Source organism: Cronobacter sp. 153480017-3, from assembly GCF_053627815.1.
This window is the reverse complement of sequence record NZ_JBSEYN010000003.1, coordinates 343,753-400,035: the sequence shown is the minus strand read 5'-3', so window position 1 is coordinate 400,035 and position 56,283 is coordinate 343,753. Positions and strand designations below refer to the sequence as shown.

At 56.4% G+C, this 56,283-nt stretch carries 56 protein-coding genes and 1 tRNA gene (2 of these 57 cut by a window edge); 33 read left to right on the top strand and 24 right to left on the bottom strand.

Features of this window, described 5'->3' with window-relative positions:
* The 9 genes from ACUW6V_RS09745 to ACUW6V_RS09705 all read left to right on the top strand — a co-directional run.
* A protein-coding gene (locus tag ACUW6V_RS09745; protein WP_097564114.1) for a DUF4312 family protein crosses the window boundary here: on the top strand, positions 1-4 show its end. Its footprint begins 299 nt before the window's first position; only the last 4 of its 303 coding nucleotides appear in the window; the start codon falls outside the window, past its left edge; the stop codon is at positions 2-4.
* Positions 5-26: 22 nt separating this feature from the next.
* Positions 27-803 (top strand): DUF4311 domain-containing protein, encoded by a 777-nt coding sequence (locus ACUW6V_RS09740; RefSeq protein ID WP_007897823.1) that lies wholly within the window; start codon positions 27-29, stop codon positions 801-803.
* Positions 804-813: 10 nt separating this feature from the next.
* Positions 814-1,458, top strand: a complete 645-nt coding sequence (locus ACUW6V_RS09735; RefSeq protein WP_004385265.1) for a DUF4310 family protein — start codon at positions 814-816, stop codon at positions 1,456-1,458.
* Positions 1,459-1,498: 40 nt separating this feature from the next.
* On the top strand, positions 1,499-2,632 hold the full coding sequence (locus tag ACUW6V_RS09730; RefSeq protein ID WP_454038304.1) for an amidohydrolase/deacetylase family metallohydrolase: 1,134 nt from the start codon (positions 1,499-1,501) through the stop codon (positions 2,630-2,632).
* Positions 2,616-3,734 (top strand): DgaE family pyridoxal phosphate-dependent ammonia lyase, encoded by a 1,119-nt coding sequence (locus ACUW6V_RS09725; protein ID WP_088276711.1) that lies wholly within the window; start codon positions 2,616-2,618, stop codon positions 3,732-3,734. The genes ACUW6V_RS09730 and ACUW6V_RS09725 overlap by 17 nt, the downstream gene beginning before the upstream one ends.
* Complete coding sequence (dagF, locus tag ACUW6V_RS09720; protein ID WP_105504248.1) at positions 3,731-4,471, top strand: 2-dehydro-3-deoxy-phosphogluconate aldolase; 741 nt, start codon at positions 3,731-3,733, stop codon at positions 4,469-4,471. Before ACUW6V_RS09725 ends, dagF begins: the two co-directional genes overlap by 4 nt.
* Positions 4,472-4,584: 113 nt before the next feature.
* Complete coding sequence (locus tag ACUW6V_RS09715) at positions 4,585-6,495, top strand: BglG family transcription antiterminator (RefSeq protein WP_454038303.1); 1,911 nt, start codon at positions 4,585-4,587, stop codon at positions 6,493-6,495.
* 77 nt (positions 6,496-6,572) lie between these two features.
* On the top strand, positions 6,573-6,815 hold the full coding sequence (locus ACUW6V_RS09710; RefSeq protein WP_007796477.1) for a type II toxin-antitoxin system RelB/DinJ family antitoxin: 243 nt from the start codon (positions 6,573-6,575) through the stop codon (positions 6,813-6,815).
* Positions 6,805-7,092, top strand: coding sequence for a type II toxin-antitoxin system RelE family toxin (locus ACUW6V_RS09705; RefSeq protein ID WP_454038302.1), 288 nt, complete (start codon positions 6,805-6,807; stop codon positions 7,090-7,092). The genes ACUW6V_RS09710 and ACUW6V_RS09705 overlap by 11 nt, the downstream gene beginning before the upstream one ends.
* Positions 7,093-7,099: 7 nt before the next feature.
* Here the strand turns inward: ACUW6V_RS09705 and nrdG are convergent, their stop codons facing one another.
* The 3 genes from nrdG to ACUW6V_RS09690 form a co-directional block, all read right to left on the bottom strand.
* Complete coding sequence (gene nrdG / locus ACUW6V_RS09700; RefSeq protein ID WP_097582649.1) at positions 7,100-7,564, bottom strand: anaerobic ribonucleoside-triphosphate reductase-activating protein; 465 nt, start codon at positions 7,562-7,564, stop codon at positions 7,100-7,102.
* Positions 7,565-7,814: 250 nt separating this feature from the next.
* A complete protein-coding gene (gene nrdD / locus ACUW6V_RS09695) occupies positions 7,815-9,950 on the bottom strand; it encodes an anaerobic ribonucleoside-triphosphate reductase (RefSeq protein ID WP_454038301.1) in 2,136 nt (711 codons plus the stop codon).
* 296 nt (positions 9,951-10,246) lie between these two features.
* Positions 10,247-11,128, bottom strand: a complete 882-nt coding sequence (locus ACUW6V_RS09690) for a LysR family transcriptional regulator (protein WP_007871040.1) — start codon at positions 11,126-11,128, stop codon at positions 10,247-10,249.
* A gap of 102 nt (positions 11,129-11,230) precedes the next feature.
* Between ACUW6V_RS09690 and ACUW6V_RS09685 the strand changes: the two genes are divergently transcribed.
* Positions 11,231-11,761 carry an NAD(P)H-dependent oxidoreductase gene (locus ACUW6V_RS09685; protein ID WP_004386036.1) on the top strand — a complete coding sequence of 177 codons (531 nt, stop codon included), beginning with the start codon at positions 11,231-11,233 and terminating at the stop codon, positions 11,759-11,761.
* Between the two features lie 10 nt (positions 11,762-11,771).
* Here ACUW6V_RS09685 and treC read toward each other — a convergent pair whose 3' ends face one another.
* The 4 genes from treC to ACUW6V_RS09665 all read right to left on the bottom strand — a co-directional run bounded on the left by treC (position 11,772) and on the right by ACUW6V_RS09665 (position 16,859).
* Positions 11,772-13,433 (bottom strand): alpha,alpha-phosphotrehalase, encoded by a 1,662-nt coding sequence (gene treC / locus ACUW6V_RS09680; RefSeq protein ID WP_105575138.1) that lies wholly within the window; start codon positions 13,431-13,433, stop codon positions 11,772-11,774.
* 60 nt (positions 13,434-13,493) lie between these two features.
* The gene (gene treB / locus ACUW6V_RS09675; RefSeq protein WP_004386038.1) at positions 13,494-14,912 is read right to left on the bottom strand and encodes a PTS trehalose transporter subunit IIBC; all 1,419 of its coding nucleotides are present in this window, start codon (positions 14,910-14,912) and stop codon (positions 13,494-13,496) included.
* 134 nt (positions 14,913-15,046) lie between these two features.
* Positions 15,047-15,994, bottom strand: a complete 948-nt coding sequence (gene treR / locus ACUW6V_RS09670; protein WP_454038300.1) for a trehalose operon repressor TreR — start codon at positions 15,992-15,994, stop codon at positions 15,047-15,049.
* Between the two features lie 247 nt (positions 15,995-16,241).
* Positions 16,242-16,859 (bottom strand): TetR/AcrR family transcriptional regulator, encoded by a 618-nt coding sequence (locus ACUW6V_RS09665; protein ID WP_454038299.1) that lies wholly within the window; start codon positions 16,857-16,859, stop codon positions 16,242-16,244.
* Positions 16,860-17,048: 189 nt separating this feature from the next.
* Between ACUW6V_RS09665 and grxB the strand changes: the two genes are divergently transcribed.
* A complete protein-coding gene (grxB, locus tag ACUW6V_RS09660) occupies positions 17,049-17,684 on the top strand; it encodes a glutaredoxin 2 (RefSeq protein WP_105539523.1) in 636 nt (211 codons plus the stop codon).
* A gap of 58 nt (positions 17,685-17,742) precedes the next feature.
* The gene (locus tag ACUW6V_RS09655) at positions 17,743-18,045 is read left to right on the top strand and encodes a putative quinol monooxygenase (protein ID WP_004386042.1); all 303 of its coding nucleotides are present in this window, start codon (positions 17,743-17,745) and stop codon (positions 18,043-18,045) included.
* Between the two features lie 59 nt (positions 18,046-18,104).
* On the opposite strand, the gene ACUW6V_RS09650 is transcribed toward ACUW6V_RS09655, so the two are convergent.
* From ACUW6V_RS09650 to yqhD, 3 genes are all read right to left on the bottom strand, one after another.
* Positions 18,105-18,614, bottom strand: coding sequence for a DUF3828 domain-containing protein (locus tag ACUW6V_RS09650; protein ID WP_004386043.1), 510 nt, complete (start codon positions 18,612-18,614; stop codon positions 18,105-18,107).
* Positions 18,615-18,690: 76 nt separating this feature from the next.
* Positions 18,691-19,518: a 2,5-didehydrogluconate reductase DkgA gene (gene dkgA, locus ACUW6V_RS09645; RefSeq protein ID WP_007774512.1), complete on the bottom strand. Its 828-nt coding sequence runs from the start codon at positions 19,516-19,518 to the stop codon at positions 18,691-18,693.
* Between the two features lie 105 nt (positions 19,519-19,623).
* Positions 19,624-20,787, bottom strand: coding sequence for an alcohol dehydrogenase (gene yqhD, locus ACUW6V_RS09640; protein WP_454038298.1), 1,164 nt, complete (start codon positions 20,785-20,787; stop codon positions 19,624-19,626).
* 190 nt (positions 20,788-20,977) lie between these two features.
* Here yqhD and ACUW6V_RS09635 point away from each other — a divergent pair, with 190 nt between their 5' ends.
* On the top strand, positions 20,978-21,871 hold the full coding sequence (locus ACUW6V_RS09635; RefSeq protein ID WP_007897793.1) for an AraC family transcriptional regulator: 894 nt from the start codon (positions 20,978-20,980) through the stop codon (positions 21,869-21,871).
* 28 nt (positions 21,872-21,899) lie between these two features.
* Here the strand turns inward: ACUW6V_RS09635 and yghB are convergent, their stop codons facing one another.
* Positions 21,900-22,553, bottom strand: coding sequence for a DedA family general envelope maintenance protein YghB (gene yghB / locus ACUW6V_RS09630; RefSeq protein WP_007871022.1), 654 nt, complete (start codon positions 22,551-22,553; stop codon positions 21,900-21,902).
* A 117-nt stretch (positions 22,554-22,670) separates the two neighbouring features.
* Complete coding sequence (gene metC / locus ACUW6V_RS09625; RefSeq protein WP_454038297.1) at positions 22,671-23,858, bottom strand: cystathionine beta-lyase; 1,188 nt, start codon at positions 23,856-23,858, stop codon at positions 22,671-22,673.
* Positions 23,859-24,107: 249 nt separating this feature from the next.
* On the opposite strand from metC, the gene exbB reads away from it, so the two are divergent.
* The gene (gene exbB / locus ACUW6V_RS09620) at positions 24,108-24,842 is read left to right on the top strand and encodes a tol-pal system-associated acyl-CoA thioesterase (protein ID WP_007774518.1); all 735 of its coding nucleotides are present in this window, start codon (positions 24,108-24,110) and stop codon (positions 24,840-24,842) included.
* Positions 24,843-24,846: 4 nt separating this feature from the next.
* Positions 24,847-25,272: a TonB system transport protein ExbD gene (gene exbD, locus ACUW6V_RS09615; RefSeq protein WP_007701813.1), complete on the top strand. Its 426-nt coding sequence runs from the start codon at positions 24,847-24,849 to the stop codon at positions 25,270-25,272.
* Between the two features lie 70 nt (positions 25,273-25,342).
* Here exbD and ACUW6V_RS09610 read toward each other — a convergent pair whose 3' ends face one another.
* Positions 25,343-26,239 carry an SDR family oxidoreductase gene (locus ACUW6V_RS09610; RefSeq protein ID WP_454038296.1) on the bottom strand — a complete coding sequence of 299 codons (897 nt, stop codon included), beginning with the start codon at positions 26,237-26,239 and terminating at the stop codon, positions 25,343-25,345.
* A gap of 169 nt (positions 26,240-26,408) precedes the next feature.
* Here ACUW6V_RS09610 and fucR point away from each other — a divergent pair, with 169 nt between their 5' ends.
* Positions 26,409-27,149, top strand: coding sequence for an L-fucose operon activator (gene fucR, locus ACUW6V_RS09605; RefSeq protein WP_088276691.1), 741 nt, complete (start codon positions 26,409-26,411; stop codon positions 27,147-27,149).
* Here the strand turns inward: fucR and ACUW6V_RS09600 are convergent.
* Positions 27,135-27,554, bottom strand: a complete 420-nt coding sequence (locus ACUW6V_RS09600) for a hypothetical protein (RefSeq protein ID WP_007852165.1) — start codon at positions 27,552-27,554, stop codon at positions 27,135-27,137. The two genes, fucR and ACUW6V_RS09600, sit on opposite strands and share 15 nt — an antisense overlap.
* Before the next feature lie 5 nt (positions 27,555-27,559).
* A complete protein-coding gene (locus ACUW6V_RS09595; protein ID WP_004384867.1) occupies positions 27,560-27,961 on the bottom strand; it encodes a hypothetical protein in 402 nt (133 codons plus the stop codon).
* Between the two features lie 105 nt (positions 27,962-28,066).
* Here ACUW6V_RS09595 and ACUW6V_RS09590 point away from each other — a divergent pair, with 105 nt between their 5' ends.
* The 3 genes from ACUW6V_RS09590 (at position 28,067) to ACUW6V_RS09580 (ending at position 30,434) form a co-directional block, all read left to right on the top strand.
* Positions 28,067-28,567 carry an ESA_00282 family adhesion-associated protein gene (locus ACUW6V_RS09590; RefSeq protein WP_007774537.1) on the top strand — a complete coding sequence of 167 codons (501 nt, stop codon included), beginning with the start codon at positions 28,067-28,069 and terminating at the stop codon, positions 28,565-28,567.
* A 75-nt stretch (positions 28,568-28,642) separates the two neighbouring features.
* The gene (locus ACUW6V_RS09585; protein ID WP_004384868.1) at positions 28,643-29,140 is read left to right on the top strand and encodes a TIGR00645 family protein; all 498 of its coding nucleotides are present in this window, start codon (positions 28,643-28,645) and stop codon (positions 29,138-29,140) included.
* 163 nt (positions 29,141-29,303) lie between these two features.
* On the top strand, positions 29,304-30,434 hold the full coding sequence (locus tag ACUW6V_RS09580; protein WP_085046390.1) for a mechanosensitive ion channel family protein: 1,131 nt from the start codon (positions 29,304-29,306) through the stop codon (positions 30,432-30,434).
* Between the two features lie 72 nt (positions 30,435-30,506).
* Here ACUW6V_RS09580 and ACUW6V_RS09575 read toward each other — a convergent pair whose 3' ends face one another.
* From ACUW6V_RS09575 to ACUW6V_RS09560, 4 genes are all read right to left on the bottom strand, one after another.
* Positions 30,507-31,886, bottom strand: a complete 1,380-nt coding sequence (locus tag ACUW6V_RS09575) for a carbohydrate porin (RefSeq protein WP_069681686.1) — start codon at positions 31,884-31,886, stop codon at positions 30,507-30,509.
* A gap of 160 nt (positions 31,887-32,046) precedes the next feature.
* Positions 32,047-32,352, bottom strand: a complete 306-nt coding sequence (locus ACUW6V_RS09570; RefSeq protein WP_004384871.1) for a PTS lactose/cellobiose transporter subunit IIA — start codon at positions 32,350-32,352, stop codon at positions 32,047-32,049.
* A 135-nt stretch (positions 32,353-32,487) separates the two neighbouring features.
* Positions 32,488-33,813 carry a PTS cellobiose transporter subunit IIC gene (locus tag ACUW6V_RS09565; RefSeq protein WP_004384872.1) on the bottom strand — a complete coding sequence of 442 codons (1,326 nt, stop codon included), beginning with the start codon at positions 33,811-33,813 and terminating at the stop codon, positions 32,488-32,490.
* A 16-nt stretch (positions 33,814-33,829) separates the two neighbouring features.
* Positions 33,830-34,144 (bottom strand): PTS sugar transporter subunit IIB, encoded by a 315-nt coding sequence (locus ACUW6V_RS09560; RefSeq protein WP_454038295.1) that lies wholly within the window; start codon positions 34,142-34,144, stop codon positions 33,830-33,832.
* Positions 34,145-34,434: 290 nt separating this feature from the next.
* Between ACUW6V_RS09560 and ACUW6V_RS09555 the strand changes: the two genes are divergently transcribed.
* A complete protein-coding gene (locus ACUW6V_RS09555; protein WP_105606127.1) occupies positions 34,435-35,388 on the top strand; it encodes a LacI family DNA-binding transcriptional regulator in 954 nt (317 codons plus the stop codon).
* Between the two features lie 29 nt (positions 35,389-35,417).
* Here the strand turns inward: ACUW6V_RS09555 and ACUW6V_RS09550 are convergent, their stop codons facing one another.
* The gene (locus tag ACUW6V_RS09550) at positions 35,418-36,038 is read right to left on the bottom strand and encodes a DUF2238 domain-containing protein (protein ID WP_454038294.1); all 621 of its coding nucleotides are present in this window, start codon (positions 36,036-36,038) and stop codon (positions 35,418-35,420) included.
* Positions 36,039-36,590: 552 nt separating this feature from the next.
* On the opposite strand from ACUW6V_RS09550, the gene ACUW6V_RS09545 reads away from it, so the two are divergent.
* The 7 genes from ACUW6V_RS09545 (at position 36,591) to ACUW6V_RS09515 (ending at position 45,414) form a co-directional block, all read left to right on the top strand.
* On the top strand, positions 36,591-38,882 hold the full coding sequence (locus tag ACUW6V_RS09545; protein WP_454038293.1) for a type VI secretion system Vgr family protein: 2,292 nt from the start codon (positions 36,591-36,593) through the stop codon (positions 38,880-38,882).
* Between the two features lie 15 nt (positions 38,883-38,897).
* Positions 38,898-40,916: a DUF3289 family protein gene (locus tag ACUW6V_RS09540; protein WP_454038292.1), complete on the top strand. Its 2,019-nt coding sequence runs from the start codon at positions 38,898-38,900 to the stop codon at positions 40,914-40,916.
* Between the two features lies 1 nt (position 40,917).
* Positions 40,918-41,409: a hypothetical protein gene (locus ACUW6V_RS09535; RefSeq protein WP_454038291.1), complete on the top strand. Its 492-nt coding sequence runs from the start codon at positions 40,918-40,920 to the stop codon at positions 41,407-41,409.
* A gap of 222 nt (positions 41,410-41,631) precedes the next feature.
* On the top strand, positions 41,632-41,916 hold the full coding sequence (locus tag ACUW6V_RS09530) for a hypothetical protein (RefSeq protein WP_234004853.1): 285 nt from the start codon (positions 41,632-41,634) through the stop codon (positions 41,914-41,916).
* Positions 41,916-43,178 carry a VRR-NUC domain-containing protein gene (locus ACUW6V_RS09525; protein ID WP_454038290.1) on the top strand — a complete coding sequence of 421 codons (1,263 nt, stop codon included), beginning with the start codon at positions 41,916-41,918 and terminating at the stop codon, positions 43,176-43,178. Before ACUW6V_RS09530 ends, ACUW6V_RS09525 begins: the two co-directional genes overlap by 1 nt.
* Positions 43,179-43,189: 11 nt before the next feature.
* The gene (locus tag ACUW6V_RS09520; RefSeq protein ID WP_454038289.1) at positions 43,190-44,386 is read left to right on the top strand and encodes a type VI immunity family protein; all 1,197 of its coding nucleotides are present in this window, start codon (positions 43,190-43,192) and stop codon (positions 44,384-44,386) included.
* Between the two features lie 50 nt (positions 44,387-44,436).
* Positions 44,437-45,414, top strand: coding sequence for a type VI immunity family protein (locus ACUW6V_RS09515; RefSeq protein ID WP_454038288.1), 978 nt, complete (start codon positions 44,437-44,439; stop codon positions 45,412-45,414).
* 276 nt (positions 45,415-45,690) lie between these two features.
* Here the strand turns inward: ACUW6V_RS09515 and ACUW6V_RS09510 are convergent.
* Positions 45,691-45,766, bottom strand: a tRNA-Phe gene (locus ACUW6V_RS09510).
* Positions 45,767-45,878: 112 nt separating this feature from the next.
* Positions 45,879-46,598: a DUF554 domain-containing protein gene (locus tag ACUW6V_RS09505; RefSeq protein WP_015742506.1), complete on the bottom strand. Its 720-nt coding sequence runs from the start codon at positions 46,596-46,598 to the stop codon at positions 45,879-45,881.
* 545 nt (positions 46,599-47,143) lie between these two features.
* Here ACUW6V_RS09505 and ACUW6V_RS09500 point away from each other — a divergent pair.
* Entirely contained in the window at positions 47,144-49,282 is a 2,139-nt protein-coding gene (locus ACUW6V_RS09500) for an ornithine decarboxylase (protein ID WP_454038287.1), read from the top strand.
* Positions 49,283-49,597: 315 nt separating this feature from the next.
* On the opposite strand, the gene ACUW6V_RS09495 is transcribed toward ACUW6V_RS09500, so the two are convergent.
* Entirely contained in the window at positions 49,598-50,296 is a 699-nt protein-coding gene (locus tag ACUW6V_RS09495; protein ID WP_454038286.1) for a response regulator, read from the bottom strand.
* Positions 50,286-51,920 carry an ATP-binding protein gene (locus ACUW6V_RS09490; protein WP_454038285.1) on the bottom strand — a complete coding sequence of 545 codons (1,635 nt, stop codon included), beginning with the start codon at positions 51,918-51,920 and terminating at the stop codon, positions 50,286-50,288. Before ACUW6V_RS09490 ends, ACUW6V_RS09495 begins: the two co-directional genes overlap by 11 nt.
* 337 nt (positions 51,921-52,257) lie before the next feature.
* Here ACUW6V_RS09490 and ACUW6V_RS09485 point away from each other — a divergent pair, with 337 nt between their 5' ends.
* The 5 genes in view from ACUW6V_RS09485 to citE are tightly spaced (at most 26 nt apart) and all read left to right on the top strand, a layout consistent with a single transcriptional unit that may run on beyond the window.
* Positions 52,258-53,622 carry a 2-hydroxycarboxylate transporter family protein gene (locus ACUW6V_RS09485; protein ID WP_454038284.1) on the top strand — a complete coding sequence of 455 codons (1,365 nt, stop codon included), beginning with the start codon at positions 52,258-52,260 and terminating at the stop codon, positions 53,620-53,622.
* 18 nt (positions 53,623-53,640) lie between these two features.
* Positions 53,641-54,504: a fumarylacetoacetate hydrolase family protein gene (locus ACUW6V_RS09480; RefSeq protein ID WP_454038283.1), complete on the top strand. Its 864-nt coding sequence runs from the start codon at positions 53,641-53,643 to the stop codon at positions 54,502-54,504.
* 17 nt (positions 54,505-54,521) lie between these two features.
* A complete protein-coding gene (gene citC / locus ACUW6V_RS09475) occupies positions 54,522-55,553 on the top strand; it encodes a [citrate (pro-3S)-lyase] ligase (RefSeq protein WP_454038282.1) in 1,032 nt (343 codons plus the stop codon).
* A gap of 26 nt (positions 55,554-55,579) precedes the next feature.
* Positions 55,580-55,873 carry a citrate lyase acyl carrier protein gene (citD, locus tag ACUW6V_RS09470; protein ID WP_004388224.1) on the top strand — a complete coding sequence of 98 codons (294 nt, stop codon included), beginning with the start codon at positions 55,580-55,582 and terminating at the stop codon, positions 55,871-55,873.
* Positions 55,870-56,283 carry the beginning of a citrate (pro-3S)-lyase subunit beta gene (gene citE / locus ACUW6V_RS09465; RefSeq protein ID WP_014728057.1) on the top strand. It continues 462 nt past the right edge of the window, so 414 of the gene's 876 nt are visible here — the first part of the coding sequence; it begins with the start codon at positions 55,870-55,872; the stop codon falls past the right edge of the window. Before citD ends, citE begins: the two co-directional genes overlap by 4 nt.

Here is a 56,283-nt window from a genome sequence, read left to right as displayed (position 1 = left end):
CTGATTGTTACTAAAAGGGCAGACCAATGTTCCTGATAATTTTAATAAAATCGCTCATCATCGGCGGCCTGGTCGGCGTCGGCGTGGGCGCCGGGGCCGCACGCATGTTCCATGCGCCCACCACGCAAGGGATGGGTGCCTTTCGTACGTTAGGAGAGCTGAACTCCTGTGAAGGCGATCCGGCTTCGCATTTCTCCTTTGGGTTAGGGTTTTTCTTCAACGCCTGGGCGTCCTCCGTCGCGGCGGGCGCGTTCACCCAGGATGTCGATCACCGCATTATTCCCAACTGGGGCGCGGCGGCGCTGATGGTGAAAAACCGCAATCTCGCCGACACCCTGCACAACCCGAAAAAAATGGCGGTTGCCTGCGGGCTTATCGGCATGGCGGTGGTGGCGTTTCTCAACACCACGGCCTCTGCCGTGCCGGAAGCGCTTCAGGTTACCGCCGTTAAAGTGCTGGTGCCTGCCGCTAACCTGCTGGTGAACACCGTGATGCCGGTGATTTTCTGGCTGGCCGCCATCGACGCCGGGAAAAGATCGGGCTTCTGGGCCACCGTCTTTGGCGGCGCGGCGCAGCTGATCATGGGCAACGCCGTGCCGGGGCTGGTGCTGGGCATTCTTATCGGCAAGGGTGTTGAAGAGAGCGGCTGGAACCGCGTTACCAAAGTCATGATGACTGCCATTGTGCTGCTGTTCGTGCTGAGCGCCTTCTTCCGCGGCTTCGACATGAAAATGATCGAATCTTTCCGTCTGACCGTGCCGGACTGGCTCAGTCTTATCCACAACTCGCTGAGCGGCAAATAAGGAGCGCATGATGGAAGAGAATAAAGGTTTCTGGTACGCCGACTGGTCATTCCCGATCTTCGTTGGCCTGCTCTCCTCCGGCGTATTCGCCGGAACGCATATGTACTACCTCTACGGCATCGGCGCGTTTAACGAAGTGGCGTTCGTGGCGATGCTCAAAGCCGGCATCGACACCGGCGTCTATGGCGCGGTGGCCGCCTTCGGCGCGAGTTTCCTCTTTGCCCGCATTATCGAAGGCTCGCTGGTAGGCATTCTGGATATCGGCGGCGCCATCCAGACCGGCGTGGGGCTTGGCGTTCCGGCGCTGCTGCTCGGCGCGGGCTTCGTTTTCCCGGTGGCGAACTTCGCCGCCTCGCTGGTCACCGGCCTGCTGATTGGCCTCGCCATCGGCTACGTCATCATTCTGGCGCGTAAATTCACCATTAATCAGAGCGATTCCACCTACGGCGCGGACGTCATGATGGGCGCGGGCAATGCCTCCGGGCGCTTCCTCGGGCCGCTCATCATCCTGAGCGCCATGACCGCCTCAATCCCGATTGGCGTGGGATCGCTTGTGGGCGCGCTGCTGTTTTATCTCTGGCAGAAGCCGATCACCGGCGGGGCTATCCTCGGCGCGATGATCCTGGGTTCGCTGTTTCCTGTGGCGATCGGTTAACCGTGCGGGCGCTCCGGCGCCCGCCTTTTGAGGAAACCCTATGTTTGACCTGATCCTGCGCCAGGCGCGGCTGGTGGACGACACGCTGGCGGATATCGCCATCAAAGACGGCAAAATCGCCGCGCTCGGCAGCGTGACCGGCGAGGCGCGCGCCACGCGCGATCTCAATGGCGAGCATTACGTCAGCCCCGGCTGGATCGATCTGCACGTCCACTGCTACCCGAAATCGCCGATTTACCACGACGATCCGGACGCGGTTGGCGTTTCGACCGGCGTTACCACCGTGGTGGACGCGGGCAGCACCGGCGCGAACGATATCGACGACTTTTACGCGCTGACACGTGGCGTGGCGACCGAGGTGCTGGCGCTGCTCAATGTTTCGAAGGTAGGTCTTATCGCGCAAAACGAGCTGGCGGATATGGCGAATATCGACGCCGCGGCGGCGCGCGAGGCTATCGCCCGTCACCCCGATTTTATCGTCGGCCTGAAAGCGCGCATGAGCAGCAGCGTGGTGGGCGAGAATGGCATCGCGCCGCTTGAGCGCGCCAAAGCTATTCAGCAGGAGAACGGCCATCTGCCGCTGATGGTGCATATCGGCAACGGCCCGCCGCCGCTGGATGAGATCGCCGCGCGGTTGTCTCAGGGCGACATCATTACCCACTGCTTTAACGGCAAACCAAATCGCATCCTGACGCCGCAGGGCCAGCTTCGCGCCAGCATTAGCGACGCGCTTGAGCGTGGCGTGCGCCTTGATGTCGGCCACGGCAGCGCCAGCTTTAGCTTTGAGGTGGCGCGCCAGGCTATCGCGCTCGGCATTCTGCCGCACACTATCAGCTCTGACATCTACTGCCGTAACCGCATCAACGGCCCGGTGCGCAGCCTCGCCCATGTGATGTCGAAATTCCTCGCCATCGGCCTGTCGCTGCCACAGGTGATTGACTGCGTCACGCTGCACGCCGCGCAGGCGCTGCGTCTGGCCCATAAAGGGCGGCTGATGCCAGGGGCCGACGCCGATCTGACGATTTTTGATCTGCGCCGTCAGCCGGCTCTTTTTACCGATGCCGATGAAGAGACGCTACACGGCGACTATTTACTGGTGCCGCTTGCCGCCGTGCGGGCGGGTGCCTGGCACATGACCGAACAAGGGAGCGCGGAACATGCCTTCAGTGTATGAAAAATATGAATTGAAACAGGTGATTAACGCCTCCGGGCGCATGACGATTTTAGGCGTCTCCACGCCGTGCCAGGAGGTGGTGGAAGCCGTCACGCAGGGGCTGAATCACTATTTCGAGATGAAAGATCTGGTGAATAAAACCGGCGCGTACATCGCCAGACTGCTGGAGGTGGAGGCCGCGACCATTGTCTCCTGCGCCTCGGCGGGGCTTGCGCAGTCGGTAGCGGCGGTGCTGGTCAAAGAGAGCGACTGGCTGCTTGAGAACCTGCACACCACTGCGATTGAGCAAAACGAAATTGTGCTGCCGAAAGGGCATAACGTGAATTACGGCGCGCCGGTCGGCACGATGGTGGCGCTCGGCGGCGGAAAGCTGGTCGAGGCGGGCTATGCCAACGAGTGTTCGGCACAGCAGCTTGCCGCCGCGATTACGCCGCGAACAGCGGCGATCCTCTATGTAAAATCGCACCACTGCGTGCAAAAAAGCATGCTGAGCGTGGCGCAGGCCGCTGCGGTGGCGCGTGAGCATCAGCTGCCGTTGATTGTCGACGCCGCCGCCGAAGAAGATTTGCAGTGCTACTACCACGCGGGCGCGGATCTGGTCATCTACAGCGGCGCGAAGGCGATTGAAGGGCCGTCGAGCGGTCTGGTGATCGGCAAAACGCAGTACGTGGAGTGGGTAAAACGTCAGGCGAACGGCATCGGGCGCGCGATGAAAGTCGGCAAAGAGGGCATTCTCGGCCTTACCAGCGCCATTGAGCACTACCTCAGCGCGCCGAAAGAGAGCGGCGCGCAGATGGTGGCCAAAATGACGCCGTTTATCGACCAGCTCAACACGCTGAACGGCGTAACAGCCCGCGTGGTGTGGGACAGCGCCGGGCGCGACATCGCCCGCAGCGAAATCAAATTCGACGAAGCCGTCACCGGCATCAACACCGGCGATCTGGTCAGCGCGCTGAAGCAGGGCGAATACGCCATCTATTTTCGCGGCTACAAAGCCAACGAAGGCATTATTGAAGCGGATGTGCGCAGCGTCAGCGCCGCGCAGCTGGAGATTGTGTTCCGCCGTATCCGGGACGTGCTGAATCAGGAGGCGCACGCATGAAACTGACCCCGAATTTTTACCGCGACCGTGTTTGCCTGAACGTGCTGGCAGGCTCGAAAGAAAACGCCAGCGCGATTTATGAAGCCGCCGAAGGACATGTGCTGGTGGGCGTCCTCTCGAAAAACTACCCGGACGTGGCGAGCGCCGTCGAGGATATGCGGGACTACGCGAAGCGCATCGATAACGCGCTGTCGGTGGGGCTGGGCGCGGGCGACCCGAATCAGTCCGCGATGGTCAGCGCCATCGTGCGCGAGCTACAGCCGCAGCATGTGAACCAGGTCTTTACCGGGGTGGGCGTAAGCCGCGCGCTGCTCGGGCAGCGCGAGACGGTGGTGAACGGGCTGGTGTCACCAACGGGCACGCCTGGCCTTGTGAAAATCTCCACCGGCCCGTTAAGCAGCAGCGCGCCCGACGGCATCGTACCGGTGGAAACCGCGATTGCCCTGCTAAAAGATATGGGCGGCAGCTCGGTGAAATATTTCCCGATGGGCGGCCTTGCCTGCCGCGAGGAGTATCAGGCCGTGGCGGACGCCTGCGCGCGTCACGACTTCTGGCTGGAGCCGACCGGCGGCATCGATCTCGATAACTTTGAAGCGATCCTGCGCATCGCGCTGGAGGCGGGCGTGAGCAAAGTGATCCCGCATATTTACAGCTCGATTATCGACAAAGCCAGCGGCGATACGCGCCCGGAGGATGTGCGCCGCCTGCTGGCGATGACGCGCAATCTGGTGGGGTAAGGCCGTTTTACGTTAAGGCTGGAGAATATATTCATCACCGTGATAAATATATTCCCTGGCCTGAAGCCGTCCGCGGGCGCGATGGCGCGCCCGTTTAACGAGAGGAAACCGGTGTGCGATTCCCGAGTCAACGTCTGTCCCGGCTGTTTGATCTGCTGCAAAACGAAACGCTGCCGCAGGATGAGCTGGCGCGCCGGTTAAACGTCACGACGCGCACCGTGCGGGCGGATATCAGCGCGCTCAATGAATTACTGCGTCAGCATGGCGTGCAGCTGGTGCTTAATCGCGGCAGCGGCTATCAGCTGACCGTTGACGATATGGGGCGTTATCAGGCGCTCCAGGCGAGCCGCCCGAAGGCGCTTCGCATCCCGCGCACCGCGCCGGAACGCGTGCATTATCTGGCGGTGCGCTTCCTGACCTCCGCGTTTTCCCTGAAGCTTGAAGACCTGGCGGAAGAGTGGTTCGTGAGCCGCGCCACGCTGCAAAACGACATGGCGGAAGTGCGCGAACTCTTTACCCGCTATAACCTCACGCTTGAAACCCGCCCGCGCCACGGCATGAAGCTGTTCGGCAGTGAAATGGCGCTGCGCGCGTGCCTGACGGATCTGCTCTGGCAGCTCGCTCAGCAGGACAGCGCTAATCCATTAATTACCGAAGAGGCGCTGAACGCGGGCGTGCAGGAGAGGCTCGCAGAGCGCCTGCCGACGATTTTCGCGCACGCTCGCCTGCGCTTTACCGACGAAGGCGAGCAGTTTATTCGTCTCTATTGCGCCGTGGCGGTGCGGCGCATCAGCGAGGGCTTTCCGCTGCCTGAATTTGTGGCGGACGATGTGGACGATAACGTGCGCGAGGCGGCGCGCGGCATCGCGGCGCTGCTGCAAACGCTGTGCGGCAAACCGCTATCAGAGGCGGAAGAGAACTGGCTGCGGGTGCATATTGCCGCGCGCCAGGTGCAGGAGCTGGAGCCGAGTGCCATCAGCGCCGATGACGCCGAAGCGCTGGCGGGCTACATCCTGCGCTATATCAACACGCACTATAACTACAATCTGCTGACCGACGAGCAGCTGCGCGCCGACCTGCTGACCCACATTCGCACCATGATCACCCGCGTGCGCTACCAGATAAACATTCCCAATCCGCTGCTCGGCAACATCAAACAGCACTACCCGATGGCCTGGGATATGACGCTGGCGGCCGTGTCCGCCTGGGGCAAATACACGCCTTACACCATCAGCGAAAACGAAGTGGGGTTTCTGGTGCTGCATATCGGCGTCGGGCTTGAACGCCACTATAACGTGGGCTACCAGCGTAACCCGCGCGTACTGCTGGTGTGCGATACCGGCAACTCTACGGTGCGCATGATCCAGTCGATGCTGCTGCGCAAATACCCGCAGTTAGAAGTGAGTGAAATCGCCACGCTGCGCGACTACGAGCAGCGCGCCGCCATCGTCGAGGATTTTGTGATTTCCACCGCGCGGGTGGCGGAAAAAGATAAGCCGGTGGTAGTGATGTCGCCGTTCCCGACCGATTTCCAGCTGGAGCAAATCGGCAAGCTGGTGCTGGTGGACAGAACCCGGCCCTGGATGCTGGAGAAATATTTCGACGCCCGGCATTTTCGCGTGGTGGACGGGCCCATGACCCAGCAGCAGCTTTTCAAAGAGCTGTGCGATGAGCTGGAGCAGGACGGGTACGTGGGGGCGGATTTTCTGCCGTCGGTGGTGGAGCGCGAGGCGATTGTCAGCACCATGCTTGGCGACGGTATCGCGTTGCCGCACTCGCTCGGGCTGATGGCGCGCAAAACGGTGGTCTATACCGTACTGGCCCCGCAGGGAATTGCGTGGGGAGAGGAGACCGCGCACGTGATTTTCCTGCTCGCCATCAGCAAACGCGAATATGAAGAGGCGATGACGATTTACGATCTGTTCGTCACGTTTTTGCGCGAACGCGCGGCGCAGCAACTACAAACGTGTCGTGATTTCGCCCAGTTTCAGGCGGTGGCGATGACCTGCCTGAGCCGGTTTTAGAAGCTGTCTTCCAGAATTCGATGTAATTCATATGTAATGCTATATTGCATTACACTTTGAGAAACGTCGGAGGCATAATGGCCACAATCAACGTAAGGCTTGATGACAAGCTTAAAAATGAGGCTTATGCGGTGCTGGAAAAACTGGGTATCACCCCTACCGAAGCGGTGCGTCTGCTGTTTCAGTATGTGGCGCAAAATGGCCGTATGCCGGTCAAAACGCTAACCGTCAGCGACAGCGAAGAGGCGCTGCTGCGTACCGTGCGGGAGCGACTGGCGGATCCGCAGCCGGGCATCAGGGTTGATCTGGATGAGCTATAAACTGGTCTTTGACCCACGTGCGCTGAAGGAGTGGCACAAACTGGGCGAGACCGTTAAAGCGCAATTCAAAAAGAAGCTGGCGCACGTGCTGGCGGCTCCCAGGGTGAAATCCGCCTGGTTAAGTGGCCTGCCGGACTGCTACAAAATTAAATTAAGAACGAGCGGTTACCGGCTGGTGTATCAGGTGCGCGATGATGCTGTCCGTGTGCTGGTCATCGCGATCGGCAAACGCGAAAACCTGACCGTATACCAGGGGGCCGGGCACCGTCTGGAGTAAGTGCCTCTCAGCGCAGCCGGTGGATAACCTGGTTGCTGCTGCCACGCCAGATAAGCGCCGGATCTTTCAGATCCTGCACAAACTTGCCATCCACCAGCACGTTGATGTGGTTTACCACCTCGCGCTGGGCATCGCTCAGTTCATCGATTTTATACCCCGTCCAGACCCAGATATCTTTGCCGGGGCACTCGGCCCGCACGCGTTGGACGAGCTTTAGGATTGTCGGCACATTTTGCGGGTGCAGCGGATCGCCGCCCGACAGCGACAGCCCCTGGCGTTTGACGCGGGTATCGTTGAGATCGGCGATGATGCGGTTTTCCATCTCGTCTGTGAAGGGTACGCCGGAGTTGAGCCGCCAGGTGCTTTTGTTGTAGCAGCCGGGGCATTCGTGAACGCAGCCCGCCACAAATAATGTGCAGCGGGTGCCGGGGCCGTTGACGACATCAACGGGATAATATTGATGGTAATTCATGGTTTCCTCGTCCCAGGCGGGCGAACGGTGGGTGCGCTTCGCTTACTCACCCTACAACGATTTGCCGGGCGGCGGGTGCGGCTTCGCTTACCCACCCTACACAGGTTTGCCGGGCGGTGGGTGCGCTTCGCTTACCCGTCCTACACAGGTTTGCCGGGAGGTGGGTGCGCGTTGCTTACCCGCCCTACGCGTTTCGTTTTGTAGGGTGGGTAAGCGCAGCGCACCCACCGTGCCAGACGCCAGAGCGGCGTTAACCCAACTGCCCGTTGCCGAGGTGCTTCACGCGGCGCTTCACCTCTTCCTGTTTACCCGCGTTGAACGGACGGGCGTCGGGGCTGCCGAGATACCCGCAAACGCGGCGGGTGACGGAAACGCGCGACGCATCATGGTTGCCGCATTTCGGACAGGTAAAGCCCTTGCTGGTGCACTCGAATTCGCCGGTGAACCCGCACTCGTAACACTCATCAATCGGCGTATTGGTGCCGTAATAAGGCACATGGCGATAGCTGTAATCCCACACGTCCTCCAGCGCCTTCAGGTTATGCTGCAGATTCGGGTATTCGCCGTAACAGATGAAGCCACCACTCGCGAGCGGCGGGTAGGGCGCTTCGAAATCGATTTTATCGTACGGGTTTACCTTCTTCTCCACGTCCAGGTGGAAGCTGTTGGTGTAATACCCTTTGTCGGTCACGCCCGGCACCACGCCAAACTCGGCGGTATCGAGGCGGCAGAAACGATCGCACAGATTCTCGCTCGGCGTGCTGTAGAGGCTAAAGCCGTAACCGGTCTCTTCTTTCCACCGATCCACCGCCTGACGCAGACGCTCAACGATGGCGATACCTTTGGCGCGCAGCGTCTCGCTGTCATAGATATGCTGGTTGCCGGACAGCGCGTTAATCGTTTCATGAATGCCGATATACCCAAGAGAAATCGACGCGCGGCCGTTTTTGAAAATCTCCGCGATGTCGTCATCCGGTTTAAGACGCACCCCGCACGCGCCTTCCATATAGAGAATCGGTGCCACCCGCGCTTTTACGCCTTCGAGACGCGCAATGCGCGTCATCAGCGCTTTGCGGGCGAGCTTCAGCCGCTCATCGAGCAGCGCCCAGAATGCGGTTTCATCGCCTTTCGCTTCAAGCGCGATGCGCGGCAGGTTCAGGCTAATCACGCCGAGGTTATTGCGCCCGTCGTGGATCTGCTCGCCGTTCTCTTCATAAACGCCAAGAAAACTGCGGCAGCCCATCGGCGTTTTAAACGAACCGGTCACTTTCACTACCTGATCGTAGTTGAGGATATCCGGGTACATGCGCTTGCTCGCGCACTCCAGCGCCAGCTGCTTGATGTCGTAGTTCGGGTCGCCGGCTTTATGGTTCAGGCCGTCACGAATCGCGAACACCAGTTTCGGGAACACCGCCGTCTTGTGATTTTTACCGAGGCCCGCAATGCGGTTGCGCAGAATCGAGCTCTGGATCAAACGCGATTCCCAGCTGGTGCCAAGACCAAAACCAAAGGTGACGAACGGCGTCTGGCCGTTGGCCGTGTGCAGCGTGTTGACTTCATATTCCAGCGACTGGAACGCGTCGTAGCACTCTTTTTCGGTGCGGGCGCGGGCGTAGCCTTCGACATCCGGAATGTTCCACTCAAGCGCGGTGCGGCGGTGCTTCTCAAAACTTGCCGTCACAAACGGGGCCAGCACTTCGTCAATGCGGTTGATGGTGGTGCCGCCGTAAATGTGGCTCGCCACCTGGGCGATGATCTGCGCCGTCACGGCAGTGGCGGTGGAAATCGATTTCGGCGGTTCTATCTCGGCGTTGCCCATTTTAAACCCCTGCGTCAGCATGCCTTTTAAGTCGATCAGCATGCAGTTGAACATCGGGAAGAAGGGCGAGTAGTCGAGATCGTGATAGTGAATTTCGCCGCGTTCGTGGGCGAGCACCACGTCGCGCGGCAGCAGATACTGGCGCGCATAGTGTTTGGCGACAATGCCCGCCAGCAGGTCGCGCTGGGTCGGGATCACTTTGCTGTCTTTATTGGCGTTCTCGTTCAGCAGCGCCGGGTTGGTCTGCTCAACCAGCCCGCGGATCTCTTTATTCAGGCGGCCCTGTTTTTCACGGGCGATATCGCGGTCGTGGCGGTACTCAATATAGGCGCGCGCCAGCTGCTTGTAGTTGCCCGCCATCAGCTGGTTTTCCACCGCCGTCTGGATCTCGTGAATGTCCACTTCACGACGATGCTGCATCTGGCTGCTGACGATTTCCGCGACGGTGGCGCAATAGTCTGCGTCATCGACTCCCGCTGCCTGCGCCGCGCGAAGAATCGCTTCGCGAATGCGCGCTGAATTGAAAGGTACTTTACACCCGTCTCGTTTCACTACATGCGGTGTCATGATCACTCCATATTAAGCACAGGTTATCCACAGAAACTCCGTCGTGCGGCGCAGGGAATATTGGCTGCATAAACCCCCTGTTAACGTCGGAGCTGGCCCGTTTTATCCACAGCAGCGCGGGAATATCCTCCGCACCGGATTGCTGAAAGTTTAGCCTGAAATAACAAGATATTGGGCCGCGGTGGATTTTAATGTCTATATATAGTGATTTGCATCAAACAAGTTTGCGATTTTATTGATGCAGGACAAAGCAAAGCGGCGAGTGCGCTTACGGTCTGCGTTGAGGCGGGAAAGATTTACACTGTGAATTTTTCGATTAAAAAATCAACGAAAGCCCGCACGCGCGGGGCGAGGCGATGGTGCGGATACTTCACCCAGAGCGGCTGCGGCGCAGGCCAGTGCGCTTCCATCAACGGCACCAGACGGCCTGTGGCGATAAGCGGTGCCAGATACCAGTCGGCGAGCGAGACAATGCCCATCTCCGCCAGCGCGGCGTCCACCAGCACATCGGGAAAGGTGCTGATAAGAAAAGCGTGCTGCTCTTCCATCGCCAGTTCGTCAGCAAGCCAGCTTTGCAGCTTGCCGTTGCCGGGATTGCGGTGTACCAGGCAGCGATGATGCAGCAGATCCTGCGGCTGTTGCGGCGTACCAAACTGCGCCAGGTAGGCAGGCGAGGCGGCGAGCATCATGCGCATCGGGCGGATTTCGCGCGTCACGATGCGGCTGTCCTGCACCGTCCGCTGGCCAATCGCCACATCGATCCGCTCGCCAATCAGGTTAACGCGGCGCGGATCCATCGCCAGATCCAGCCGCACCTGCGGGTAGCGCTGCTGGAAAGCGGGCAGCGCCGGCATCAGAAGGTAGCGTCCGAAGCCGGGAATCACGCTCACGCGCACCAGCCCCTGCGGCTCGTCGGCAGGCTTTTCCAGCGCCTGGTTGAGCGCATGCCACAGCGGGGCCACTTGTTCGCGCAGCGCCGCGCCTTCTTCCGTCAGCACCACAAAATGCGTGTTGCGCTGAAACAGCACGCGGCCCAGGCGCGCCTCCAGTTGCCGCACGCTTTTACTGACAGCAGCAGGCGTCACGCCCAGCAGGCGAGCGGCGGCGGAAAAACTCTGGCTCTGCGCGGCGGCGAGAAACGCAGGCAGCAGGCGATGCACGTCTGAGGTGAGCGTCATGATTGATACCTTTGGTTGAAACAGATATGCCCGGAACTGCACTACAGGTTAACCCTGCGTCATGCCAACATTACCTCAACCACATCGTTGAGGAGAGTAAAAATGAAAAAAGTTCTGGTTCTGGCCGGGCACCGTTACCCGGATGATTCCCGCGTCAACCGCGCGGCTATCGAGGCGCTGAAAGCACTGCCGCAGGTGACGGTGCATGAGCTGATGCGTGAATATCCGGATTTTAATATCGACGTGAAGCGCGAGCAGGCGCTGCTGCTGGCCCATGATGCGGTGGTGATGCTGTTTCCGTTCTGGTGGTACAGCTCGCCTGCGATTTTAAAAGAGTGGCAGGATCAGGTGCTTGAGCACGGTTTTGCCTACGGCACCGGCGGCGATCGCCTGCACGGCAAACCGTTTATGCTGATGGTTTCGACCGGCGGCAGCGCAGAGGCTTATTCGCCGCAGGGCTATAACCGTTACCCGATTGAGGAATTCTGGCTGCCGTTTCACGCGATGGCCAACATGACCGGCATGATCTGGCAGCCGCCAGCGCTGATTCAGGGCACGCACGTCCTGAGCGACGCCAGTCTCGACGCCGGCGTCGCGCAGTGGCTGAGCCGGGTTAACGCGCTGGTGCGTTAACCCGATTGGGTTACGCGTCTCCCTGAAGCCATATTACGGCTTCGAACGGGCGCAGGTTCATTTCGCCGGGGCGGGGTGCTGCATCGGGATAGTTGCTCATCAGCACCTGCCACGCGCCGCTAAAATCGCCCGGCGTACACCAGTGCGCTTCGCGAGACAGATTCGCCATCACCACCAGCGTCTGCCCTTGCCATTCACGGCGATAGCACCACAGGTAAGGATGCTCCGCCAGCAGGTCGTGATAGTCGCCCCAGGTGAAAATCGGGTGCGCCTTACGCAGCCTGATGAGTTTCTGATAGGCGTAAAAAACGGAGTCTGGATCGTCGAGCGCGCGCGCGGCGTTGATCTCGCGGTAATTATCGCAAAGCCCTATCCACGGCGTGCCGGTGGTAAAGCCGCCGTTATCGCTGTCATCCCATTGCATCGGCGTGCGGCTGTTATCGCGCGATTTGCTGGCGAGGATGGCGAGCAGCGTCTCCGGGCTTTGCCCCTGGGCGCGCCGCTCGGCAAACATATTGTGGCTTTCCACGTCGCGGTAATCGATGATCCGCGTGAAATGCGGGTTGGTCATGCCCAGCTCTTCGCCCTGGTAGATATAGGGCGTGCCCTGCATGCCGTGCAGCACCATCGCGAGCATTTTCGCCGCCGGTACGCGCAGCGCGCCCTCGTCGCCGAAGCGCGAGACGATGCGCGGCTGATCGTGGTTACACCAGAACAGCGCGTTCCAGGCCACGCCATGCATCCCCTGCTGCCAGTGGTTGAAAATCGCTTTCAGCGCCACGAAATCGGGCGCGGCGAGCGTCCACTTCTGTCCGTCCGGGTAATCCACTTTCAGGTGATGGAAGTTAAACGTCATCGAGAGCTCGTGGCCTTCCAGCGCGGCGTAGCGCTGGCAGTTCTCAAGCGTCGTGGAGGACATTTCGCCCACTGTCATCAGCCCGCGCGGCTGAAACACGTCGCGGCTCAGCTCCTGTAAATAGTCGTGAATGCGCGGTCCGTCGGTGTAAAAACGCCGCCCGTCGCCGCGATCGTCCGACGGGAAATCCTGATCTTTTGAAATCAGGTTGATCACATCGAGACGCAGGCCGTCCACGCCGCGATCGGCCCAGAATTCGCAGACCTTTTTCACCTCGGCGCGCACCTGCGGGTTTTCCCAGTTGAGATCCGCCTGTTCGGGCGCAAAGAGGTGCAGATAGTACTGGCCGCTCTCGGCGTGCCAGCGCCAGGCGCTGCCGCCGAATTTTGAACGCCAGTTGTTGGGTGCTTCTTCCGGCGTACCGTCGCGCCAGATGTAAAATTCGCGGTGCGCGCTCTCGCGGGTCAGCGCGTCATGAAACCAGGCGTGCTGCGTCGAGGTGTGGTTAAACACCATGTCCAGAATCACCCGGATGCCGCGGGCATGGGCGTCCGCCACCAGCGCGTCGAACTCCTCCAGCGTGCCATAGGCTGGATCAATGGCGGTATAGTTCGCCACGTCGTAACCGTTATCGACCTGCGGAGAGAGATAGAAGGGCGTCAGCCAGATGGCGTCCACGCCAAGTTGTTGCAGATAATCGAGGCGTCGGGTGACGCCCGCCAGATCGCCTGTGCCGTTGCCGGACGTATCCTGGAAACTCTTCGGGTAAATCTGGTAAATCACCCCGTTTTGCCACCACGGCAGAGTGTTATTCATAACGCGTTCCTGCTGTTGCTAAAGGGGAGCGCCGAAACGCTCCCCGCACTACCCTAAAAGTTAGACGACTAAGAGCGTTCCCTGGCGGGATTTTCGCTTGTAGAGAAAGGCGGTCAGAATGAAAGGAACAATGATCGCCACCAGCATCGCCATGCCGTATACCTGCCAGTAATCCGGCTGGATGGAGAGAATGGCGGGCAGACCGCCGACGCCGATGCCGTTCGCCACCACGCCGCTCAGCCCGCACAGCAGTGCCGCAATGCTGGAACCCACCATGCCGCAGAGCATCGGGAAGCGGTATTTCATGTTGATGCCGTACATGGCGGGTTCGGTCACGCCGAGATACGCCGAGATAGCTGCCGGTACGGAGATTTCGCGCTCGTTATGTTTGCGGCTGGTCATGATGATACCCACCACCGCCGAGCCCTGGGCAATGTTCGACAGCGCAATCAGCGGCCACACCGGCGTGCCGCCCATGCTCTGAATCATCTGCATATCCACCGCAAGCGTGGTCTGATGGACGCCGGTGATGACCAGCGGCGCGTAGAGAAAGCCAAACAGCGCGGCACCGATGGGCGCGAAGCTGCCGGTCATCAGGTGACGCACGCCGAACGCCACGCCATCGCCGATAAGGCGGCCAAACGGGCCGATAAACGCGTGCGCCAGGAATACCGCGAGCAGCAATGAGCAGACCGGCACCACTACCAGATAGAGGTAATCCGGCACCAGGCGTTTTAAGCGAATTTCAATCATGCCGAGCGCCAGACCCGCCAGCAGCGCCGGGATCACCTGCGCCTGATAGCCCACTTTGGCGATGGTAAAGAGCCCAAAATCCCACACTTCCGGCGTTTGCTGGCCGAGCAGATAGGCGTTCATCAGCTGCGGAGAAACCAGCGTCACGCCAAGCACGATCCCGAGGATCGGCGTGCCGCCCATTTTGCGCACCGCCGACCAGCAGATCCCGACCGGCAGATAGAAGAAGATGGCCTCGCCGATAAGCCATAAAAAGTCGTAGATGGTTTTAAGCGACGGGAACATCTGCGCCAGCGTTTTGCCGTCGTGCATTGGCACATCGCCAATCACGTTGCGAAAGCCGAGGATCAGGCCGCCGCTAATCAGCGCGGGCAGCAGCGGGAAGAAAATTTCGGCGAAGTGGGAGATAAGCCGCTCATGCCATTTCATGTTCTGGCGCGCGGCGAGTTTTGCCTGCTCTTTACTGGCGGCGCTGTGGCCGCTGGTGGCGATCAGCGCCTGGTAGTAATCACCGACATTGGTGCCAATCACCACCTGAAACTGTCCGGCGTTGGTAAAGCAGCCTTTCACCATTGGCAGCTCTTCTATCGCTTTCGGATCGGCTTTAGACGGCTGATTCAGTACAAAACGCAGACGGGTAATGCAGTGGCTAACGGTTGCGATATTCTCGCGGCCGCCCACAAGGGTTATCAGCTTATCGATATCCTGTTGGTTTACTTTGCTCATGATGAAGCCCTGTCGCAGAGGTAGGTACGAGGCGCGGATGGCCTGGGGCGCAGAGTAACTTTTAAGCGGGATGGCGTGAACGGGAACGTTCCCGAAAACAGAGCGCGATCACAATAAACATGCAGGAAGGGCGCTTAGCCGAGACGGGCGGGGATCACTATCTGGCGCGGATCGGCGCGGCCGGTTATCTGATCGATAAGCTGTTTCGCCGCCGCGCGCCCGGCTTGACCATAACCGGGATCGACCGCGATCGCTTCAGGGTGCAGGAATTTGAGCAGCGGCGTATTGCCGACGCTCGCAAGCTGGACCGGCGTGCCGCCGCGCTGCTGAAGATATTTACTGGCACCGATGGCAAGGGTATCGGTCGCGCAGACCAGCGCGGTGGTCTCTTCACTCAGCACGTCGGCGGCGTGTTCATAACCCTGCTTCATGGCAAGCCCCGGCAGCGTGTCGCGCGGCGTCAGCCCGTGCTGTTTACAGAAACTGAGATACGCCTCGTGGCGTCGCTTGCCGGTCGTGATATCGCTGTGCGGCACGCCGAGAAAGCTGATGTGGCGGTGGCCGTTGTCATACAGGTGCTGCATTAAGAGCCGTATCGCGCCGTCATCCTCGTAGCAGACCGATGCAAAACCCGTCGCGTCGCGCGCCATCAGCACCAGCGATTTCTGCCAGGCGGCGGTCAGCACCTCGTTAATGCCGCTAAAGCCAAACAAAATCACGCCATCGATATGGCGGCGGCTCAGCACGCCCAGATGCTCCTGCACCAGCGCGGGCGAAAAACGGCTCTCCAGCATGATAGGATCGTAACCCTGTTCATACAGCGCGGGCAGAATGGTCTGCACCGCCAGGTTTTCCGACAGCGAATCCAGGCGGGTGACGATAATCGCGACGACTTTATCACTCTGTCCGCGCATCGCGCGCGCCGAGCGGGAAGGGGAGAAACCGTGCTGGCGCATCACCGCCTCGACCTTTTCGCGGGTGCGTTCGCTGACGCCGCTCTCGTTATTGAGCACGCGCGACACGGTGGATTTCCCCACGCCGCTTAAGCGCGCAATGTCTTTAATGGTGAGGCGGTGTTGCATCGTCCATTCCTCTGGCTGGCGGTCTGTAAAAGCGATAATGCGTAAAGGTAATGCCCCTGGCGTGCGGCGCAATGGGCATAATCTGGTTCAGGGGGGCTTTCGCGCGTATATAGCCAACCATTGTGCCTGACGTCACAAAGCGAAGCGCCAGAAGGTATCTTCGCCGATGATTTTTGGCTTATCAATCATTGTGCTGCGGATTTGTGTGCCTGGCGCGAGTCACCGGGCACAGTCGGCGAGAAAAGCGTCAGACGGCGTGATGGTGGCGGCTTAACCAGATGCCCTCGCACAAGAGCTGCGCGCAGCCCAGCGCCAGCGCCTCCGGGGGCGCCTCATCTGCCGGGACCCGCGCCATCTGGTCTATCATGCCCACGCAGCAGCGCGCCATGTGTAGCGCGTCGATATCATCGCGAAACAGGCCAAGCGACTGCTCTTTGGCGATATTACTGGCGATGGCGTTGACCAGCGTCGCTTTGGTCTGCGTGCAGCCTGGCGGCTGAAAGAAGCCGATTTCGGTCAGCGCTTTGTCTTCGGCAAGAAAATTCAGCAGTTTGAGAAAGCTATTCTGCACGCTTTTCACCAGCGCTTCGCCTTCGATACGGTCGCGGATCAGCAGCGTTTCGGTGAGCCGCTCCAGGCGCAGGCGAAACTCGCTCACCAGCTCTTCATAAGCGGCTTCTTTACTGGCGAAATAGAGATAAAACGTGGGTTGGCTCAGACCGCTCGCTTTAACGATATTGCTGACTTTGGTGCTGTGATAGCCAAGCCGCGCGAACTCGGCGCAGGCATGTTTCAACAGGCGACGGCGGGTAGCGATGCCCCGTTTCGGTTTCCGGCTTTCCGGGTGGTCAGCGTCAGTCTGCAAATCCTCTCTCCCTGGGTCACGTGAACGGCGTAAGCTTACTGCAAGCCAGACGGCAAAGGTATCGCACCAGGCGTTTTCGTCGCGCTTGTCACGCAAACGCGTTATGTTACTATCGAGTAAGGTTACTCATCAGTAGTCTTTTTTGCGAGCGATAACAAGATGGTCGCCGCGCCTTCCCTGGAGAATTGCATGAAGCTGCATATCTACGAGCACTGCCCGTTCTGCGTCCGCGCCCAGATGATTTTCGGCCTGAAAAAGCTGCCGGTTGAAGTGTGCGTCATTATGGAAGGCGATGCCGACACGCCGATCCGCATGGTCGGGCGCAAGGTGGTGCCGATTCTCGAAAAAGACGACGGCACGTATATGCCGGAGAGCATGGATATCGTGCGCTACGTAGATGGGCTTGCGCAGCCGCGCGTGGCCGACGCGCCGGTGGATGAGGCCATTAAACAGTGGTGCGAGTCGATATCGACCCCGCTGTTTAATCTGGCGATCCCGCGCTTTACCGAGGGCGATTTCGCCGAGCTGGCGACGCCACAGGCGCGTCACGCCTATACCACGCGTGAAGAGAAAGCGTTTGGCGATTTAGCCGCGCTGCGCGCGCAGACGCCAGCGCTGCTGGCGCAGGTAAATTCAGATCTGAACGCGCTGGAGCCGCTGGTGGCCGGGCGGCACGCCATCGACACCACCGATTTTATTCTCTTCCCGCTGCTGCGCTCGCTCACGATTGTCAAAGGCGCGGCGTTTGGCCCGCAGGTGAGCGCGTATATCGAGCGCGTGTCGGCGCAAACGGGAGTGGCGCTGTTAAGCGCCCAGGCGAAATAAACGCGACGGGCAGAAGGCGCGCCGCTTGTCCTGGTAAATATGATTGCAGGAGTACAACATGACCGTTCCGGTAGTAGCTATTTTCGTCAGTAAACCTGGCAAGGAAGAGACGCTTGAGCAGCTGTTTCGCGGCGTCATCGAAAAAACGCATGCCGAAGAGGGCTGTATCGTGTATCAGCTCAACCGCGACACGGAAAATCCGCGCCGTTTTGTCTGGACGGAAGAGTGGGAAAGCCGCGAACTGCTGCAAAAGCATTTACAGTCGGCGCACATCATTCATCTCTTCTCCGAGCTGCCGAAGTACATCGAAACGTCCAGCGTGATGATGCTGGATAAACTCGCGGGCGGGCCGGCGAAATAACGCGGCCGCAGACACAAAAACGGCTTGCCAGGGGCAAGCCGTTTTTTATTGCGGTGGACTCAGGGAGAGACGGTATCGTTGTTCGTGCTATCGGCGCGCAGCTGCTGGCCGCTCTCCTGCAACGATTTATAGAGGCTGCCGTTGCCGTTCATGATGTCGTCAATGCGCCAGCGGCCTTTCTCGTTAATCAACGCAAAGCTCTGGGTGGTGGCATCCGGTGAGCTGCGGAATGGGCGGAAGGTAATCGTGGCTTTGGCATGCGTGGCGTCGCTGTTAGTGACGTTTATCTTATCCACGGCCAGATCGTCCCAGTCCTGGCAATAGCAGATGGGATCGTAATCGAGAAAGCCGACTTCACCGCCGGAGAGACGGGTATCTTCTTCCACCAGGCTCAGCAGGCGATCGGAGAGGATCTGCTGCTCGCCTTTACTGGCAAAATCCACCGGTTCATTGCCTTTGGCATAGCTCTGGTAGAGCGATTTCAGAAATTGCGTGGGGGTCTGTGCGTCCCCCTGCGCCAGCGTGCTGGCGGAAAAAAACAGCATAACTAACGCTAAGCGGTGCTTCATCGGAACTGGTCCTCAAACGTCCGTAAACAGGCCTGCGTAGTATGCTGTTTTTTCTTTTTGCCGCCAACTGGCGCGATTACCCGCCGAATTGTTCTGGATCCGGGCCGAGGCGTTTGCCCTGGTCGAGCTTCGCGATTTCGCTGAGTTCGTCTTTATCCAGACGGAAATCCCAGACGTTAAAGTTTTCCGCGATGCGCGTCGGGGTGACGGATTTCGGGATAACGACCAGGCCGCTGTCGAGATGCCAGCGAATCACAATCTGCGCCGGGGTCTTGCCATATTTATCCGCCAGCTCGCGAATAATTTTCTGGTCAAATACGCCTTCGCCGCCCTGCGCCAGCGGGCTCCAGGATTCCGTCTGGATCTTGTGCGTGGCGTTCCAGGCGTGCAGCTGGCGCTGTTGCAGCAGCGGGTGCAGCTCAATCTGGTTAATCACCGGCGTCACGCCCGTTTCGTCGATGATGCGTTGCAGATGCTCAACGTTAAAGTTACACACGCCGATGCTCTTGATGAGTCCTTCCTGCTGCAGCTCAATCATGCCTTTCCAGGCCTCGACATAGCGGTCGATAGCCGGCACCGGCCAGTGCATCAGATAGAGATCCACATAGTCGAGTTGCAGCTTTTCAAGGCTCTCTTCCAGCGCCTCACGCGGACGCTTCTGGTCGTCGTTCCAGAGCTTGGTGGTGATGAATAACTCATCGCGCGCAACGCCCGCGCTTTTCAGCGCGTCGCCCACGCCTTGTTCATTCTTATAGGCCGCTGCGGTGTCGATGGAGCGGTAGCCCACCTCCAGCGCTTTGTGAATCGCGGTGACGACATCTTCGTTCGTCGCCTGCCATACGCCGAGGCCGAGCTGGGGCATCAGGTTGCCGTCATGCAGCTTAATTACGCCTGGATTTGCCATATTTCCTCCTTTTGAGCTAACACACCGGGGCAAGCTGCCCCGGCGCAAGTCAGTGAGTTAAGTCTGGTCGAAATAGCCAAAAACGAAAGTTTGCCGGCAAAAAGCTTAGCGGGCGGCTTCGTAAATGCGGCGGCTGACGTCGAGCGTAATATCGTTGTGCTCGCCAAGCGCGGTGAGACCGTGCTCTTCAAGCTTCGCCAGCAGCGCCGGAATAGAGCTGCCGTCCAGACCGTAATCGCTCAGGCGGGTTGGCGTGCCCATGGTTTCAAAGAAGCGGCGGGTGGCGGCAATCGCGGCGTCGATGCGCTCATCGTCGCTGCCTTCGGTGATATTCCAGACGCGCTCTGCGTATTGCAGCAGTTTGGCGCGCTTCTCATTGCGCTTCTCGTTCCAGAGTGCCGGCAGCACAACCGCCAGCGTCTGGGCGTGATCCAGGCCGTGCATCGCGGTCAGTTCATGGCCGAGCATATGCGTCGCCCAGTCCTGCGGCACGCCCGCGCCGATAAGGCCGTTCAGCGCCTGGGTCGCGGCCCACATCAGGTTGGCGCGCACGTCGTAATTTTCCGGCTCTTTCAGCGCTTTCGGGCCTTCTTCGATAAGCGTCAGCAGAATGCCTTCCGCGAAGCGGTCCTGAATTTTAGCGTTCACCGGATACGTGACGTACTGCTCGACGGTGTGAACAAAAGCGTCCACCACGCCGTTCGCCACCTGGCGCGGCGGCAGGGTGTAGGTGTAAACCGGGTCGAGAATGGCGAAGCGCGGCTGAACATGCGCAGAGTGGAACGCCTGTTTGTCACCGGTAGCGCGGCGTGAAACCACCGCGCCTTTGTTGGATTCTGAGCCGGTTGCTGGCAGCGTCAGGACAGAGCCCATCGGGATGGCGCTGGTGATTTCGCTACCGCCGGTTTCCAGGATATGCCACGGATCGCGCGAGGACGGATAGTGCGCGGCGGCCGCGATGAATTTCGTACCATCAAGAACAGAACCGCCGCCGACGGCGAGTAAAAATGTCACTTTTTCTTTACGCACCAGTTCAACGGCGTTCATCAGTGTCTCGTAAGACGGGTTGGGTTCGATACCGCCGAACTCCAGCACGTCGAGGCCGTTCAGTGCGCTGTAGACCTGATCGAGCACGCCGGTTTTTTTGACGCTGCCGCCGCCGTAAGTCACCAGCACGCGGCTGTCTGCCGGAATGAACGCGCGCAGTTCGCTGATGGCACCTTTACCAAAGGCGATATGGGTCGGGTTATGGAGGTTAAAGTTGTTCATCGAAAACTCCTTCTGAAATAAACGTCATGCATCAGGCATGAACCATTGACGTCTATTCTCGGCGCGGTGACGCACAGCCTCAATGCTCATTCCTGCCTTTCTCTTGCCCATTTCTCTTTACCTCTGGAGGAAATCGGATTTTTTGCGCACACTGAACGCCGGTTGAAAGGGCTGTCTGGAGTCGCTGTTAATGAATCGCGATGCAATATGTCGGAATATCACAGAAGAAATTAAGCGCTTAAAAGAGAAAGAAAAAACGCTGACTTTTTTGCCGCCGGAGATACGCCTGCTCTACGGCACGACGCCCGGCGCGCGCACGCCGGTAATTTATCAGCCTGGCATCATATTTCTCTTTTCCGGCCATAAAACGGGTTATCTCAACGATAAAGTTTTCCGTTACGATCCGCGTGAATATCTGCTGCTGACGGTGCCGCTGCCGTTTGAGTGCGAAACCTTCGCCACAGCGGAAGAACCGCTCGCGGGCATCCGCATTAATATTGATGTGCTCCAGCTTCAGGCGCTGGTGATGGAGATTGGCGAGGATGATCATTTCCGGCCCGCGCCGTGCTCGTGCGGGATTAATTCCGGCGTACTGACCGATGACATTCTCTGCGCCGTCGAGCGGTTGCTGGAAGTGTTAGAGCAGCCGCTGGATGCGCGCATTCTTGGCAAACAGATCGTGCGTGAAATTCTCTACCACGTGCTGAAAGGGCCGGGCGGCGGGGCGCTGATGGCGCTGGTAAGCCGCCAGACGCATTTCAGCCTGATAAGCCGCGCGATAAGGCGCATCGAAACCCGCTACGCCGAAAGCCTGACGGTCGAGCAACTGGCGGCGGAAGCCAACATGAGCGTCTCGGCGTTTCACCATAATTTCAAAGCGGTGACCAGCACCTCGCCGCTGCAATACCTGAAAACCTGGCGGTTGCAGAAAGCACGGCTGCTGATGGCGCATAACGGCATGAAGGCCAGCGCAGCGGCGATGCAGGTGGGGTATGAGAGCGCGTCGCAGTTCAGCCGTGAATTTAAACGCTATTTCGGGGTGACGCCGGGAGAGGATGCCGCGCGCCTGCGCGCGCTGTCGTGAGCGGAGCCTGCGCTCCGCCCGGAAAGACTTACTGCGTTTTTTTCTTTAATACGACCAGCAACGCGCCAAGCAGGCCGATGACCAGCAGCGCGATGGGCAGGATCATCAGGAAGGTCATCACCTGATCTTCATGGCGTTTCACAAACGGGATCATGCTGAGCGCATAGCCAAAGCCGGTCACCACGCCGACCCAAATCACGGCGCTCAGCCAGTTGAAGATCTGGAAGCGACGGTTAGAGAGCCCGGAGATGCCTGCCATCGTCGGCAACAGTGTGCGCACAAACGCCAGGAAACGGCCGGTCAGCAGCGCCAGCAGGCCGTGGCGATCGAACATGCAGGTGGCGCGGTGATGGTATTTCGCCGGTAGCTGCGCGAGCCAGCCGCGCACGACGCGGGTATTGCCAAGCCATCTTCCCTGGACATAGCTCAGCCAGCAGCCGAGGCTGGCAGCACTCGTGAGGATCACAAGCGTCGGCACAAAATCCATGACGCCCTGCGCTATCATCGCGCCCGCCAGCAGCAGCAGGCTATCGCCCGGCAGAAACGACGCCGGCAGCAGACCATTTTCTAAAAACAGCGTGGCAAACATCACACACCAGACCACGCCGACAATGTGCGGGTCCGCCAGCGCGGCAAAATCGTGATGCCAGAGCGCAGCGATAATATCCTGGATAACAGCCATGGGAGATCCTGTGGAACAGCGGAATTGCCTTATTGTACCTCTAAATGGGCCGTTACATCTGCACTACAGGTTCAACAAACCCTCTCTTTTCCTGGGATAACGCGGTTTTTTTTCACTTCAGGCGATACGACGGAAGGCCGCGTCGAGATCGGCGATTAAATCTTCAACGTTTTCGAGCCCGATATGCAGACGCACCAGCGTGCCGGTGAAGTCCACGCCGCCCGCCGGACGGATCGCTGCAAGCTCTTCCGGCTGGTTGGCGAGGATCAGCGACTCATAGCCGCCCCACGAATAGGCCATGCTGAAATGCGCGAAATTATCGAGATAATGCGCGAGCTCTTCATCGCTAAGGCGTTTGTCGAGAATAAAAGAGAAGAGGCCGCTGGCCCCGCTGAAATCGCGCTTCCAGAATTCATGGCCTTTGCTGCCCGGCAGCGCCGGGTGATTGACGCGCGCCACCTGTGGGTGCGCCGCCAGCCATTGCGCCACGCGCAGACCGCTTTCATGATGCTGACGCAGGCGCACCGCCAGCGTACGCAGGCCGCGGCTGGTGACATACGCGGAATCGGCGTCCGCCATCTGGCCCATCAGATAAGCGTTCTCGCGAAGCGTGTCCCAGCAGCGGGCGTTGGCAACCGCGGTGCCTATCATCGCGTCCGAATGCCCCACCAGATATTTGGTGCCTGCCTGAATCGAGATATCGACGCCGAAATCGAGCGCCTTAAAAAGAATGCCCGCCGACCAGGTGTTGTCCATCATTATTATGGCATCCGGCGCGACGCGGCGTACCGCCGCGACAATCGCGGGCACGTCGTGAACTTCCATCGTGATGGAGCCGGGCGATTCCAGAAACACCACTTTGGTGTTCGGCTGAAGGTGCTTTGCAATGCCATCGCCCGCCAGCGGGTCGAACCAGGTGGTAGTGACGCCGAATTTCGTGAGAATTTTGGTGCAGAAATCCTGGGTCGGCTCATACGCGCTGTTGGTCACCAGCACATGATCGCCCTGTTCGACAAACGCCAGAATCGTGTTGGCGACCGCCGCCGCGCCGCACGGAAACAGCGCGCAACCCGCGCCGCCTTCCAGCTCGCACATCGCCTCCTGAAGCGAAAAATGCGTCAGCGTGCCGCGTCGCCCGTAAAACAGTTCGCCCTGTGCGCGCCCGGCGGTGGCCTGCTTTTTCGCGGCCACGCTGTCAAACACCAGCGATGAGGCACGCTGAATCACGCTGTTTACCGAGCCTTGCGTGTAACGTTTTGCGCGCCCGGCCTGCACCAGCGCCGTCTCAATGTGTTTGTCGGTCATGGCTTTCCCCTGTCTGAACGTCTGGATGTCTAAATCTACGTTACCACGGAAAATCGCCATCGCCTCGCGCTGTTTTTATTCTGGCGTCCAAGATGAAAAAACGTCATCTGAACGCCTTTCCTGTCTGAGCGCAAAGAAAAAAATTTCGCGCTGGCACACCATGCAAATACTAATGAGAACTACTATCAATTCGATGTCATTTTGATATCATTGTGAGCAGTTTTGTGACTTTCGTCCTGGAGATGCACAGTGGGAAATAATTTGATGCAGACGGATCTTTCCGTCTGGGGCATGTATCAGCATGCCGACATCGTGGTGAAAATCGTCATGATTGGCCTCATTCTGGCGTCCGTCGTGACCTGGGCGATTTTCTTCAGTAAAAGCGTTGAGCTGTCTGGCCACAAACGCCGCCTTAAGCGCGAACAGCAGGAGCTGGCCGGTGCCCGCACGCTGGACGACGCGCGTGAAATGGCCGAACGTTTCGGCCCGAAAAGCCTGAGCGCGCGCCTTATTGAAGAAGCGCAGAATGAGCGTGAACTCTCGGCGGGCAGCGAAGATAACGAAGGTATTAAAGAGCGCACCGGCTTTCGCCTTGAGCGCCGCGTGGCGGCGGCAGGGCGTCACATGGGGCGCGGCAACGGTTATCTCGCGACCATCGGCGCGATTTCGCCGTTTGTGGGTCTGTTCGGCACCGTGTGGGGCATCATGAACAGCTTTATCGGCATCGCGCAGTCGCAAACCACCAACCTCGCGGTCGTAGCACCGGGTATCGCCGAAGCGCTGCTCGCGACGGCCATCGGTCTTGTCGCCGCTATCCCGGCGGTGGTTATCTATAACATCTTCGCGCGCACTATCGGCAGCTATAAAGCCACGCTTGGCGATGTGGCAGCCCAGGTACTGCTGCTGCAAAGCCGCGATCTGGATCTCGAGGCGAGCGCCCAGGCGCAGCCGGTGCGTACCGCTCAGAAACTGCGTTTAGGTTAATCCTATGGCGATGCGTTTTAACGAAAATCTCGATGATAACGGCGAAATGCACGAAATTAACGTCACGCCGTTTATCGACGTGATGCTGGTGCTGCTGATTATCTTTATGGTGGCGGCACCGCTTGCGACGGTCGATGTGAAGGTGAACCTGCCGGCGGCGTCCAGCCAGCCGCAGCCGCGCCCGGAAAAACCGGTCTATCTGTCGGTGAAGGCGGATAAAACGATGTTTATCGGCAACGATCCGGTGACGCGGGATTCGATGATTAGCGCGCTCGACGCCCAGACCGGCGGCAAGAAAGACACCACGATTTTCTTCCGCGCGGATAAAACCGTCGACTACGAAACCATGATGAACGTGATGGACACGCTGCATCAGGCGGGCTATCTGAAAATCGGCCTGGTCGGACAGGAAGTGACGAAAGCGAAGTAACGCTTACGCCTTCAGCCAAAGAAAAAGCGCGGCATAAGCCGCGCTTTTTTATTATCCCATCTGAAAGAGATTAACTCAGGTGCTCGCCGCCGGTGACACCGTGAACCTCGGCAGTGACATAGCTCGATTCCTGGCTTGCCAGATAGACATAAATCGGCGCCAGTTCTGCCGGCTGGCCTGCGCGTTTAAGCGGCGTCTGCTGGCCGAACTGCGGGATTTTCTCCTGCGGCTGACCACCGCAGATTTGCAGCGGCGTCCAGATAGGGCCTGGGGCCACGATATTCACGCGAATGCCTTTTTCCGCTACCTGTTTGGCAAGCCCGCGGCTGTAGTTGAGGATAGCGGCCTTCGTGGACGCGTAATCCAGCAGGTGCGGGCTTGGCTGATACGCCTGAATGGATGACGTGGTGATAATGCTGGCACCCGGTTTCAGGTGCGGCAGCGCCTCCTGGGTTATCCAGAACAGCGCGAACACGTTAGTCGCATAGGTTTTCTGGAACTGCTCGCTGGTGAGATTCGCGATATCCTCAACGGCGGTCTGCTTACCGGCCACCAGCGCCAGAATATCCAGCCCGCCCAGCTCTTTAATGGCGCGATGCACCAGATCGCGGGCGAATTTCTCGTCGGTCAGATCGCCTGGGATCAGCACCGCTTTGCGGCCCGCCTCTTCAATCAGCGCCTTGACCTCTTCGGCGTCCTGCTGCTCCTCCGGGAGGTAGTTCAGCACCACGTCCGCGCCTTCTCGCGCGTAAGCAATGGCGGCAGCGCGACCAATACCGGAATCGCCCCCTGTCACCAGTGTCTTACGATCCTGAAGGCGACCACTTCCCTTGTAGCTTTTCTCACCGCAGTCCGGCACCGGCTCCATTTTGGCCTGAATGCCCGGCGCAGGCTGTTTCTGCTTTGGATATTCCCCGGTGAAGTACTGGGTCGTCGGGTCCTGGATCTTGTTCTGGTCGTTCGCCATAAGTTCCTCCTCGTTATCAAAGCGTCCTCTAAGGGTAGTGCCTCATGCTGCACTGTCGAAAATTATCAGGATTTTCTGTATTTCCGGCGCGGCCCGGTTCTCCTTTTCGCGCGTCTGCTGCAATAATGAACAGCGTGCAATCCAGGCCATTCACCGTCGGAGCAGCAGGATGAAAAATGAGCGTCAGCAGAAGATTATCAGGCTCTTGTGGGCGCACGAGGCGCTGAGCACCCAGGCGCTGGCGCACCGCCTTGCTGTAAGTCAGGAGACCATCCGGCGCGATCTGAGCGAGCTGCAGCGCGCCGGGAAAATTCTGCGCAGCCACGGGCGGGCACGGGCGCTGCGCCGCGATATGCCAGGCCATGACGATCCGTTCCAGGCGCGCCTGAAAAGCCACCATGCGCATAAGATGGATATCGCGCGTAATGCGCTAAACTGGCTGGACGCCGGGATGGTGGTGGCGCTCGACGCCAGCACCACCTGCTGGTATCTGGCGCGGCAGTTGCCGGATATCCCGCTCACCATTTTCACCAACAGCGTGCGGGTAGGGCAGGAGGTCGCCAGACGCGAGCAGATAACGCTTATCAGCACCGGCGGCATTCTGCATCGTCAGGCTGCCTGTTATGAAAACCCGTCGCTGCCTGCGTTATTGAAGCATATCGATATCGATCTGTTTCTTTTCTCATGCCAGGGGATTGATGAAGCGGGCACCATCTGGGACGCGCGCTCGTGGAACGCGGAGTACAAAACGCTGCTGCTGCGCCGGGCGGCGCAATCGCTGCTGTTGATAGACCGAAGCAAGCGTAATCGTACCGGGGATGTGCAAATCGGAACGCTGGATCAGGTGACGGAGGTAATAACGCAGGAGGAAAACGGCGGACAGAACGCGGGCGCGCTACTTGTCGGGTGAGGCGACGGGCGGTTCGGGAAGCGGCGTGACGGAAGAAGTCTGGCAGTTACCCTCGGCGAGCCTGCGGCTTAACATCAGCGTTTCGGCTTCCTGCGCTTTAATCTGCTGATAATTTTCTTCAATCGCCGTCAGGATTTGCGCGCGCAGCTGCGGATAACGCTTCATGATCTCTTCAAGTACAGCGCCATAAACCTCTTCTTTCACCAGAAACGGATAGATTTCGCGGCGATTTTGCCATTTCAGTTGAACCAGGGCAGCCGGGATCGTCAGCACGGCCCGGGTATAACCGGCAATGGCTTCATTTTTTTCATTAATCAGCGCCTGCAAATTCTGACTTAAGATAAATTTCTGTTCTTCTTGCTTATCTAAAGTGAAATATTGGTGGCTGGAGGTTATTTCCGTCACGCCAGTTAATCCTCGAACTTATAAAAAACGGGGGCGTCTTTTTCCTGGGTAATGAGATTAAGCCAAATTTTATTACCCGCTTCATTTATCTGCGCGGTTTTCGTGGCGATCAGTTCAGCCAATTCTTCAGCGCTAATAGCATTATCTTCGACCAGTTTATTCAGGACTTTAGTGTAAGCCTCAATTTTAACCACACTGAGCAGGCGTGCTTTAATATGGCGGTCGCGTTCTTCCAGCAGTACGTTGCCGCTCTGGCCCGCCAGAGATTTGCCGCTCAATATGTCCGTTTCATATTCTTCGAGCTTTGGCTTTCCCTGAGTTAAATTTTCGCTATTTTGTTCGCCGGAGGGGTGGTTGTCGGGTGTGGGAATACGATAACGCGCCGGCACAAGATTGTCGGGCAACATTGATGTTATTTCCTTTTATATCAGAAGGATAAAGAAATACGCCGGATGGTTTTCGTTGACAATAACATGCCGGAAAATTAAAATCAAAAAAAACGGAGCCTGCGCATGAACAGTATTTTTTATTCTGTCATTACCTTGCTGCTGCTTTTAAGCGGCGTGCTTTTTTTTATGAAAGAAAATGGTGCCAATAAACCAGACAACGCTTCTGGCGCAGATCCCATCCCGCCGCGTAACAAAGAAGAGGGCGAGGACCATTTCTCCGCGCTCCTTAACGCAATTACGCCATTGTGGTACTGGCGCGTTAATCATGAATATATCGATTTTACGAACGCCACCATTAAAAAAATGACATTTGAAGAACTGAACGCCACGCCGGGTTTATTTGAGGCGCAGCGCCGTTGCAGTAATCTTAATTCAGCCGTTTATAAATATTACGATAATTTAAAAAAACGCTGTCTGAACGGTGAGTTAGTCACTTTCTCTGATATCGAAGTGCTCAACCTGCGCCACTGCTTCCATGAATTCAGCCAGGAAGCCTATCCGCAACTGGTGGCGATTGTCTGGCCCGAGTTCCAGCGCCCGCAGGTCGATATCACCCAGGTCTGATCCCTTCCGTCTGTTGTCAGACCGTCACCTCTGTGCGTTATACTGAAAGCCATTCTGGCTATTTTTCAGGACGCTATGGAACGCTTTATCGAAAACGCAATGTACGCCTCACGCTGGCTGCTGGCCCCGGTTTATTTCGGGCTTTCTCTGGCGCTGCTGGCGCTGACCGTCAAATTCTTCCAGGAAATTATTCACGTTCTGCCGAACATTCTGACGATTGCTGAGGCGGATCTGATCCTGCTGTTACTGTCGCTGGTAGACATGACGCTGGTGGGCGGATTGCTGGTCATGGTGATGTTTTCCGGCTATGAAAACTTCGTCTCCCAGCTTGATATTCATGAAGGTAAGGAAAAACTGAGCTGGCTGGGGAAAATGGACGCCAGCTCGTTGAAAAATAAAGTGGCGGCGTCGATCGTCGCCATCTCCTCTATTCACCTGCTGCGTGTCTTTATGGATGCGAAGAACGTGCCGGATAATAAACTGATGTGGTATGTCATTATCCACCTGACATTTGTGCTGTCGGCGTTTGTGATGGGGTATCTGGATAAAATCTCCCGCTCAAAAGGGTATTAAGCCGTTACGGCGTGAAGCCCCGCTCTGTTAATTTCTGCATTAAGCCCCTTCTGATGAAGGGGCTTTTTTTATGCTCGAAGACAGCCTAACCCTATGAAAAGAGCCCTCTTAGCGATGGTCTATACTCAGGTTTCACTTTAGGGCTACCGACCAGGGAGGAAGAATGGATTACATTCTGCACACCAATTTTTTGCGCCTGATGACATCATTAACGTTCTGGGGAAATGTCTTGCTGGTGCTGGCGATAACCCTCGTCACTTACTGGGTCGTCAGTAAAATTCTCGCGATACTGCACAAGCGCATCGCGCGCTGGGCGGAGGAACATAATAACGGCTCAGCGTATAAGGTCTTTCTCGACGTATTAAGAAAGACGCGACGCATTTTGATCCTCTTCGCCGCCTTTCTTTTCAGTTTGCAGTTTGTCAGCCTGCCTGACCGGATACACAGTACAATTTCCCACGCCTGGTTCCTGGTGCTGGCGTTGCAAATCGCGCTCTGGTTCGATCAGGCGGTGCAGTCGTGGCTGCACCATTCGCTAATGCGCCCTGGCACGCATCGTAATCCGGTGACGATGGTTATTCTGGGGCTGATAATCCGCGCGCTGATCTGGGCGGTGATGCTACTGTCGATTCTTGCTAACGCCGGGGTCAATATCACCGCGCTGGTGGCGAGCCTCGGCGTCGGCGGTATCGCTATTGCGCTGGCGGTGCAGACGGTGCTGAGCGATGTGTTCGCCTCGCTCTCGATTGGCTTTGACAAACCCTTTGAAATTGGCGATTTCATCGTCTTTAACGATGTCTCCGGTACCATCGAACATATCGGCCTGAAAACCACGCGTATCCGCAGCTTAAGCGGCGAGCAGATTGTCTGCGCGAACGCCATTCTGCTTCAGCAAACCATTCACAACTACAAACGCATGCAGACGCGCCGTATCGTATTCACCTTTGGCGTCTCGCTCGCCACGCCGCCGGAGAAGCTGCGCCAGATTGGCCCGATGGTGAAATCCATTATCGAGCAGAGCGGCGATACCCGTTTCGACCGCGCGCACTTCGCCACTTTTGATCAGGATCGCCTGACCTACGAAGTGGTGCACATCATTAATACGGCGGATTACAACCAGTACATGGACCTGCAGCAGGAGATCAACCTGCGCATTATGGAAGGGCTTCAGGAGCTGGGTGTGCGCCTTGCGCTGCCAAGCCGTGTGATTATCCAGCCTGATGTGCCGGAAGAAGAAAAGCCGCAGGAGGCGGCTGAAGAGGGCCGAAACCCACCCGCAGCAAGCCCGGCGTAACGCGCGATAAACAGAAAAACCCGCCCCGGTGCGCCGGCGGCGGGTTTTTTTGTGTACGTTATCCCTGCCTGATTACCACCAGGCTTCCCACATCGCGCCGATATTCAGCGAATCGAGCGTGGTGTCGTCGGTATTATTGACGCGGGCGGTGCGTTTGTTATCCACTTCGCCGCCGGTCACGTAGAAGCGCAGCATCGGGCGGAATTCCGGGCCCATCGCGATAGACATGTTCTGCGAGAGCGTCACTTTCCAGCCGCTGTTATCGCCGCCTTCCTGGTAATCAACGCGCTGCCAGCCCGCTTCAAGCCAGGTCGAGTGGACGTCGTTCCAGAAATACATCGGACGCACGATGGCGTTATAGTTGCGACGGTTATCGCGATCGTCACGGTCATTGTCGTAATCGTGGAACGCCAGCAGATACTCCACCTGCGCCTGCTGCGTGAATCTGTGCAGCCCTTCGAAGCTCGCGTATACCGTGGTCAGATCGTCGGTTTTGTTATACACGCTGTTGTCTGAATTATCGGAGTAGCGGGCGATGAGCTTATTCACGCCGCTGTCGTTGGTGTGGCTCAGCACCACGCCGCCCTGCCAGGCTTTCAGGCGCTCATCGCGATCGACCGCTTTTGAGTCAAAGCCGTAGTTGGCGTACAGCTCCAGATCGAGCGGGCCGACTTTCATGCCGTGGATTTTCGATGTCGCCGCGTAGTTGCCTTTATCACCGGTGCCGGAGCCGCCAGTACAGGTGATGCGCGACGGGTTCGCTTCGTCTTCCATCACTTCCGGGCTACAGGATTCCACGGCGGCTACCACCGCCACATCAAACTGAACGCCGCCCAGATCGAAGTTCTTCACCCCGGCACCCTGGCCGTCGTGGTTCATCCAGAAGTAGTCGTTGATACCCTGTTGCGGACGCTGGTGGAAATCGCGGCCGGCCCAGAAATAGGCGTTCGGGTTCGATTCCAGCAGATTGGTCACGCCCGCGTAGGCTTTTTTCAGGTTCACTTCGTCGCCCCAGTGGTCAAACATCACGTTGACATCCCAGATTGCGCCGTTGCCGCCTTTAAAGGCCTTCGAGAGCTGGAATTCGCCGCCGTTGCCTTCGTTGCCGAGACGGCCAATCGCGGAGGCGCCGTTATAGGAGCCGTCAACCGCGACATATTTCTGATCGCCGCTCTGGTAATGCGCGCCATAACGGGCGTAACCGGTAAACTTCACGCCGAACGGAATCGCCAGATCCGGCGTCTGGGCGGGGCTTTGCGGCTCGGTGACCACATCGGCTTTTTTGTTCATGGCGGCGTCGATTTTCTCCTGACGCTCGGCCAGCGCTTTATCCACCGCTTTCGCCACCATGGCGTCAATCTGTTCCTGGGTATATTCCTGAGCGAGCACGGATACCGGGCAAAGGGCGGCGATAACCGCCAGGGCTAATGGAAGTTTTTTTAACGTAGTCATAATTATCTCTTTATCGTCACTATTATTAAGACAACAGCTCTCCCTTCTGGCGGGCCAGAATTAATGCGCTATCATCGGGAAAGCGTATTTACGTTGTTTCGGGTACAGCGGTTTATTTATCGCCCACAGAAGATCTTCTGCCGCGAATAAAATAATTTATTTACTGACGCTGATATAAATGAATCAGCTCTTCAGAAAATTCGCGCGCCAGCAGGGAATTCATTAAATGATCCTGCGCGTGAACCATAATTAAGGTCATCGGCTGGCGGCCTTCGCCCGCGTCCTGCTCAATCAGCTTCGTCTGCATCTTATGCGCCTGACGGGCGTAGCCGTCGGCTTCGCGCAGCAGATGTTGCGCCTCGCTGAAATTGCCCGCCCGCGCGGCGTGCAGCGCTTCAAAGCAGAGGCTGCGCGACTGCCCCGCATTGACGATGATTTCCATTACCGCTTCTTCCAGTGCAATCATTCTTTGTTACTCTTCATTGATGAAAGGGAATAAAAAGGCGTAACGCTCCCCGCATAGCGAAATACCGCCACGCGTTTAATGCCTGTTATTTCCGGTGTCGTTATTTGAGCCGCGCCGTCCCTGGCGCGACGGGAATTATCCTGTCACGGTTTGCGCCTGTGGGGCCGCGTTACGCGCTTTCAGCTCTTCGGTCTTAATAAGTGAGCGTTCATAGGCGCGCAGGAACGGCAGATAAATCAGCGCTGACATCACCATGCAGATAAGGCACATCACCACCGGGGCCAGCGCCCAGTTGGCGGCCCAGGAAGCGCCGATGGGCGCAGGCGTCGTCCAGGGCGTGAGCGACACCACCTGTTCAATCAGCCCCAGTCGTGTGGCGGTCCAGGCGAGTACGGCGTTGACCAGCGGCACGCAGACGAACGGGATAAACAGAATGGGGTTCATGATGATCGGCGCGCCGAACAGAATCGGTTCGTTGATATTAAAAAAGCTCGGTACGATGCCCATTTTGCCGATGGTGCGCAGGTGCGTCGCCCGGCTTTTAAGCAGTAAAAATGCCAGCGGCAGGGTGCAGCCGACGCCGCCGATCAACAGGTAGTGATCCCAGAAGCCTTGCAGATAAGTGTGCGGCAGCGCGGCCCCGGCGGCCAGCGCCGCCTGGTTGGCGGAGAGGTTCGCCATCCAGAACGGGTTCATAATGCCGGTGACGATAAGCGAGCCGTGAATGCCCGCGAACCAGAAAATCTGGCACAGCAGCACGGAGAGCAGTACGGCGGGCAGGGAGTCCGACGCGGAAACCAGCGGCTCCAGCAGATGCATAATCGCCTGCGGCATGATCATGCCGGTTTGCGCTTCGATAAACAGGTTCAGCGGATGCAGCGTTCCCATCACCGCGATAACCGGAATGAGAATTTCAAACGAGCGCGCCACGCCGGTCGGCACCTCTTTCGGCAGGCGGATGGTCACCTTGTGCTCCTTGAGCCACGCGTAGACGCGGGTGGAGTAAATCGCCGTAATCAGCGCCGTGAAAATGCCCTGGCCTGAGAGATACTGCGTGGAGATTTTGCCGTCGGCGTAGGGGGCGGCCACCAGCAGGAACGCCATAAACGCCAGCAGACCCGCCATGACGGGATCGAGCTGGAACTGACGCCCGAGGCTCGCGCCGACGCCAACGGAGATAAAAAAGGTCATCACGCCCATGCTGAGATTAAACGGCAGCATTAGCTGTTCGCGGTACGTCTGCGAGAAATCGAGCCAGGCGCGGGCAAAGCCGACCGTGGTATCGGCAGAGAACGGCGGGAAGATAAACACCAGCATAAACGAGCCGATAATCATGAACGGCAGCGCCGCAGTGAAGCCGTCACGAATGGCGATAACATATTTCTGCTGGCCGAGTTTCCCGGCGAGCGGCGTAATCGTCTGTTCAATAACGGCAACCATCGACTGATATAAAGAACTCATGGGCGAGATCCTGTTTCTAATGCGCGGCTTCAATAAGCGAGAGCGCGTAATCCAGCACTTTGTCGCCACGCTGCATTCCGTAATCCATCATGTCGATGGCCTGAACAGGAATGCCGTGAGCGGCAGCCTTTTGCGACAGCGTCGGTAACATATACTTCACCTGCGGCCCGAGCAGCACCACCTGATACTTTGGAAACTGCGCATCAAATTCGGCAACGCCCCAGGCTTCAATCTGTACGGGAAGATTCCGTTCCCCTGCCGCGTCAACCATCTTTCTCACCAGCAGACTGGTGGACATCCCCGCAGAGCAACACAGCATAATCTTGTACATGGCCTCATCCTTAAATGTAAAAACTTATTGCGGAGATGATTGGATAGGATATGGAAACCGATTTCCATTTATAAAAAAGAGAAGTGTGAAACCCGTCATGATCTCCGCTTTATCGCGAGAATTAATTGGATTTGTGTCACAGCTTTTCGGGCGAAATGCGTACCACGGACACGAAACGGAAAATCGGTTTCCATGATTTCGGGAAACGGATATACTTCAGGCGGTTATCATCTGAACGATTTTTGATGAAGATTTGATGCAGAAAGCCAGGTTTCTGCCAGGGGAAAAAGATGTCAACAATCAACGACGTATCGCGTCTGGCCGGGGTCTCAAAAGCCACGGTGTCACGGGTGCTGAGCGGGTCGCGTGGCGTGAAGGAAGCCAGCCGTCAGGCGGTGCTGAAAGCCGTCGATGAACTCAATTACCGGCCAAACGTTATCGCGCAGTCGCTGTTAAGCCAGAGCACCGGCTGCATCGGCGTTATCTGCGCGCAGGAGAATATTAACCAGACCACGGGCTACCTCTACGCGCTGGAAAAACAGCTCAGCCAGCATCAAAAACACCTGCTGCTGCGCTTTGCTAACAGCAAGCATGGAGTGATGAACGCGCTGGACGAACTTACCAGCGGCCTGTGCGATGATGTGCTGATTATCGGCGCGCGGTTTCCATTAAACATCACTCAGGAAAATGTGATCCTCGTGGACTGCATGGAGAGCGAAAACGCCCCCAGTCTGCATTACGATCACGCGTTCGCCGTGGAAACCGCCTGTAACTATCTGATTCGGCAGAACCGCCGCCAGATAGCCCTGATTTACCCGCAGGGCAACGGCTTCGCCGATCAGGTGCTGCTTGGCTATAAGCTGGCGCTGGAGCGCAACTTCCTGCCGTTTAACCGTAACCTGGTGTTTATGGACGCCACTTCCTCCTCGGTGGCGTTACAGGAGCTGCTCAACAACGCGACAACGCTTAACTTCAACGCGCTGCTGGTGGCGGATGACCAGGAGGCGCAGCGGGTTATTCCGCAGCTTCAGGCGTTTAATAAATCGGTGCCGGACGACATTATGGTCTTCAGCCTTGCGGGTACGCTGCAAATGCCCGGCGTGCCGACCATTCCGGCCATTGAATACTCAATGGATGTGATGGCCGCGCGGATTGTGGGCTGGCTGAATGAGAAGACGCAGGATGTGCTGGGCAGCGGCGTGCTGCGCGGCGATCTCTTCCTGCCGGAGATGCGCAAGCGCTAAATGCATCAGGCCGCCTGCGGGCGGCTTTTTTATTCGCGCATTACGCGTTTAAGCTGGCGGTTGTGGCCGCGCGCCAGCGCAAACACCGAGATAAACGCGCCGAGGAGCGCGCAGAGCATATCCGCCTGCGTATCCCACTCGTCGCCTTGCGTGCCGAGAAAATCATCCGCGTCTTTGCCGAGCGCCAGCGCCACCCACCACTCAATCAGCTCGTAAAAGGCGCTGATAGCAAGCGTCACGCAGCAGAACAGGAACGCGAGCATTTTCGCGCCGAGCCGGTAGCCGCCGCGCGCCAGCACTTCCCGCGCGGAAAGCGACACCACTAAACCCTGCAACACATGGCCGAACCGGTCATACGGGTTGCGCGCCATCCCGAGCAACTCCTGCACCATAAACCCGACAGGCACCCGCGCGTAGGAATACATCCCGCCGACGATAAGCGACACGCAGCCGGTGAAAATCAACGCATAGAGCAGCGGCGTGAGCGGGTAGCGCTTCGCGGTGGCCCACAGCACCGGCACCACGATAAACACCGGCAGCACTTCCATCAGCCAGGTAAGCCGTCGTTCGGTGGTCAGCGCGGTGAGAAGAAGCAGCAGCGCCAGCAGCAATGTGCCGATGGGTAGATACAGCGAGCGGGAGAGCGGCATCAGCGATCCTTCACTTGAGTAAAAGTTACTGTTTAGCGCAAAAGAGGGGGATTGCAAGGAGAGAAACAATGGGAGCGATGAGGTCTGGTAGCCATCAACTTTATCCAGAACGCAGATAATTCGATGGCAAAGCCGCTACTGGCGTAACGCTTTAAGTGCAAATTAAAAGCTCCTGTCTCCAGGGCTCATTTCCCCGATGCGTTACCAGGGCGTGCGCTTTATAAAGGGATGTATCAGATATCATCTCTTTTCTTTAATCTCTCATCAGAAGCACAAATAATGGTCCGGAAAAGTAAATGCATAAATAATATGAATAAGGCTAGGCTTCATATAACAAATAATGAATGAAATAAAAGACCACTGTCGTGTTTATCAATGCGTTACTGGATTACTATACTCAAACGCATTTAGCGACACGTTCAAATAAACTCGTTGTAATAACGCGGCGATAATTTCGATAACTTGTTTTTGGCAGATAATTAAAAGAGAATAATCACTTCATTAAAGTGCTTTTGAAATAAAAGCATTATTATTACAGGGATACGTAAGTGAATGAAACATACAGCAATCACCGGTAATATTTCTTTATCGCGTTATCACCTGGATATTAACGACTGCCCTGTAAACCCCGATGTGCTGATATTCAGAGGACGGGAGGCGCTAAGTGAGCCTTTTTCGTGGCGAATTGAATTTACCACGCCGCACACCGTTCAGCGCGAGGATATCCTGATGAAGTATGCCCGTTTTGATATGAATGGGCTGAAAACTATTTATGGTGTTATTACCCGTTTTGAGTGGCTGTCAACAAACGCTGACCAGTCTCATTATGCGGTCACGCTGGAATCTCGTCTCGCTTTGCTCTCCCGTACCCGTCGCTGCGCCATTTTCCAGAACCAGTCGGTGCCTGAAGTTGTAGAGCAGGTGCTGCGCGCGCATGGCCTGGAGGGGCCGGATTTTGAGTTTCGGCTTTCCCGCGAATACCCGTACCGCGACATCATCACCCAGTGGCGGGAAACCGATCTTGAATTTATCCAGCGGATTCTGGCCGAAGTGGGCATCTGGTTTCGCTTTGCGATGAACGACGCGACAGAACTTGATGTGGTGGTTTTTGGCGACACGCAACTTCAGTATGAATTCAATATCCGGTTGCCCTACCGGGAGCCGTCCGGGTTGTCGGCGGAGGAAAGCGTCTGGGGCGTGCGTAGCTGGCACACCGTCGTATCAGGGCGGACTTATTTGAACCGTTATAACTACCGTAACGCCACGTCGCCCATGCAGGCGCAGGTTGCTGTGCGCAGTGAGGCAGTGACGACAGGCGAGCATTACCGCTATGGCGACATCTATCAGGAAGAGGGGGACGAGCACGATCCTGAACCCGCGACGGAGAGCGGCGCCTTTTATGCGCGCATTGATCATGAGCGTGAACTGAACAAATCAGTCCGCCTGCATCTTTTCAGCAACGCGCCCCATCTGGCGCCCGGCCAGGTGCTGGAACCCCAGGGTGATATCATCACCGCGCTGAAAAATGGTGTGTTAATGACCCTGCTGACGTACAGGGGCGCACGTGACTCCCGCCTGCATGTTTCAGTGTGGGGACAGCCATACACCGAGCGCTACTGCTTTCGCCCGGATTGCCCGCCGCGCCCTGAAATTCACGGAACCCTGCCCGCCCGTGTGGAAAGCCGCGAGAAACACGATATCTACGCCCATCTTGATGAGTACGGCCGTTACCGGGTCAGGCTTGATGTTGATCGCAACGACAGCGAGCCGGGTTTTGGCTACGTGTGGTTGAGAATGGCGAAGCCTTATACCGCCGAGGACGCAGGCTGGCATATGCCGCTTATTGATGGCACAGAAGTCGCGATCGCCTGGCGTCATGGCGATATCGATCAGCCCTACATCGCCCATGCGCTGCATGATTCTGAACATGCTGATGTGGTGAATCGCGACAACCGTAGCCAGAACATTCTGCGTACCGCGGGCGACAACGAGTTACGCATGGAAGACCGGCGCGGCGAAGAGCATATCGCGCTGACCACGCCTTATGGCGCGTCACAGCTAAATGAGGGGCAGGTCGCTGACGCGCAGGGAAAATCGCGTGGCGCGGGCTTTGAACTGCGCACCGATGAGTATGGCGTCATTCGCGTGGCGAAAGGGCTGTTCATCACCGCTGAAGGGCAGGCCAGAGCCGCAGGCGAAGTGCTGGACATGGAAACGGCCCTGAAAGAGATCGCGCTTTGTCTGCAACAGATTGAAGAGCTTAGCCGCGTCGCAGAGCAGGCGCAGGCATTACAGGCGGATACCGCCAGCCAGACCGCCATGTTTAACGAGCGCCTCAGGCCGCTCAACCAGATCATTCATGCTCATGGCCCGCAAGGCGTGGCGTTCACCAGCGGTGAGCATATGCAGCTTGCCGCCGCGAAAAACGTGGCCATCAATGCCGGGGGCGATATCAGTGTCGGCGTGATGGGGAATATGACAGCGCTGGCGGGTGACAAATTCGGCCTGTTTGCCCACACCGGTCCGCTGAGCCTGAAATCCGGCGAGGGGCCAGTCGGGATGCAGGCGCAGAACGGCAGGATGAGTCTGGCGGCACAGAAGAAGCTGACAATGACCTCCACCCGCGATATTTCCTTTGCCGGCAAGAAGCGCATCACGCTTATCGGCGGTGGCAGCTACCTGAAAATAGAACAAGGGAAAATCGAATATGGCACGACCGGAGTGTATCTGCGCAAGGTGCCGCGAACGTATGTAGGGGCGGCGGCTGCAATGGCTGTTGATTTGCCTTCATACAATAGTTTTGAAGAAATGCCTGCGGCACTCAACGTATTTTTATTTTCATAAGCAAGGAGCTCGCTAATGCATATTTCACCGCCAATTTTATTTCCCCGTAAGGATGATGAAGATTATGCCTCCTGGGTTATGCGTACTATGCCTGTCGACCCGGCTCGGGGTTTTCCTGTAAATGGCGTTGAGTCATGGCATGGCGGAATTCACATCCCTCATACTGATTCAGGTGTGTTCGCTAACCCGCTGAGAGCTGTTGCTGATGGTGTGGTTGTCTGGGCAAGCTATCCGGCTTCACCAGAAAAACGAGGTACGAAACCTCTCAACTATGAGGGTGCAACGGATAACGGTTGTGTGCTTATCCGCCATGAAATGCTGATTGGTGAAATTCCGGAAACCTGCGTGTTTTATTCACTCACAATGCATATGAAGCAGGTGCGCCCGGAAATTCTGAGCAAGTCTGGTATTAACGTCAGACGGGGGCAGATCATTGGTACTACAGGTATGGTTGGTGGACGCAACGCTTACCATTTTCAGATGTGCTGCTCTGCTGAAATGTTGAAGATAATTTGTGGTCGTGATCGCGGGTATCTGGATATTAGTGCTTCGGGTAGAGCTAAATCTCGCTACGGTAATCGCTACTTTTATTTTCCTGCGGGAACGCCCGTATATAATGGAAACTCGCCTTATGAGTTATCACTTTTCCCATTTTGTCACACTTCTATAGAGCTCTATATTGTCCATGAAGGAACGAAAACACGCACGATGCGTAAGGTTGATGGAAGTTACGATTTGGTGGGAGAAACGGCGATAGCTGTAGACTATATTTGCGAGCCCACACCGGTCGTCAGGGGACATCAAATATACAGTGAGTGGGTTAAGGTGATTTACCCTGGTGGCGAGGGATGGGTAGATGTATCCTCACCTAAAATTAAGACCTGGACAGATGCTGATTTTCCGGACTGGGCCGGATGGATTCTTGTAGACGATGATTTAACCCCAGACAGCCAATGCAATTCAAAAATAGTAAAAAAAGCACGGGAGAAACGGTGTGCGGATTTCACCCGGTCTATTTGTAAATTTCCCCTGGAGTGGGACTTTTCATCATTTGATGCACGATTTTCATGGCTAAAAAAACCTAATGCTTCGTTGTCTGAACCCATGAATGATAAGAGTTACACGGCCCTGAAGGAATATGTGAAGGCGTTATCGTTTTTTGAAAAACTGCCAGCAAGTATTCAGAGCGAGTTAACTGGCCAGGTCTGGCATTTCGATCCCCGAGGCCTGATTATCCAACTACAGAAAGCAGAACGCCGGCTCATCTATTCAAGTGCTAATAGTATTAAGCATAAAAAAATGAATGATTTCACTGTTGATGATATGCGTCACGGAGATTTAAACAAAGAGCAGATCCTGGAGCAGGGAAAGGTAAACAAGATTAATATTTATGGCAAGGAACTTAAGAAGAGTTTCTTTAATTTTGACAAGACATTGGAAGAGCATTTCGCCACAATGGACAATATGGCCGAATGGACTGCCTGGGGGGAATATTCTCCGTTAATTAGAATTATGCTGGATAAATTTAAAAGGAACGAAGGTGGTATATTGAGGCATGAGCTTCTTAATAAAGCCTTTTTAGAGCATAAAACCACGAAGATGTGCGTTGAAGAAATTAAAAGGCTGATCAGTCAAAGATTAAATGAAAATAATTTCAAGCCATTATCTATGTTGGATCTGGAGAATTTAAGTAACGACATAGGAAGCCGGATAAAGCTACCAAAGTTTGATGATTATGATTGGGTTAATGGACTCGGTATCGCTATTCATGATACATATTCAACAAACATATATATCGATGAGCTTGATGTTTTTGATGCTAATGTTGGTATGCCAAATCGCGTAACTTTTAAAGCACGTCTGTCATTTTGTATCCAGGATCATTTTGGGCTGGATACAGCAGATATGAATGGTAAAGGGTTTGAAGTTATCCCCTGGTTTTGCTCATGGTTTATTTTGCAACGTTATCAGCACTATGATTTCAAGCCGTTTATTAATGAGGCGAATTTTAGTGTTTGGATTGAGGGAGACTAACATGAGAAAATTAAAGTTGATATCTTTTTTGATACTAACATGCGCCTTTTATGTGTTTTATATTTTTTACCTAAGGCAGGGGGAAATAAACAGCATCTACCAGCAAACTCAATATAATGATATCTGGGGGAAAACTTGTAAGTCCACGGTTGTCGTCGTTGATAATGCGCCTTTGTCGAGAGTTTCTTTGAAAAAAATGTGGTTTCGTTTTAGTGAGGGTATTATGAGAAACTGGAAACCTCTTGATAATGACTGTGACAGTATACTTGTCATAGATAATAAGTTGTCAACACCCTATGATCAAAGTGAGTTAGGTTATTGGATGGGGGATGATTATTATTGCTTAAATGGTAAATTAAGTAATGGCCTATGTTTACCTAAAGAGAGCCAAATTTTTGTTATCCAGCTCAGGACATCTACGGAGGATGATGAGAAGGTAGGAATTATTGGTAATAAAGCTGTTTATATTCATTTTATCAACTATGGTGGCTAAAGTTTATATTAATATGTAAGAATTTCATCTAAATAAAAATAAAAAAATACTGGTTGAGATATTTCCTTTGCCGGCAAGAAGCGCATCACGCTTATCGGCGGCGGCAGCTACCTGAAAATAGAACAAGGGAAAATCGAATATGGCACGACCGGAGTGTATCTGCGCAGGGTGCCGCGAACGTATGTAGGGGCGGGGGCTGTGATGGCGCAGGAGATGCCCGTTATGCCCATAGCGGATGGGTACAGCGAATTCTTTATTGTGCGCGACCAGGCAACGAATGAGCCGCTGGCTGGCTTCCCCTATACACTCACGTTTTCGGGCGGCACGCTGCGCGGTGAAACCGATGCCAACGGTGAGACGCAGCGCGCCTGGAGCAAACAGAGTGAGGAAATCGCGCTGACACCGCACCCGGAACATTTCCGCCGGGAATATTTCAGCGCCAGCTACTGGGATAGCCGCACCTCGCTGTCGCTCGATTTTTCAGATTACGACAATGAGGAAAACTGATGGCAGCAGGGAAGAGAGCCGCCGGCATGCCGGGCGAGCCGCAAAGAACGGCAACAACAGTAAAAGCGCCTGAAGGTACGGTGGCCAGAGTCACCAATCCGCTGGATTTATGGTACCTGTGCGAGAAGGTTAACTACGCTCTGAAATATCCCGTAAAGCGCTCCGACGGGAAGATGATGTATCAGCGAAAGGTGACCCGGCTTATTCGGCAGGATGACAGGAACTTTAATTACCATTTTCCCTACATTGGCGAAGTGGGCTACGACATGACGCGCAATCCGCCCTCGTCGCTAATGAGCAGGCGGCACCCTAACTGGCCGAGCAGCTTCCCGCTCGCGCAATATCGCCTGATAAAACAAGGTTATGAAGTGCGCCTGCGGGAAATGGCCGAGGGGCAAGTGGAGCGCGTTATCGAATTGCTGACGCGGGATGAACTGGAAACACTACCTGCGCCGGAGGCCGGTGACATCATGCTGGATGATGCGCTGGATATTGTGCTCAAACGCAAGGGGAGCTTTCGGATACCGGATGTTATCCGAATCAGCGACGTCACCCTGACGGGTAACGCTGCCTTTAGCCAGGGAAATATTCATACGGTGATTGAGATTAAGTTTCCGGGGGACAGATTAAGTCGTGAACAGCAAATAAATTATATGAACATAGCTGGCAATGAGGATAATTTCCGTCTACTTGAAACCGACGTCTGTCAAATAGACGACAAACGCAAACGCGAGTGGATACGGGATGCCGTTCAGGAGCCGGTCTATAAACCGGTAGCGGATGCGCTGGGAGAAACCGAACAGATCTGCCTTCGCCCGGATGTGCCATCGTATCACCTGCTGGAAGGAGAAATGGAGCAAGAGTTTCGCCAGGTACAACACCATTTCTATCAGCTGGCCGGCGACTACTGGGTGCCCCCTGCGGGCATGGAGGTCAATACCTTAAAACCACAGCAAGATGCCGGGGACATCGCCCGGCAGGCGCAGGAACGGGAGCGAGCCGCCGGGTTTCTCGGGGCGTTGCTGGGGGGGCAAATGATTGTTATACCCGCCACGGCAGGCGTGGGAGCCGTCGCGGTAGCGACGGGAGAAAGCCTGACGGGCATGATTGCCGGGACTGCGGTGCGGTATGCCAGAACGGCAACCACCTTTTTGCTGCCGGCAGGCGGCCTCGGCATGGCGACGGCGGCTGAACCTGAAGAACAGCCATCGAATACATTTACCCTGAAGCAAGCTCAGGATTTTGTTTACTGGCCCGATTAAGGAGCGGATAAATGGATTTTTTTGAGAAATTTAAGCAGGCCGAATACGATTTTACTTACGGTGCGGAGGATGATCCGGAACACCATAACGCCTTACAGGTGGGGGTAGTGGCATGGTTTTACCTGGATAAAGGATATACCAAAGAAAACCGGGCCAGAATTGCTGAAGCCTGGCAACTTTACCACAATGAATTCGGTGCGAAATTGAAGTGGGGTTATATTAATGATCCTAATAAAGATAAAAGTTACAACACAGCTTTAGCTAAAAAATTGAAAGGGGTAATCGCTGACAGTTTTGGTGATGATTTTTATTTTCATTGGTATTCGGATAAGGGGTTTCGTTATGCCAGTGATTACTCGGTAAGCGCTGGCTCTCCGGCTGGCTGGTATGAAATGATTCATAGGAGTGTGAGTTATTTTTGTTTTTATTTACCAGTTGCAGAGTTAGCAAAAAAGGAGGAGCTTAAAAATTTGCTCATCCGGTTTTGTACGATTTTAAATCCCGTCCATGGTTTAATGGGTTTAGGTGTGCAGCAATGTCAGGAGGAAGAGCGATACCAACATTTAGAATATGATATAGCTCAGGATTTTCTTGGTATAGATATTCCCGGTGGGCGTACCGACAAACAGTTAAGGACGGGCCTACGCGCCGTTAACTGGTATACCTTTTTTTGCAATGAATGGCTAAATAAATTGGGTGGGATTCAATATTTACGTAGTGCTCTCAGTAATCCGTCAATTGAAATAATAAACTATGATAATGGCGTTATTATCCGCGCCGGAGAATGGCCGGAGTTAGGCTGGGTTAAGGATAACCCATACCCTGAATTGTACGTGAAAGTGAATAAGGTGCTTAAACCTATTCGCGCACCAGAATTGGATAGTATGGGTTATGGCTCGATTGCCGGCGAAATCCGTTTTGACAGAAACTCCACCGCCCGGTGGCTTGCCCGTTTCGATGTAGACCTTCCGCCGCTTGCCACCATGCCAGCGGCAAAAGATCCGGTGCGGATAAGCTGCTGGACAGACGATATTGCGCCTTACGCGGGCCAGTGGGCCACGATTGTCAACGGCACCACCGACTATATTCAAACGCGGGAAGGGCAGAAGATGCCTTATTTTGAAGATAAACACGGCAATAAACACCGTGCCCTCTGGCAACTGCTGAAGCGAGATGATAAAGGCAGCGTTTTCATCATGCCAGAATAATAAAAAAGGGCCTCTTGTCAGAGAGCAGGCCCTGTTAAGGAAAAGATAAAATGGATTTTTTTGAGAAATTTAAGCAGGCCGAATGCGATTTTACTTACGGTGCGGAAGATGACCCGGAACACCATAACGCCTTACAGGTGGGATTAGTGGCATGGTTTTACCTGGATAAAGGTTATACCAAAGAAAACCGTGCCAGAATAGCTGAAGCCTGGCAGCTTTACCACAATGAATTCGGTGCGAAATTGAAGTGGGGGTATATTGATGATCCTAATGCGGAGATTGACTATAGGGCTATTTCGTTAAAAAAATTCAAAGAAATTATCATTGGAAGTTTTGGCAACGATTTGGATTTTCTATGGTATTCCGAAAAAGGGTTTCGCTATGCCAGCAATTATGCGGTTAGTGTCAGTTCCACTGCTGGGTGGTACGAGTCAATTCATAAACGGGTGAGTTGTTTTGGGTTTTATCTTCCAGTGTTATTGTTAAATAACAAGAAGCATTTGGAAGATTTTCTTTTTCAAATTTGTATTGTTTTAAAACCTATGCACGGACTTATGGGGTTAGGTATACAACAGTGCTACGAAAAGGAGCGATACCAGCATCGCGAATATGAAATTTGCAATGAGTTTAATGGTGTTGATGTTATTAATTCTAATACGGATAAAAAAATGAGGGCGGGCCTACGCTCCGTTAACTGGTATACCTTTTTTAACAGTGAGTGGCTAAATAAACTGGGTGGGATTCAGTATTTACGGAGTGCTCTGGGCAACTCATCGATTGAGATAATACCTTATGATGCTGGTGTTATTATCCGCGCCGGAGAATGGCCGGAGTTAGGCTGGATTAAGGATAACCCATACCCTGAACTGTACGTGAAAGTGAATAAGGTGCTTAAACCTATACGCGCACCGGAAATTGGTAGCCTGGGGTATGGCTCGATTGCCGGTGAAATTCGTTTTGACAGAAATTCCACCGCCCGGTGGCTTGCCCGCTTTGATGTAGACCTTCCGCCGTTTACCGCTCTGTGAGCCATTTGCCGAAGCTTTAAACCACATACAGCGAATCATCAGACAAGCTCGATGAAGAGTCCGGCTCTCCAAAAGCAAAAACCCGCCTTGTGGGCGGGTTCTTTAAATTAGTGGCGCCTGGACCGGACAAAAACGCCGGGAGCGTTTTTGCACAGCGCATCGCGCTGCCCGCAGGGCGAGTCGCAGGGATGCGACGAGTGAATCGAACGCAGTTCGATGGAGAGTCCGGCTCTCCAAAAGCAAAAACCCGCCTTGTGGGCGGGTTCTCTAAATTAGTGGTGCCCGGACTCGGAATCGAACCAAGGACACGGGGATTTTCAATCCCCTGCTCTACCGACTGAGCTATCCGGGCAACGGGGCGCATTAAACCCGATTCAACTTACGGCGTCAACGAAATTCCGCGAATTCTGCGCCGCCCGCCCATTCCTGCGCCACTTTGCTTGCGAAATAGCCGTTTTAATGCCTTACGCGAAGAAACGCGTCCAGAGCGCGGAAAGTGGCATTGAAATCAGCAGCGCGGGCAGCAGATTAACCACCGCGAACATCTTGATGCCGCAGATGCGCAGGCCCGTCGCCAGCAGCAGCAAACCGCCCGTCGCGGTAAAATCGCCCATCATCGCGGGTGTAGTCAGCGGCAGGATAAATACCGCGCCGGCGGCGAGCGTTAACTGGATAAGCAGCATCGGGATGGAGATGGCCGCGACGGCGGCGCCAAGCGTCGTCGCAAAAATCGTGGCGGTGAAGAAATCGAGAAACGCCTTGGCGATAAGCAGGCTGTTGTCGCCGGTCATGCCTTCGCGCATCGCGCCAAAAATGCCGGTTCCGCTCGCGCAAAACAGCACGATGATCGCCACAAAGCTCTGCACGAAATTGTCCTGCGCAGGCCGCGCGTTTTTACCGGGCCGCAACCGGCGCGCCACGCCGTTCAGGCCATGCACCAGATTGACGATTCCTTTTTCGATATAGCAGAGCTCGCCAATCAGCGCGCCGAGCAGCATCGAGAGCACCATCACCGGCAGGTTCACGCACTTCACCACCAGTAAAATGCCAATACCGAGCGACGCCAGGCCGAAAATCGAGGGCATCGAACTGCGCAGCCGCTCGGGAAGCCGCTGGCTTAACGCCGCGCCGAGCAATCCGCCCAGCAGTACTGCCGCTGCATTGATAAAAGGTCCGGTTACCACATTGAGCTCCTGCCTGAGTCTGTATCGCGATGGGTTTCAGCATAAGCCCACAGTGAGAGGGAGAAAAGCGCGCCCGATAACTGCATTTTTATGCGAATCTCATGCTTACTTATTTTAAGGATTAATTTTTAACAATAATAATCAAAAAGATAAAGAACAAGGCTGTAAATTCGTTGCTTAAAACCCCGATTTTCTCCACGCGCTGTCTTGCCCCACATGGCGTAAGGTGACATGATTGCGCGACTTTTCTCCATCAGACAGGGTGTATTGTTATGACCGCGCGTTCGCTGCCAGCCGTCATTTCTTCGCGACATTGCACAATGCCGCGCGCCCGTCATGTCTGTCCGCCATACTTCTCCATGCCCACCATGCGGTGAGGCCACCGTATGCTCACTGCCGGACAACAGTAAAACCAGGCGTGCTCTGCTTTTACTGATGTCTCGCGGTCGGAGCTGGTAATCAGTCAGACCACATCGTTTCGCCGGGATACCGTCCCGTTGCCGTGCCCGAAGGCGCTTACACCGACACTCAGGGTTTTTGTGCTTATGAAATCGTTAAAAATTGCCGCCAGCCACGCCGTGGCTCCTCTGCTTTCAACCTCCCGCGACGTGGTGGGGCTCGATAGCACCGACTTCACCGACGTAGCCGCCGTGGTGCTTTCTGTGGCCGATACGCGCAGCGGTATTCTCGCGCTGCTTAAGCGCACCGGGTTTAATCTGCCGATTTTTGTTTATCTGCAGAGCGGCGAAAGCTGCGACGCGCCGGTCAGCGGCATGCTCACGGGAACCTCACAGGAGTTTCTGGCGCTTGAAACCGCGGCGCTCGCGTATGAAGAGAACCTGCTGCCGCCGTTTTTCGACACGCTCACGCAGTATGTGGAGATGCAGAACAGCACCTTCGCGTGCCCCGGCCACCAGCACGGCGAGTTCTTTAAAAAGCATCCGGCGGGCAGGCAGTTTTACGATTTTTTCGGTGAAAACGTGTTTCGCGCCGATATGTGCAACGCCGACGTCAAACTGGGCGATTTGCTGATCCACGAAGGCTCCGCCAAGCATGCGCAGAAATTTGCCGCGAAGGTCTTTCACGCCGATAAAACCTATTTCGTGCTGAACGGCACCTCGGCGGCGAATAAAGTCGTGACCAACGCGCTGCTGACGCAGGGCGATCTGGTGCTGTTCGATCGTAACAACCATAAATCGAACCACCACGGGGCGCTGATTCAGGCGGGCGCGACGCCGGTCTATCTCGAAGCGGCGCGTAACCCGTTTGGGTTTATCGGCGGGATCGACGAGCGCTGCTTCGACGAGGCGTATCTGCGTGAGCTGATTGCCGAAGTGGCGCCGTCGCGCGCGCAGGAGGCGCGTCCGTTCCGCCTGGCGGTGATCCAGCTCGGTACCTACGACGGCACCATCTATAACGCCCGTCAGGTGGTGGATAAAATCGGCCACCTCTGCGACTACATTCTGTTTGATTCCGCATGGGTCGGCTACGAGCAGTTCATCCCGATGATGGCCGACTGCTCGCCGCTGCTGCTGGATCTCAATGAAAACGATCCGGGGATTTTCGTCACGCAGTCGGTGCACAAACAGCAGGCCGGGTTCTCGCAGACCTCGCAAATCCACAAGAAAGATAACCATATCCGCGGACAGGCGCGTTTTTGCCCGCACAAGCGGCTCAATAACGCCTTTATGCTGCACGCTTCGACAAGCCCGTTTTACCCGTTGTTCGCCGCGCTGGATGTGAACGCCAAAATCCACGAAGGCGAGAGCGGCAAGCGGCTGTGGGCCGAGTGCGTGGCGCTTGGGATCGAGGCGCGCAAGGCGATTATCGCCAACTGCCACATGATCAAGCCGTTTATCCCGGATACGGTGGCGGGGCGGCCCTGGCAGGATCATCCGACGGACGCGATTGCGCGTGAGCGGCGTTTTTTCAGCTTTGAGCCGGGCGCGGCGTGGCACGGTTTCACCGGTTACGCGCGCGAGCAATATTTTGTCGATCCGTGCAAGCTGCTGCTGACCACGCCGGGTATCGATGCCGAAACCGGCGAGTACAGCGATTTCGGCGTCCCGGCGGCGATCCTCGCCAATTATCTGCGTGAAAACGGCATCGTGCCGGAAAAAGCGGATCTTAACTCGATCCTGTTTTTGCTCACCCCCGCCGAGAGCGCGCAGAAGATGGCGCACCTGGTCGCGATGCTGGCGCGTTTTGAGCAGCATATTGAAGACGATACGCCGCTTGCCGACGTGTTGCCGACGATTTGCCAGAAATATCCGGTGCGTTATAAAGGCTACACGCTGCGCCAGCTCTGTCAGGAGATGCATAATCTGTACGTGAGTTTCGACGTGAAGGCGTTGCAGCGGGCAATGTTCCGTAAAGCCGAGCTGCCGCAGGTGGTGATGAACCCGCAGCAGGCGAATGTGGAGTATATTCGCGGCAACGTGGAGCTGGTGCGTCTGAGTGAGGCCGAAGGACGCGTGGCGGCGGAGGGTGCGTTGCCGTATCCGCCGGGCGTGTTGTGCGTGGTGCCAGGCGAAGTGTGGGGCGGCGCGGCGCTGCGTTATTTCCTGGCGCTGGAAGAGGGCGTGAACCTGTTACCGGGCTTTTCGCCGGAGTTGCAGGGCGTTTACAGCCAGACCGACCCGGATGGCATTAAGCGGTTGTACGGGTATATGTTGCGCGAATAAGGCGTTATCGGACAGGTGTTGGATGTGACGCTGGCGGGTGCGCTTCGCTTACCCGCCCTACATAATTTCAGCGCCTTATGTGTCGTTGGTGATGGTGGGGCGTGAATGGTGGGTGCGCTTCGCTTACCCACCCTACGAGAATGCCATCATTTTTATCGTGTAGGGCGGGTAAGCAACGCGCACCCGCCGTACAGTCAGAGCATCACTTTCCGTAGGGCGGGTAAGCAACGCGCACCCGCCGTACAGCCAGAGCATCGTTTTCCGTAGGGCGGGAAAGCGTAGCGCACCCGCCGTAAAATCATATCCACCGTAACATCACGCTTCTCCTTCCGCCCGACGGTACAACCGCCGCGGATGGCCAATCTTGCCGTACAACATCTCCACCGTCAGAAACCCACTCTCCACGCAGTGCTCCAGATACCGCCGCGTGGTGGTTTTGCTTAAACCTGTCGCGCTCACCACATCATCGACTGAAAAAATCTGCTCGCGGCTCTCCACAAACAGCCGCTGCACCAGCGTCAGCGTATTCTCCTCAATCCCCTTTGCGCCGGAGTCTGGCCGGAAGCTGCGCGCCTGCAACTGATACAACGAATCCACGTGCTGTTGATCGACAATTTTCCACACCCGCTGCTGCTCGCGAAACTGCACAAAGCGTTCCAGCGAATAGCTGAGGCGCTTCCACGACACCGGCTTTAACAGATAATCGAACGCGCCGTTGCGGATCGCCTGGCTACAGGTGTCCATATCGCTCGCGGCGGTAATAAAAATCACTGAGCAGGCGCTGTTCTTCAGCGTCAGGCTCTCCGTCAGCGTAATCCCTTTGCCGTCCGGCAGATAATTGTCCAGCAGCACCAGATGCGGGCGCTTCTCGCGGATCTGCCGCTCGGCGTCGGCGAGCGTCGCCGCCATGCCCACCAGCCGCAAATGCGGGTGCTGCTTTACCATTTCGGCATGCAGCGCCGCCAGCTGGTTTTCATCTTCCACAATCAGTACGTCGGTCATCTCAGGTGGCATAGTCAGGTTCTCCCTGCGGTTGGGCCGGACGAACGTCGGGCGCGTCAGGAATAAAAAGTGAGAAAATCGTGCCGCGCGGCGTATTGGCGGACACTTCCAGCGTGCCGCCTGCGAGCTTCACATAGCTGGCGATAAGATGCAGGCCGATACCATGATCGCCGCGGCGTTTGGTGGTAAAACCCGGCTCGAAGATCCTGTCGCGAAGCGCGGGCGCGATCCCGACACCGCGATCCGCCACTTCGATGATCAGCTCCCGCTCGTTCAGGCGGATCAACACCTCGACCGGATCGTGCGGCCCTTCGGCGCGCTGGGTGGCTTCGATGGCGTTATCCAGCAGATTGCCAATAACCGAAATCAGCTCCGGCTCGCCAAGCCCGCGGAACGCGCGCGCCATCTCGCAGGCCGGATCGAACGTCAGCGTCACGCCTTTCTCGCGCGCTCTGGCGCATTTGCCGATAAGCAGCCCGCATAATGTGGGGGAGTGAAACCGCCGGGAGATAAAATCGAGCAGCTCCTGGGTGTGCTCGGTCTGGGCCTGAATATAGCTCAGCGCCTGGTCGTAGTGGCCCAGATGCAGCAGCCCGGCGAGCGTCGACATGCGGTTTAACTGCTCGTGACGCAGAATGCGCAGGTTATCCGCGTAGCGCTTCACCTGGCTTAGCTGCACGCTCAGGCTGTCGATATCCTTGCGATCGCGAAAGGTAATCACCCAGCCCTGAAGCTCGCCTTCCAGCAGAATGCGCACCCGGCTTGCGATCACCGTCAGATGGTTAAATACGCAAATCTCATCATGCGTGTCGTTCTCCAGCATCACCTGCGGGGAAAAAAACGAGACCGGGTTAATCACCGCCTCCAGCGGCTGGCCGCGCAGCGAGCGCGAAGACACGTTCAGCCCCAGCAGCCGTTTGGCGGCGCGGTTGATCACCGCGATGCGCGAATGCTCGTCGATGGCGATAACGCCTTCGTAGATGGATTCCATCAGCGCCTTTTGCTGGCGCACGAGAAGCCCGATTTCCCGCGGCTCCAGAAAAAACATCTGTTTTTTAATACTGCGGGTGAAAAACCACGAAAAGATAAACAGCGCCAGCAGCAATAACACCGCGCCAATCAGGATATTGACCACCTTGCCAAGCGTAATGGTGTCGAGATAGCTGGTCAGATAGCCGACCGAGACAATACCGATGACATGGCCCTGGTCGTCAAAAATCGGCGCTTTGCTGCGCAGAGAGACGCCAAGCCCGCCCCGGCGAATGCTGGTAATGGTTTTTCCTTCTAACACATCCTGATTATCGCCACCGATAAGCGGAGTGCCGATGCGGTCATGAAAAACGGAATGAAACAGGTGCAGACCTTTCTCATCGCCAATAACCATAAAACTGGCGTCGCTGTGGCGCGCCATGTCTGTCATAAAGGTGTTAATCGCCGGAATATTACGTTGTCTGACCGCTTCACGTAATGACGGAATGAGCGAAATCTCTTCCGCCTGTATTCTCGCGCGACTGCTCATCTCCTGATAAAGCTGGCGGCTGACATCGAGATAATAATAAACACCGAGCGCCGTAAACAATACGGAGAAGAATATGATGAGATGAATAAATAACTTTATGCGAAAGGAAAATTTCATCGTTCACTGGCGCGCCGGAATACAAACAATAGAGAACTGTACCATTTTTTCAGGCGCTTACCGGGCCTGTGCCTGAAACTTGTGATCCCCTGCACAGGGCGCGGTGCGCGGCGGTAACTGTTTACCCGCGTTACGTTTTTACGCCAAAAACGGTGCTTATTGAATAAACGCCATAAAAACCACGCCCGTAAATTGAGCGCTGATCACATCGCGTTAATTAAAACCATAAACACCATAGGTGCCATTAAATTACCGGCGCTGATTCGGCCTTCCTCACAAATTGTAAGGGTAACCTCTTTTACGCTTAACGGGAAATATAACTACGGAGCTTAATTAAATGAGCACAACCGATGATTCTTACGTCGTACCCCACAACCCGTCTGCTGCGAAGCAAATATCCCTGAAAGAAAAATGGTGGCATATCATGGATACCTGGAAAATCGGGATTATTCCATTGCCGCTGTTTCTGCTCTCCGGCGCGCTTATCGCCATTGACTGCCTCGGCGGCAAACTGCCGAGCGATATTGTGGTGATGGTCGCGACGCTTGCCTTCTTCGGTTTCGCCTGCGGCGAGTTCGGCAAGCGCCTGCCGGTGGTTGGCAAAATGGGCGCGGCGGCGATTTGCGCCACTTTCATCCCTTCCGCGCTGGTCTATTACGGCTGGCTGCCGGATGTGGTCGTGGAATCCACCACCAAATTCTATAAATCCACCAACATTCTCTATCTCTACATCTGCTGCATTATCGTCGGCAGCATCATGAGCATGAACCGCACCACGCTGATTCAGGGCTTTCTGCGCATTTTCTTCCCGATGTTGTGCGGCGAAATCGTCGGCATGCTGGTGGGGATGGGCGTCGGCATCGCGCTGGGTATGGAGCCGTTCCAGATCTTCTTCTTCCTGATCCTGCCTATCATGGCGGGCGGCGTGGGCGAAGGGGCGATCCCGCTTTCTATCGGCTATGCGACGCTGCTGCATATGGACCAGGGCGTGGCGCTGGGCCGGGTGCTGCCTATCGTGATGCTCGGCAGCCTCACCGCGATTATTATCGCCGGTTGCCTTAACCAGCTTGGCAAACGCTATCCGCACCTGACCGGCGAAGGCGAGCTGATGCCGGATCGCGGCGATAAACCGCAGGCCCAGACGCTGAACACCGCGTTCAGCGGCAAGGCTGATGTCACCACCATTGCTTCCGGCGCGCTGTTGGCGGTGCTGCTCTATATGCTTGGTATGCTCGGCCATAAGCTGATTGGCCTGCCCGCACCGGTTGGCATGCTGTTTATCGCGGTCTTTATCAAGCTGGTGCACGGCGTTTCTCCTCGCCTGCTGGAAGGCTCGCAGGTGGTCTATAAATTCTTCCAGACCTCCGTGACCTACCCGATTCTTTTCGCAGTCGGCGTGGCGATCACCCCGTGGGAAGAGCTGATGCACGCCTTTACGCTCAACAACCTGCTGGTGATTGTCAGCACCGTGTCGGCGCTGGTGGCGACGGGCTTTTTCGTCGGCAAGAAAATCGGTATGCACCCGATTGATGTGGCCATCGTCTCCTGCTGCCAGAGCGGGCAGGGCGGCACCGGCGACGTCGCCATTCTCACCGCGGGCAACCGCATGACCTTAATGCCTTTCGCTCAGATTGCCACCCGCATTGGCGGCGCGATTAACGTCTCGCTCGCACTGCTGATACTGGGCAATTTCCTTGTTTAATCGTCAGGATACGTTGTTATGAAACTTGCGAGTTATCTCCATCAGGGCCGCCGTAGTTACGGTATTGTCACGGATAACGGCGTGGTGGATCTCGGCGCCCGTCTCGGGGCGCACTACGCGGATCTCAAAACGCTGCTGGCGCGGGACGCGCTGGAACAGGCGCGCTGCCATGCGCAGGCACCCGCCGATTTCGCAATCAGCGACGTGACGTTTTTGCCGGTTATCGAGCAGCCGGAGAAGATCCTCTGTGTGGGCATGAATTACGCCGAGAAACGCAAAGAGTTCGACCAGCACAACCCGGCGCCGACGCTGTTTGTCCGCTTCCCCGATTCGCAGACCGGCCATAACGCACCGGTCCTCAAACCGCGCCACTCCAGCGAGTTTGATTACGAAGGGGAGCTTGCGGTGATTATCGGGCGCGGCGGCGAGAACATCGCCCGCGAGGCGGCGCTCTCGCACGTGGCGGGCTACAGCTGCTACATGGACGGCTCGGCGCGCGACTGGCAGCACACCTGGTTTACGGCGGGCAAAAACTGGCGGCAGACCGGCGCGTTCGGCCCGTGGATGACGACCGCCGATGAGATCCCCGATCCGCACCAGCTCGCCATCCGCACCTGGCTTAACGGCCGCATGGTGCAGGACGACAACACCCGCAGCATGATCCACGGCGTAGCGGAGCTTATTGAGTACATCAGCACCTTCACCCGCTTAAGCGCGGGCGATGTGATCATCACCGGATCGCCGGGCGGCGTTGGCAAAAAACGCACGCCGCCGCTGTTTATGAAGCCGGGCGACAAAATCGAGGTGGAGATCGAGCGGATCGGCCATCTGTGCAATGTGATCGCCGAAGCGCCCGTCGCGCAACCGGCGCCCGCCCTCTAAAGAGACCGGACGGACGTATGAGCAATCTGGAACTCATCACCGTGGCGCTTGCCCGCCAGCCGCAGGAGAAAGGCCGCGTCGCGGCGTTTCTCGCCAGCCATCAGTTAGGCATGGATGAAGACGTCACGCATGTCGTCATCGCAATCGCGCAGGGTGAGATCGCAGGCTGCGCGGGGCTTGCAGGCAACGTGATTAAAGGCGTGGCGGTGGATGAGCGCTGGCGCGGCGAAAACCTCAGCGCCCGTCTGCTGGTGGAGGTGGAAAACCTGGCGATGAGTCTCGGCCACTTTCACCTGTTCCTCTGCACACGTCCGTATAACCTCGAACACTTCCGGCGCTGCGGCTTCTGGCCGCTCGCGCAGTGTGATGATATCGCGGCACTGCTTGAAAACACGCCCTCCGGCATCCGCCGTTACTGCCAGCAGCTTGGCAGGTTAAAACAGCCCGGCGCGCGTATCGGCGCGGTGGTGATGAACGCCAACCCGTTTACGCTCGGCCACCGCTTTCTCGCCGAACAGGCGGCGAGTGAGAGCGACTGGCTGCATCTTTTTGTGGTGCGCGAAGAGGCGTCGTTTTTCCCTTACCGCGAACGGCTTGCGATGGTGCGGGCGGGCGTCGCGCATCTGCCGAACGTCACGGTGCATGAGGGCTCGGCGTATCTCATCTCGCGCGCCACCTTTCCGGGTTATTTCCTCAAGCAGCGCGGGCTGGTGGATAAAGCCTGGAGCGGGCTGGATTTGCAAATTTTCCGCCGCTATATCGCGCCGGCGCTCGGCATTAACCAGCGCTTTGTCGGCAGCGAGCCGTTCTGCCCGGTGACACGCGCCTACAACCAGGCGATGCACACCTGGCTTGAGCACGCGCCACTTAACGCGCCGCCGGTCAGCGTTATTGAAATTCCACGTCTCAGCTACGCCGAAGGCGAGGCGATTTCCGCCTCCGAAGTGCGCCGCCTGCTGCGCGCGCAGCGTTTTTCTTCGATTCGCGAACGGGTGCCGGAGAGCACTTTCGCCCTTCTCGCGCAACGCTATCGCGCTGAAGTGGCCTGAATTCTTATCTGACAGGACAAACCGTAATGAAGATAGTTAAAGAGGCGCTGGCGGGGACCGCCGAGTCCAGCGACCTGATGGTGAAAATCGCCCCGGCGGCGGGCGAGCTGGAGATAGAAATCTACAGCGATGTGATAAAGCAGTTCGGCGATCAGATCCGCCGCGTGGTGAAAGAGACGCTCGCGGCGATGGAGGTGTACGAAGGGCTGGTGATTATCGAGGACAAAGGCGCGCTGGATTGTGTTATCCGCGCCCGGCTGCAAAGCGCCGTACTGCGCGCCTGCGAGGCGCAGCCGCTGCGCTGGGAGGCGCTTAAATGAGCAAACTTCGCCGCAGCATGCTGTTTTTACCCGGCGCGAACGCCGCCATGCTCTCCACCGCGTTTATCTACCGGCCTGATTCCATCATGTTCGATCTCGAAGACGCCGTGGCGCTGCGCGAGAAAGACACCGCGCGCCTGCTGGTCTTTCACGCCCTGCAACACCCGATGTACCGGGATATCGAAACCGTGGTGCGCATTAACCCGCTCAGCACGCCGTTCGGCTTGCCCGATCTCGAAGCCGCGGTGCGCGCAGGCGTCGACGTCATCCGCCTGCCGAAAACCGACTCGCCGGAGGATATCGACGAGCTGGAAGGCCATCTGGCGCGCATTGAGCGTGAGTGCGGTCGCGAGCCCGGCTCGACGCGCATCATGGCGGCGATTGAATCGGCGGTGGGCGTTATCAACGCC

Bases quoted from the DNA above. Each gene is read 5' to 3' on its own strand.
- ACUW6V_RS09740 (WP_007897823.1), top strand. From the start codon at position 27: ATGTTCCTGATAATTTTAATAAAATCGCTCATCATCGGCGGCCTGGTC.
- ACUW6V_RS09735 (WP_004385265.1), top strand. From the start codon at position 814: ATGGAAGAGAATAAAGGTTTCTGGTACGCCGACTGGTCATTCCCGATC.
- ACUW6V_RS09730 (WP_454038304.1), top strand. From the start codon at position 1,499: ATGTTTGACCTGATCCTGCGCCAGGCGCGGCTGGTGGACGACACGCTG.
- ACUW6V_RS09725 (WP_088276711.1), top strand. From the start codon at position 2,616: ATGCCTTCAGTGTATGAAAAATATGAATTGAAACAGGTGATTAACGCC.
- dagF (WP_105504248.1), top strand. From the start codon at position 3,731: ATGAAACTGACCCCGAATTTTTACCGCGACCGTGTTTGCCTGAACGTG.
- ACUW6V_RS09710 (WP_007796477.1), top strand. From the start codon at position 6,573: ATGGCCACAATCAACGTAAGGCTTGATGACAAGCTTAAAAATGAGGCT.
- ACUW6V_RS09705 (WP_454038302.1), top strand. From the start codon at position 6,805: ATGAGCTATAAACTGGTCTTTGACCCACGTGCGCTGAAGGAGTGGCAC.
- nrdG (WP_097582649.1), bottom strand. From the start codon at position 7,564: ATGAATTACCATCAATATTATCCCGTTGATGTCGTCAACGGCCCCGGC.
- nrdD (WP_454038301.1), bottom strand. From the start codon at position 9,950: ATGACACCGCATGTAGTGAAACGAGACGGGTGTAAAGTACCTTTCAAT.
- ACUW6V_RS09690 (WP_007871040.1), bottom strand. From the start codon at position 11,128: ATGACGCTCACCTCAGACGTGCATCGCCTGCTGCCTGCGTTTCTCGCC.
- ACUW6V_RS09685 (WP_004386036.1), top strand. From the start codon at position 11,231: ATGAAAAAAGTTCTGGTTCTGGCCGGGCACCGTTACCCGGATGATTCC.
- treC (WP_105575138.1), bottom strand. From the start codon at position 13,433: ATGAATAACACTCTGCCGTGGTGGCAAAACGGGGTGATTTACCAGATT.
- treB (WP_004386038.1), bottom strand. From the start codon at position 14,912: ATGAGCAAAGTAAACCAACAGGATATCGATAAGCTGATAACCCTTGTG.
- treR (WP_454038300.1), bottom strand. From the start codon at position 15,994: ATGCAACACCGCCTCACCATTAAAGACATTGCGCGCTTAAGCGGCGTG.
- grxB (WP_105539523.1), top strand. From the start codon at position 17,049: ATGAAGCTGCATATCTACGAGCACTGCCCGTTCTGCGTCCGCGCCCAG.
- ACUW6V_RS09655 (WP_004386042.1), top strand. From the start codon at position 17,743: ATGACCGTTCCGGTAGTAGCTATTTTCGTCAGTAAACCTGGCAAGGAA.
- ACUW6V_RS09650 (WP_004386043.1), bottom strand. From the start codon at position 18,614: ATGAAGCACCGCTTAGCGTTAGTTATGCTGTTTTTTTCCGCCAGCACG.
- dkgA (WP_007774512.1), bottom strand. From the start codon at position 19,518: ATGGCAAATCCAGGCGTAATTAAGCTGCATGACGGCAACCTGATGCCC.
- yqhD (WP_454038298.1), bottom strand. From the start codon at position 20,787: ATGAACAACTTTAACCTCCATAACCCGACCCATATCGCCTTTGGTAAA.
- ACUW6V_RS09635 (WP_007897793.1), top strand. From the start codon at position 20,978: ATGAATCGCGATGCAATATGTCGGAATATCACAGAAGAAATTAAGCGC.
- yghB (WP_007871022.1), bottom strand. From the start codon at position 22,553: ATGGCTGTTATCCAGGATATTATCGCTGCGCTCTGGCATCACGATTTT.
- metC (WP_454038297.1), bottom strand. From the start codon at position 23,858: ATGACCGACAAACACATTGAGACGGCGCTGGTGCAGGCCGGGCGCGCA.
- exbD (WP_007701813.1), top strand. From the start codon at position 24,847: ATGGCGATGCGTTTTAACGAAAATCTCGATGATAACGGCGAAATGCAC.
- ACUW6V_RS09610 (WP_454038296.1), bottom strand. From the start codon at position 26,239: ATGGCGAACGACCAGAACAAGATCCAGGACCCGACGACCCAGTACTTC.
- fucR (WP_088276691.1), top strand. From the start codon at position 26,409: ATGAAAAATGAGCGTCAGCAGAAGATTATCAGGCTCTTGTGGGCGCAC.
- ACUW6V_RS09595 (WP_004384867.1), bottom strand. From the start codon at position 27,961: ATGTTGCCCGACAATCTTGTGCCGGCGCGTTATCGTATTCCCACACCC.
- ACUW6V_RS09590 (WP_007774537.1), top strand. From the start codon at position 28,067: ATGAACAGTATTTTTTATTCTGTCATTACCTTGCTGCTGCTTTTAAGC.
- ACUW6V_RS09585 (WP_004384868.1), top strand. From the start codon at position 28,643: ATGGAACGCTTTATCGAAAACGCAATGTACGCCTCACGCTGGCTGCTG.
- ACUW6V_RS09580 (WP_085046390.1), top strand. From the start codon at position 29,304: ATGGATTACATTCTGCACACCAATTTTTTGCGCCTGATGACATCATTA.
- ACUW6V_RS09575 (WP_069681686.1), bottom strand. From the start codon at position 31,886: ATGACTACGTTAAAAAAACTTCCATTAGCCCTGGCGGTTATCGCCGCC.
- ACUW6V_RS09570 (WP_004384871.1), bottom strand. From the start codon at position 32,352: ATGATTGCACTGGAAGAAGCGGTAATGGAAATCATCGTCAATGCGGGG.
- ACUW6V_RS09565 (WP_004384872.1), bottom strand. From the start codon at position 33,813: ATGAGTTCTTTATATCAGTCGATGGTTGCCGTTATTGAACAGACGATT.
- ACUW6V_RS09560 (WP_454038295.1), bottom strand. From the start codon at position 34,144: ATGTACAAGATTATGCTGTGTTGCTCTGCGGGGATGTCCACCAGTCTG.
- ACUW6V_RS09555 (WP_105606127.1), top strand. From the start codon at position 34,435: ATGTCAACAATCAACGACGTATCGCGTCTGGCCGGGGTCTCAAAAGCC.
- ACUW6V_RS09550 (WP_454038294.1), bottom strand. From the start codon at position 36,038: ATGCCGCTCTCCCGCTCGCTGTATCTACCCATCGGCACATTGCTGCTG.
- ACUW6V_RS09545 (WP_454038293.1), top strand. From the start codon at position 36,591: ATGAAACATACAGCAATCACCGGTAATATTTCTTTATCGCGTTATCAC.
- ACUW6V_RS09540 (WP_454038292.1), top strand. From the start codon at position 38,898: ATGCATATTTCACCGCCAATTTTATTTCCCCGTAAGGATGATGAAGAT.
- ACUW6V_RS09535 (WP_454038291.1), top strand. From the start codon at position 40,918: ATGAGAAAATTAAAGTTGATATCTTTTTTGATACTAACATGCGCCTTT.
- ACUW6V_RS09530 (WP_234004853.1), top strand. From the start codon at position 41,632: ATGCCCATAGCGGATGGGTACAGCGAATTCTTTATTGTGCGCGACCAG.
- ACUW6V_RS09525 (WP_454038290.1), top strand. From the start codon at position 41,916: ATGGCAGCAGGGAAGAGAGCCGCCGGCATGCCGGGCGAGCCGCAAAGA.
- ACUW6V_RS09520 (WP_454038289.1), top strand. From the start codon at position 43,190: ATGGATTTTTTTGAGAAATTTAAGCAGGCCGAATACGATTTTACTTAC.
- ACUW6V_RS09515 (WP_454038288.1), top strand. From the start codon at position 44,437: ATGGATTTTTTTGAGAAATTTAAGCAGGCCGAATGCGATTTTACTTAC.
- ACUW6V_RS09500 (WP_454038287.1), top strand. From the start codon at position 47,144: ATGAAATCGTTAAAAATTGCCGCCAGCCACGCCGTGGCTCCTCTGCTT.
- ACUW6V_RS09495 (WP_454038286.1), bottom strand. From the start codon at position 50,296: ATGCCACCTGAGATGACCGACGTACTGATTGTGGAAGATGAAAACCAG.
- ACUW6V_RS09490 (WP_454038285.1), bottom strand. From the start codon at position 51,920: ATGAAATTTTCCTTTCGCATAAAGTTATTTATTCATCTCATCATATTC.
- ACUW6V_RS09485 (WP_454038284.1), top strand. From the start codon at position 52,258: ATGAGCACAACCGATGATTCTTACGTCGTACCCCACAACCCGTCTGCT.
- ACUW6V_RS09480 (WP_454038283.1), top strand. From the start codon at position 53,641: ATGAAACTTGCGAGTTATCTCCATCAGGGCCGCCGTAGTTACGGTATT.
- citC (WP_454038282.1), top strand. From the start codon at position 54,522: ATGAGCAATCTGGAACTCATCACCGTGGCGCTTGCCCGCCAGCCGCAG.
- citD (WP_004388224.1), top strand. From the start codon at position 55,580: ATGAAGATAGTTAAAGAGGCGCTGGCGGGGACCGCCGAGTCCAGCGAC.